Genomic DNA, 54,891 nt, shown 5'->3' on the forward strand with positions numbered 1-54,891 from the left:
GATCATCGTGTTGAGCGCGGCGTCGAGCGTCAGGTTCTGCGAGCGCAGTGCTGTCGCCAGCGCCTTGGATTGCTTGGTCGCGTCGCTCAGCGCAAGCAGGTTGCGGTGCAGCGAGTTGGTGATCGCGATATTGGCGACGACATACAGGAAGGCGAAATAGCCGATGTACTGGTAGTAGGGATTGTGCGCCTGGATCAGGCCGACCGCCATCGGCACGCAGAAGGTCAGCAACTGGACGGCGACGAATTTCGGCCGCCCGGCATTGCGCGCGACATAGCCGGAGGCAAGCGCGATCGTCGACGATACCGAGGTGATGTGGGCGGCAGGATCGTCGGTCCAGGCCAGCGCGGCATAGCAGCTGAAGCCGAGCACGGCGCTGAATACGGTCGCGCCGAAGAAATACTCCCGGTCCCAGCGCGTGGTCTGGGCGAGCGTGTCCTCGGCATGGTCGAGGCGGCGATAGCGGACCACGGTGATGATCCGCATGACGACGACCAGCGCGACGCAGATCGTCAACGCCATGAACAGCTCGGCACCGGTCGAGATCCAGCACAGGAAAGGCGTGAGAATGCCGGCGATCCCGCCCGGGATGATCGAGCCCGGCGAGGAGAACAGCGAGGAGACCAGCAGGCGATAATCGGCGAGATCGACCGCGCTCCGGCCGTCGTGTCCGGCCGGCTGCTCTGCGATCGCTCTATCGGCGCTGGCGCTATGCAACCGGTTCGCCACTCCCGCCATCCACTCCTGCCTTGTGACGGTCACTGGAGAGGCGGGTGAACGACCCCTTCCTTTGCCGCATCATCTAACGGCTTTAAGAGGGAAAGGTAAAAGTTTCATGAGGGTTACGCGGCGGAGTCGCGCGATCGGCGCGAACGCCGACCGCACCGGGGCTTTCCGCTGTCCGCTCAGGCGGCGCCGACGTTGGCGAGTGCTTCCTCCGGGCCGCGCTGATAGACGCGGGCCAGCATGCGGTCCTGCGTCTGGGCGATGCGCTGCAGCTTGGAGATCGCGCTCGGGTGCAGGCGCAGCATGCAGTCGGTCCAGAGCTGGCCGAGATATTCGAGCTCTTCGCGCAGATTGCCGGCACGGCGATTGAAGGCCGAGAACAGCGCGGTGCGGGCTGCGTGGATCGGCAGCGAGTCGGAGGCGTATTTGCGGATCCAGTCCTCGCCCGTGCCGGTCGGCACCACCGCCTCCAGCCCGCCCGCCGCCAGGAACTCGGCCGCGCTCATCTCCTCGCCCGATTGCAGCATGTGCTCGGCGGCGCGCGGGCCCATCCGGCGCGACAGCACGCCGACGGCGGTGATCGGGAAATGGTTGAACTTGATCTCGGGGTAGACGAACGAGGCCTGCTCCTCGGCGATCATGACGTTGCATGAGCGCGGTGCGTCGATGCCGCCGCCGATCGCCTTGGCATGGATCGTCGACAGGGTCACGGCCATGCCGTTGAGGCCGCTGGCATTGCGCAGCGCGCCTTCGACCGAGAGCCGGGCATATTCCGCAAGCGCCGGGCGGTCGTTCTTGGCGAGGCAGTCGAGATAGAAGTCGAGATCGCCGCCGAGGGTGAAGAACGGCCCGGTACCGCGGAAGGCGAGGAAGCGCACCGGCGCGCTATGATACTGCTCGGGCGCGCCCCAGAGGTCGATGATCGCCTGCTGCACCTTGCCGAGGCTTTCGAGCAGCTGCAGCGTGAAGACCGGCTTCAGCTCCGGCTTGATCGTGACCCAGAGCAGGCGCAGCTCCTGCTCATAGGCGAGCTGGACCTCCGGCAGGAATCCGGCGTGACGGCGGATCGTCTCGATCACCTCTCCGTCGGCGATCTCGGCAGCAGCCTGGCCGCCCACCGTCGGTGCATAGCTCTGAAACATCGTGTCGTCTCCGCCTAGTCCCGCACCCCTCGACGCCGCCGAGGGTAGAGAAAGTTAATAATCTGTAAACGCAAACTGCCGGAAATGGTTAATTTCGTTAGGCTTTGTTCGTTAATGCCAAAGTCGGCTCACAGTCTGGAAGCACATCCATCGGTTGTTCTGCCGTCGCCGCTATCGCTGCCGTCGATGCACGCAATGGGCGTGCCAGCATAACACCCGTCGGTCAGGGTTGCCGAGATAATAAAAATTTTACCAATCGCAGCAGGGCCTTGCGGCCTCTCTCGGCCGGAGCGGCGCAGCTTTCCGATCGGGTGGGCCGATGCGGCTGCGGGCGGCCTTGGAGCAGGGCTGTTTCATCCGGAGACCGGCGACGCCGCAGTTGTGCCGCAATCGACCGTGCAAGGAATGTTGTGCCGCCGCGCTGGTCTTGTCCGGGGCGGGTTCAGCGGCTAACCATGAACCAACGTCCGCCGCCGCAAGGTTGTGGGCATTCCGACGAGCTGACGCCTTGAGCCGCCAGACCGAAGCCGAGGATGAGAGAAGGGCGCGCCTCGCCGCCGCCCTCCGCGAAAACCTGAAGCGCCGCAAGGCGCAGGCAAGGGCCCGGCGTGCCTCGGATACGGCGGCCGAGGACACGCCACCGCCCGCCCAGGCCGAACCTCCCCGGTCCTGATCCCCATTCTTTCCGGCCGGCGCCTCCGCCGGCCGTCCTGCAGGACGAGCCCGATGGACCGTATCCGCATCACCGGCGGCCAGCGCCTCAATGGCGTGATCCCGATCTCGGGCGCGAAGAACGCGGCCTTGCCGCTGATGATCGCGAGCCTCCTTACCGACGAGACGCTGACGCTGACCAATGTCCCGCGTCTCTCCGACGTCAGTGCGCTCTCGCGCATCCTTTCCAACCACGGCGTCGACCGCTCGGTCGCCGGCAAGCGCATCGGCCAGAGCGCCGAAACCGGCCAGACCGTCGCGCTGACCGCGCGCCAGATCGTCGACACCTGCGCGCCCTACGAGCTGGTCTCGACCATGCGGGCGAGCTTCTGGGTGATCGCGCCGATCCTGGCCCGCATGGGCGAGGCCAAGGTCTCGCTGCCCGGCGGCTGCGCCATCGGCACGCGCCCCGTCGATCTCCTGCTGATGGCGCTGGAGCGCCTCGGCGCCACCATCGCCATCGAGGGCGGCTATGCTCTGGCGCGCGCACCGAAGGGGCTGAAGGGCGCCGAGATCGTCTTCCCGAAGGTCACGGTCGGCGGCACCCATACCGCGCTGATGGCCGCTGTCCTCGCCGATGGCACCACGGTGATCGAGAACGCGGCGCGTGAGCCCGAGGTGGTCGATCTCGCCATCTGCCTCGAGAAGATGGGCGCCAAGATCGAGGGCGCCGGCACCTCCACCATCACCATCCGCGGCGTCTCGCGCCTCGGCGGCGCGCATCATGCCGTGCTGCCGGACCGGATCGAGACCGGCACCTATGCCATGGCGGTGGCTATGGCCGGCGGCGACGTCCTGCTCGAAGGCGCGCGCGCCGATCTGCTGCAGGCGGCGCTGGACGTGATCAGCCAGGCCGGCGTCGAGGTTTCCGAGACCAATGAGGGCATCCGCGTCCGCCGCAACGGCGCCGCGCTGGAGCCGGTCGACGTCACGACCGATCCGTTCCCGGGCTTCCCGACCGACCTCCAGGCCCAGCTCATGGCGCTGATGACCAAGGCCAAGGGCACCTCGCGCATCCGCGAGACCATCTTCGAGAACCGCTTCATGCACGTGCAGGAGCTCGCCCGTCTCGGCGCCAGGATCCGGCTCGACGGCGATGCGGCCTATGTCGACGGCGTCGAGAAGCTCACCGGCGCCCCGGTCATGGCGACCGATCTGCGCGCCTCGGTCTCGCTCGTCATCGGCGGCCTCGTCGCCGAGGGCGAGACGATGATCAACCGCGTGTACCATCTCGACCGCGGTTTCGAGGCACTCGAAGCCAAGCTCGGCCGCTGCGGCGCCCAGGTCGAGCGCATCAGCGGTTGACGCAAGGCACGGCCCCCGCCAGATAGGATCCATGTCCGATCCCGCCGCCGAGCCGCTGAAACTGATCGCCCTGGACGCTGAGGATCTCTCAGTGATCTCGGCGCATCTGCAAGACGCGGTGCTGAAGCGCGGCGACATTGCCTATCGGCCCGCCGAGAAGCGTTTTGCCCTGGCGCTGCGCCGTTTCGACTGGGAAGGCGCGGCGCAAGGGCAAAAGCGCCGGCGGCTCGCCGCGCTCCATTTCGAACGCGTGACGGCCGCGCGCAGCAGCAAGGTCGCGGCCGGCGATGTGGTGCTTAGTCTGCTCGCCGTCACCTTCGCCGAGACCGACGGCCCTGCCGGGGAGGTGACCCTGCATTTCGCCGACGGCGCCGCCATCCGCCTCGATGTCGAGTGCATCGAGGCGCAGATGAAGGATCTCGGTCCGATCTGGGAAGCCGTCGCGACGCCGGCCCACCCGGACGCCGGCTGAATCACACCTGCGGTCAGGACAGCACCATGCCGATCAGGCTTGACGCACGCAATGCCGGTTTCGAGCGGGAGTTCTCTGCCCTGCTCGCGATGAAGCGCGAGGTTTCCGAGGATGTCGACCAGGTCGCGGCCGCGATCATCGCCGATGTCCGCGCCCGTGGCGATGCGGCGCTGATCGACTACACCGAGCGCTTCGACAAGCTCTCTCTGACGCCGCAGACCCTGCGCGTCACGCAAGGCGAGATCGAGGCGGCCTTCGCCGCTTGCACGCGCGAGCAGCTCGCCGCGCTCGAAACGGCCCGCGCCCGGATCGAGGCCTATCACCTGCGCCAGAAGCCGGCCGATTCCTGGTCGCGCGATGCGCTCGGCGTCGAGAGCGGCTGGCGCTGGAGCGCGGTCGAGGCGGTCGGCCTCTACGTACCGGGCGGCACGGCGAGCTATCCGTCTTCCGTGCTCATGAACGCTGTGCCGGCCAAGGTCGCCGGTGTGAAGCGCCTCGTCATGGTCGCCCCGACTCCGCGTGGCGAAGGCAATCCGCTGGTGCTCGCCGCGGCGAAGCTCGCCGGCATCGACGAGATCTACAGGATCGGCGGGGCGCAGGCCGTGGCCGGGCTCGCCTATGGCACCGCGACGATCGCGCCCGTCGCCAAGATCGTCGGCCCCGGCAACGCCTATGTCGCCGCCGCCAAACGCCGTGTCTTCGGCACGGTCGGCATCGACATGATCGCCGGCCCGTCCGAGGTCCTGGTCCTGGCCGATGCCGACGCCAATCCCGACTGGATCGCCGCCGACCTGCTCGCCCAGGCCGAGCACGACACCGCCGCCCAGTCGATCCTGATCACCGACGACGCAGCTCTGGCGGACGCGGTCGAGCGCGCGGTCGAAGGCCAGCTCCGCACCCTGCCGCGCGCCGAGATCGCGGGCGCAAGCTGGCGCGATTTCGGCGCGGTCATACTGGTCGAGACGCTCGCCAGCGCGATCCCGCTGGTCGACCGGTTGGCGCCGGAGCATCTCGAGATCATCGCCGACGATGCCGAAGGGCTGGCGGGGCGTATCCAGAACGCCGGCGCGATCTTCCTCGGCGGGCACACGCCCGAGGCGATTGGCGACTATGTCGGCGGCTCGAACCATGTCCTGCCGACAGCGCGCTCGGCCCGCTTCTCCTCCGGGCTCGGCGTCCTCGATTTCATGAAGCGCACCTCGCTGCTGAAATGCGATCCCGAGTCGTTGCGGGCGCTTGCCGGCGCCGCGACGGAACTCGCTGAAGCCGAGGGCTTGCAGGCTCACGCGCGTTCCGTGACGATCCGACTCAACGGCTGACGGCAGGCTGGCGATTCTGCGCCTGCACGGAGCTGGCGGAGGGCACATGTCGGAACGCAACCACTTGGTCGCCGTCACGCTCGACGAGGCGTCGCTCGGCCGCGGCAGCGCCGACCAGGAGCATGAATGCGCCGTTGCGATCTACGACCTGATCGAACGCAACCACTTCGCCCTGCCCGATTTCGACGGCGGCCCCTATGCCGTCCATCTCGCCCTGGTGGAGCGCCGGCTTGCCTTCGAGGTGAAGAGCGCGGACGGCGCCCCGATCGTCACCCACCACCTCTCGCTGACTCCGCTCAAGCGCATCATCAAAGACTACGAGATGGTCTGCGACAGCTATTACGCCGCCATCCGCACCGCGACGCCCTCACAGATCGAGGCGATCGACATGGGGCGCCGCGGATTGCACGACGAGGCGGCGGTTCTGTTGGTCGAGCGGCTGGCGAACAAGGTCGAGATCGACAACGAGACGGCCCGGCGCTTGTTCACCCTGATCTACGCATTGCACTGGAAGGGCTGAACGCTTGGAGCCGCCCGTACCGCGCAAGCTCCAGAGCGTCCTGTTCATGTGCGCCTACAACGCGGTGCGCTCGCCCATGGCCGAGGCCATGGCCAAGCACTTCTTCGGCAAGTCGGTCTATGTCCAGTCGGCTGGGGCCCGTAAAGGCGATGTCGATGCCTTCGCGCTGGAGGCCCTCGACGAGATCGGCATCGATGCGCGCAAGCACAAGCCCAAGACAGTCGAGGAGCTGGAGGAATGGGAGGGGCTCAATTTCGACCTGATCGTCTCGCTCTCGCCCGAGGCGCACCACAAGGCGCTGGAGCTCACCCGCACCCTCGCCGCCGAGGTCGAGTACTGGCCGACCCCGGACCCGACCATCGTCCAGGGTTCCCGCGAACAGGTGCTCGACGCCTATCGCGCCGTTCGCGACGGGCTGATGCAGCGGATCAAGGTGCGGCTGCGGTCCTGAATCCCTACTGGATCAGGACCGCGCCGCCGCAGCGCACGCCGCTGACCCAGCTGTCGGCCTGACCGAGGCCGATGCCGAGCGTGCTGAGCAGGCTCGTCAGCACCTGGTCGAGCGGGGCTGCCGCGCCGGCGATGACGCCGGTGACGGCCCCGTCGAGCCCGGGTATGGGCAGACCCAGCCCCAGCAGCTCGACGCGCAGGTCGAGATCCCCGACCAGCCGCGACAGCAGGCTTGCGACGAAGTTCTGCGTCGAGGTCGCCTTCTTGTCGGCTCGCTGGATCTCGGCATAACTGAAGCTGACGGCGGTCTCGCTGGTGTTGCTGATCGTGACATGCGCCCGAGCCTTCACCTTGGCGAGACCGAGCAGGTCGAGCACAGTGGCAGCCGGTGGATTCGGTCGTGTGCTGAAATTGCCGAATTCGGCGTTGGAGACCTGCCCGATCCAGGCATCCACGACGGCCGGCGTCACGCCGAGCGTCACCCGCGAACTGGTGACGTCGCCGGCGCCGCAGGAGATCGCGGTCAGCCGGGCCGTCGCGGAAGCGAGCTCCAGATACAGCGGCAGTCTCACCAGCGAGGCCTGGCCGCTGCCGACCAGGGTGAGCGTGAGCAGCAGGCGTGTCTGGGCGGTGTGAACGCTTGCTCCGGCACGGCCGACCCGGACGAGGCTGGTCCCAACCGGCCGTTCGCCGATGGCCAGCTTGAGCGAGACCGCGGCGAGGCCGGGCACGTTGACCGCGAGACCGAGGTCGAGCTGGCGTGAGCCATTGGCAATCTGGGCCGCTGCCGAGATCAGGTCGAGCGCCGCCAGCGAGGCCTTGAGCGGGACCTCTTCACTGAGCTGCCGGCCGCCGTAGACGCCGAACGAGACGAGGCTCTGCAGATTGATGCGCTGACCGGAGCTGCCGAGGGCGCTGGAAAGGCGCCCCAGCGCCGCGATCGCGTCGCTGCCGGCTCCCTGGTCGCGGGCCGCATCCTGGGCGGCCAGAACGATGTCGCCGATGCGGACATTGGCGCGCAGGACCTCCTCGAAGGTCAAGGCGGAGATCGAGGCACGCGTCGCCAGCCGGCGCGCGAAGCTGAACAGGTCGATCCGCGCTCGCGCCAGCCCCTCATAGTCCATCACCGACAGCGACATGCTGGTTCCGAGCAGGCCGCCGAGCAGGCCGTTGAGGGCGCCGCCCTCGACACGGGCCAGCCGCGAGCCGATGGCGAAGGCTGCCTGCGCATCCTGCGCGGCGATGGCCTGCGTCACGATGGCGACCTCGCCGCTCTCGCCGCCCAGGCTTGAGGCCAGGACGCGGCCGAGGATCAACGGCGTGGTCGCCCGCATCTCGACCCGGGCGGCGTTGGCCGCGGATCCCGAGCCCTGTTGGAAGCGTGCTGCCGGAGCCAGGCGCGCATCGGGCGTATAGGTGCCGGCCTGGACGGTGCCGACGGCGTCGGCCGAAAAGCCGTTGCGGCTCGCGCTGGCCCGGGCCGCGTTCGTGGCACGCTCGATATCGGCCGCAGCCGCGAGCGCCGCGAGATCGGTCGCGGTCTGCTGCCGGCGCTTCTGGTAGAAGATGCTCCCGACGTCGACAGCCATCGCACCGAACCCGAACAGGACCAGGGAGGTGCCGGCGAAGACGATGGTCGAGAGGCCGCGGCGGTCGGCCAGGAATGTCCGGAACGAGCGGATCATGAGGGCCTCCTGTCCGGTCGGTTCGGGGATCGCGTCAGTAGCCGCCGCGCTGGACGACGGCGCGGCGCTCGACGACCGGCATCGGCAGTGCGACCATCGAGCTGAGCCGGTTGAAGACGCTGTCCGAGTAGTCGTAGACGACCGTGACCTCGAAGCTCGGCGCCGGGGCGCCGAGCGCGGTCGTCCGGACGGTCAGCTTACTCGGTTCGAGGAAAGCGTAGGAGCCGATGTTGCGGGTGATGAAGGAGCGGGCCAGCCGCTCGCGCTCGGCATCGTCGAGGCCGGCGACGGATGCCCGAGCTGCTTCCGCGGCCAGCTGCTGCACGCCATGGTAGACGCCGAAAGCGTGGCCGTAGCCGATGATCCCGAACAGCAGCAGCAGCAGGATGGGGGCGATGAAGGCGAACTCGACCGCCGTGCTGGCCGACTGGTCGGTTCCGAGCGCAAGAGGATCATGGCGCATGGCGTGCTGCTCATCGTTTTAACAACTATAAGTTGTAAGGACGAGCGATTGACGAAACGTAAAAGTTGTACTCTCGGCCGGCGCCGGATTGTGAAGCTCCTCCAGAGGCTTAACAGAAATTTAAGAAACCCAGATCAGGAACATTGCTGAGGGCAACGTTACGTTAGCCTTGCCGAGAGCCGAGCCGAGGATGAGTTCAGTCGCGATATCGACCGCATCCCGTTTCAGGCTCCGGCAGTGGCGCGACATCGGCCTGATCGCAGGTCTGGCGCTCTGCTCCGGTTTCCTGGCCCTCGCGAGCCTGCCCGGGCCCGTCGCGGGGCCGCCCGCGCCGCTGGCTGCTGTCTTTCCGCCCTGGGTCGTGGGCGAGGAGGCCGTGGCGCGCAGCCTGGCGACCGGCGCCAGGGTCCTGCGGCAGGGGACTGTCCCCTTCGTCGTCGTTCTCGCGCCGGAGACGACAGCAAGGCCCGTCGGCGCCCTGCTGATGCTGCGCCTCGACGGCCTAGCCGGCTGCATCATCTCACCCGAGGCCGAAGCGAGCCGCTCATGACATTGACTTTGCCCGGCTTGCGGGACCTCGTTGCGCGCTGCCTCCTTGGCCTTGCCTTCCTCCATGTCCCGCTGCTCGTACTGGCGTCTCTGGCCCAGGCCGGCGACGGTCTGATACCTGGGCTCAGCGCGTTGATGCTCGCGCTCGCGGCGCTGATCGCCTATCGCAGTGCCGGGGCCACGCTGATCGCGCAATTCGCCATCGCGATTGCCCTGATCGGTCAGGTTTCGATCCTGGTCGCGGTCTTCTCCGGGCATCCCTGGCAGCCCGACATGCATATGTATTACTTCGCCGTGCTGGCGCTGCTCGCCGGCTTCTGCGACTGGCGACCGATCATCCTCGGTGCTGCACTCACGGCAGCGCATCATCTGGTTCTGCAATTCGTCCTGCCTGCCGCCGTCTTCTACCAGGGCGGCAATCTGCAGCGGGTGGTGCTGCACGCGGTGATCGTGGTCATCGAGACCGCCTTCCTCGCGGTGATCGCGTTGATGACCGCGCGCATCTTCGCGCAGACCGAGGCGAACCTGCGCCGCGCCGAGGCGGTTGCCGAGCGCGAGCGTCTGGCGGGAGAACGCGAACGGGCGCTTGCCGATGATGCGGAGACCCGGGCCCGGAGCCTGCGCGCCATGGTCGAGAAGTTCCGCGACGAGATGGACGGCGCCATGGTCATTCTCGACAAGGCATCGGAGGCGATGCAGGTCGATGCCCGCGGCCTCACTGGCGCGTCCGAACGGGCGCGGCAGCAGATCGCCTCCGTTTCGCGCAATTCGAACGAGATGACGACCAGTATCGAGCAGACGGCGGCCGCCAGCCAGGAACTCGCGTCTTCGATCGCTGAGATCGGCCGCAACGTCTCGCAGACCGCCGACAGCTCGCAATCGGCGGCAAGGTTGGCGCGTGCCGCCAGCACAGAGATCGAGGCGCTGGCGCGCACCGGCGAAAGCGTTGGGGCGGTTGTCGAGATCATTCGCGGAATCGCGGCGCAGACCAGCATGCTGGCTCTGAACGCGACCATCGAGGCGGCTCGCGCCGGCGCCATGGGCAAGGGCTTTGCCGTCGTCGCCAGCGAGGTGAAGACGCTCTCGGCCCAGACCGCGAGCGCAACCGACGAGGTCGCGCGCTCGATCGAAGCGATCCAGATCGCCTCGCAACGCTCGCTCAAGTCGATCCGCGAGATCGTCGCGGCGATCGGCGAGGTCGAGACCGTCTCGATCGCGATCGCCTATGCGGTCGGCGAGCAGGATCGCGCCACGGCAGAGATCGCCAGGGAGGTGCAGATCTCCTCCGACGGCATCAGTCGCAGTGCCCAGAGCCTGCAGAGCTTCGAGACGGTGACGGAGCGCACCTATGCTGCTGCCGGCAGCCTGCAAAGCTCCTCCAGCGATCTGGCGACGCAGGCCCAGCGCATCCGCCGCGAGGTCGCCGAGTTCTGCGAGCGCGTCGCGGCCGCCTAGAGCATTTTCGAGCGAAGTGGATTCCGGTTCGCGTGAAGAAAATGCGATGAACCGGAAGCTCTGACTACCAGGCGCGGCCGGGACCGATCGCGCCGAGCGTCAGCCACTCTCCGAGCGTCGCGGCGATGTCGGCGAAGCTCTCGCGGCGGCCGAGCAAACCGGCCGGCACATCCGGCCCGAAGGCCAGAATCGGCACGTGCTCGCGCGTATGGTCGGATCCCGGCCAACTCGGGTCGTTGCCATGGTCGGCTGTGATGACGGCAAGGTCGCCCGGCAGCAGCAGGGCCTCCAGCTCGGGCAGATTGCGATCGAAGGCTTCGAGCGCCGCCGCATAGCCGGGAATGTCGCGGCGATGGCCGTATTCGGTGTCGAAGTCGACGAGATTGACAAAGCAGAAGCCGCCATCCGGCAGACGTTCGAATGCCTCGAGCGCCGCCGCGAACATGGCGGCGTTGCCGAAGGGCTTGATCTCCTCGCCGGTGTTCCGGTGGGCGAAAATGTCGCCGATCTTGCCGACCGTGACCACGCTCCGGCCCTTGGCCGCGAGCCGGTCGAGGATCGTTTCGTCCGGTGGCGGGATCGCGAAGTCCTTGCGGTTGCCGGTCCGGGTGAAGCCGGTCTCGGCCGTGCCGATGAAGGGACGGGCGATGACGCGTCCGATCCGCAGCGGGTCCACCAGGACACGAACCCTCTTGCAGAGCGCATAGAGCCGCTCCAGGCCGAAATGCTCCTCATGCGCCGCGATCTGCAGCACAGAGTCGACCGAGGTGTAGCAGATCGGCTTTCCGGTCGAGATATGTTCCTCGGCGAGCTCGTCGATCACGGCCGTGCCCGAGGCATGCTTGTTGCCGAGGATTCCGGGCAGGGCGCCCTCGCGGATGATGGCGGCGACGAGGTCCGGCGGGAACGTATTCTCCAACGCGGTGAAGTAACCCCATCTGAACGGCACGGGGCAGCCGGCGATCTCCCAGTGGCCAGAGGGCGTGTCCTTGCCCTGGCTGATCTCGACACCGTAGCCGTACCGGCCTTGCGGTGCCGCTGGCCGTGCCACGCCGGCGAGCGGCTTGCCGGTCGAAGCCTCGCAGGCATGGCTGAGGCCGAGGCGGGCGAGATTGGGGATGTGGAGCGGCCCCTCACGCAAGCCTTCGCGGTCGCCGCGCCCCTCGGCGCAGGCCTGCGCGATATGGCCGAGCGTATCGGAACCCTCGTCACCATAGGCGGCTGCATCCTCGGCGCCGCCGCAGCCGACGGAATCGAGCACGATCAGGATGGCGCGCGCCATCAGTCGCGCACCGCGGCGTTGTTCGCAGGCTCAAGATTGAGGGCCGCGGCGAGCAACGCCTGCGTATAGGCCTGGCGGGGGCGCTGGAAGATCTCCTCCGCCGGCCCTTCCTCGACGATCCTGCCGTTCTGCATCACCACCACCCGGTGCGACAGCGCCCTGACCACCTTGAGGTCGTGGCTGATGAAGAGATAGCCGAGCTTGCGCCTCGCCTGCAGCCCGCGCAGCAATTCGACGATCTGCGCCTGCACGGACATGTCGAGCGCCGAGGTCGGCTCGTCCAGCACGACGAATTTCGGGTCGAGCGCCATGGCCCGCGCGATCGCGATGCGCTGGCGCTGGCCGCCGGAGAATTCGTGCGGATAGCGGTCCATCGTCGCCGGGTCGAGTCCGACATCGGCGAGCGCCTGCGCCACGATCTCGCGCTGGCGCTGATAGCTCAGCCCCTTCTGCTGGACGGTGAGCCCTTCCGCGACGATGTCGGCGACCGACATGCGCGGCGAGAGCGAGCCATAGGGGTCTTGGAAGACGACCTGAAGATCCCGGCGCTTCGGCCTGACAGCCTTGCTCTTCAGCCCGTCGATGCGGTCGCCGAGGAAGACGATCGGCCCCTCGGATGAAATCAGCCTGAGGATGGCGAGGCCGAGCGTCGTCTTGCCTGAACCGGATTCGCCGACGATGCCGAGCGTCTCGCCCTCGCGCACCGTCACCGAGATGCCGTCGACCGCCTTCACATGGCTGGTGGTCCGGCGCAGCAGCCCGGTCTTGACCGGGAACCAGACCTTGACCGGCCCGGCCTCCAGCAGGGTCGGCGCGCCGTCCGGCACCGGTTCCGGCCGGCCCTTCGGCTCGGCCGCGAGCAGGCGTTGCGTATAAGCGTGCTGGGGATTGCCGAAGATCTCGGCGACGGGGCCCTGCTCGACGATCTTGCCCTTCAGCATCACGCAGACCCGGTCGGCGATGCGCCTGACGATGCCGAGATCATGCGTGATGAACAGGATCGCCATCCCGAGCCGAGCCTGTAGCTCCTTCAGCAGCGTCAGGATCTGCGCCTGCACGGTGACGTCGAGCGCCGTGGTCGGCTCGTCGGCGATCAGCAAATCGGGCTCGTTCGCGAGCGCCATCGCGATCATCACGCGCTGGCGCTGGCCGCCGGAAAGCTGGTGCGGGTAGGCGTCGAGGCGACTCGCCGCGTCGCGGATGCCGACCAGGGTGAGCAGTTCGAGCGTGCGGGCGCGCGCCTTCTCGCCGCGCAGGCCCTTGTGCAGTTCGAGGATCTCGCCGATCTGCCGTGCGATGGTTTGCAGCGGGTTGAGCGAGGTCATCGGCTCCTGGAACACCATGGTGATGTCGTTGCCGCGGACCTTGCGCATCGCGTCTTCGTCGGCCGCGATCAGGTCCTGGCCGTTGAACAGCACCTTGCCTGACGGATGATGCGCCGCCGGATAGTTCAGCAGCTTCAGGATCGACAGCGCCGAGACCGACTTGCCCGAGCCGGACTCGCCGACCAGCGCAAGCGTCTCGCCCTTGGCGATCTCGAACGAGACCTTGTCGACCGCGAGCGTTTCCTGCCCGCCTTGACGGAAGGCGACGGAGAGGTCCTGGACGGAGAGGAGGGCGGCGATCATTCCCAGATATTCATCTCTCTAACGGCCTCGGCGTCGATGCGCCTCATGCCGTCGGGCAGATGGATGCGCAGATCGGAGGATATGAAAACCGAGCACCCGGCAAGCGCCGCAGTGGCGATATGAATTGCGTCGGGAGCCTTGTTGCCGAGCGTGGCGCGCAGTTCTGCGCTTCGGCGCAGGATCGCACGGTCGACAGGAATAATGTCAATTTCGTTGTCCACCCCGAACAGCGTCTCGTAGACAGACAGCAATTCGGTGTTGTTTTCCCGAAGCGGCAGCACCAACACCTCAGCAAGTGTGAACTCGCTCGTATAAAGTCGCGTCTCACCGTCTCGAGTGTGATCGAGCAACGAGTCGAACAGATCGTCGTCGGTTTCCACAAATCGGATGATGGCGTTTGCGTCCAAATAGACTGACGTCACTTACGATTGCTCATGAAGGCCATTCGTCGCGCAGCTTGCGGATGCGGTCCACGGCTTCCTGCGAGGTCACGCGCTTTATCTGCCCCGAACGGACCAACTCGCGGGCCCGTCGAAGCGCGGATCGCGTGCACGAATCCGTCCAGGTTTCGGGGGTTTCGATCGTTAGGCGCACAGATGTCGCTGTACCGACCGCAATCCGCAAATCCTCGGGCAGCTTCTCGACCGGATAGTGCTCGCGCACGATCTTGTTCATCGCCTCTCTCCTCGCGGCGATCATAGCACGGTGCTCACGCGAAGGTCTTCCTCGGGTCGAAGGCGTCGCGGACGGCTTCGCCGATGAAGATCAGGAGCGATAGCATCAGCGCGATCACGACGAAGCCGGACAGGCCGAGCCAGGGCGCCTGCAGGTTCGCCTTTCCCTGTGCCAGCAATTCGCCGAGCGAGGGCGAGCCCGGCGGCAGGCCGAAGCCGAGGAAGTCGAGCGAGGTCAGCGTCGTGATCGAGCCGTTGAGGATGAAGGGCAGGAAGGTCAGCGTCGCCACCATGGCGTTGGGCAGGAGATGCTTGACCATGATCGCACTGTTGGAGAGGCCGAGCGCGCGCGCCGCGCGGACATATTCGAAGTTGCGCGCCCGCAGGAATTCGGCACGGACCACGCCGACCAGCGCCACCCATGAAAACAATAACAGGATGCCCAGGAGGACGAAGAAGCTTGGCGTGATGATCGCCGCGACGATGATCAGGAGATAGAGCGCCGGGATCGAAGTCCAGATCTCGATGACGCGCTGGAAGATCAGGTCGGTCCAGCCGCCGAAATAGCCCTGGATCGCTCCGGCGGCGATGCCGATCACCGATGAGATCGAGGCCAGGATCAGCCCGAACAGCACGGAGATCCGGAAGCCGTAGATCAGTCGGGCGACGACATCGCGGCCCTGATCGTCGGTGCCGAGCCAGTTCCATTCGAGCTCGCGGCAGGTCATGCCGCCGGTTCGCTCGGCGATCGGGCGGCACTGCTCGTCCTTGAGCATCCAGGTCGGCGGGGCAGGCGCCGGCACCGGCAGGTCGAGGTTGTGCGTGCGGTAGGAATAGCGGATCAGCGGCCATAAGGCCCAGCCATTCGCTGCGATTTCCCTGGCGATGGTCGGGTCGCGGTAGTCGGTGGTGGCAAGGAAGCCGCCGAATTTCTCCTCGGGATAGTTCACCGCGACCGGGAAGAGCGTCTCGCCCTTGTAGCGGACGATCAGCGGCCGGTCGTTGGCGATGAACTCGGCGAAGAGCGAGAGCACGAACAGCGTCAGGAAGATCCAGAACGACCACCAGCCGCGCTTGTTGGCCTTGAAGCTCTCGAGGCGACGTCGGTTGATCGGCGAGAGCTTGAGCCAGCCCTGCTTTGTCTGCGGGGGGACAGCGACAGGCGCGGCGGAGCGCAGGGCCGGTGGCGGAGCGTCGAGGAGGGTATCGCTCACTTCACGCCTCCCGCGATTCGAAGTCGATGCGCGGGTCGACCCAGGCATAGGTCAAATCGGTGATCAGGTGCACGATGAGGCCGATCAGCGAGAAGATGTAGAGATTGGCGAAGACGACCGGATAGTCGCGGTTGACGATCGCCTCGAAGGACAGGAGCCCAAGCCCGTCGAGCGAGAAGATCGTCTCGATCAGCAGCGACCCCGCGAAGAGCGCATGCACGAAGGCCCCGGGAAAGCCGGCGATTACGATCAGCATGGCGTTGCGGAAGACATGGCCGTAGAGCACGCCGCGCTCCGACAAGCCCTTCATCCGCGCCGTCAGCACGTACTGCTTCCGGATCTCGTCGAGGAAGGAGTTCTTGGTCAGCAATGTCGAGGTCGCGAAGGCGCCCAGCGCCATCGCCAGCACCGGCAGGGCGATGTGCCAGAAATAATCGCCGATCTTGCCGATCAGGCTGAGCTGGGCCCAGTTCTCCGAGGTCAGGCCGCGCAAGGGGAATATCTGCCAGAACGAGCCACCGGCAAAGAGCACGATCAGCAGGATCGCGAAGAGAAAGCCCGGAATGGCGTAGCCGACGATGACGACGGCGCTCGTCCAGGTGTCGAAGCGCGAGCCGTCCTTGACCGCCTTGCGGATGCCGAGCGGAATCGAGATCGCGTAGGAGAGCAGGGTCATCCACAGGCCGAGCGTGATCGAGACCGGCAGCTTCTCCTTGATCAATTGCAGCACCGGCGCATCGCGGAAATAGCTGCGGCCGAAATCGAAGGTCGCGTAGTCCTTCAGCATCTTGAAGAAGCGCTCATGCGCCGGCTTGTCGAAGCCGAACTGCTTCTCCAGTTCCTTGATGAAGGCGGGATCCAGCCCCTGCGCACCGCGATAGGCCGAGCCTGAATCCATCGCCTGCGCGCCGGCATCGCCGCCGGAGCCGCCGCCGACGCGCTCGGCCGCGCCGCTGTTGGGATTGTTGAGCTGCGAGATGATCCGCTCGACCGGCCCGCCCGGAGCGAACTGCACGATGACGAAGGAGATCAGCAGGATGCCGAACAGGGTCGGCACCATCAGCGCCAGACGCCGGGCGATGTAGTTCAGCATATAGCTACGACTTCCACGGTTCCGACTGAAGCGCTTGGCGCGAGAGCAGGGCAAGGTCTCCCTTCTCCCCTTGCGGGAGAAGGTGGCGCGAAGCGCCGGATGAGGGGTCGCGCTGCCCGTTGTGATAAGCGAGGAGGATGTCGGGCAACGAGGTCATAAACGTCGCGCGACCCCTCATCCGTCAGCGCTTCGCGCTGCCACCTTCTCCCGCAAGGGAAGAAGGGAAGCTGCGCTCTTCGCCATAAGGCCCTGGCCAGTCTCTGGCGATTGTTCATACCGGCCGCGCCTCGGCCAGTACGTGATTGCGGAAACTGGGCGGCAGGTCTTCGGCGGTCAGGACGTCGACGTTGACGCCGAGAAGTTCCTCCAGCGCGACCTGCAGACCGCCGATATCGAACAGCGTCGCGCCCGGCAAGGGGTCGATCAGGATATCCAGGTCGCTGCCTTGTCGATCCGTGCCGTGCAGGACGGAGCCGAAGACGCGAGGATTGCTGGCCCGGAAACGGCTCATCGCCTCGCGCACCGCGTCGCGATTGAGAGCAAGGGCGGTCGATGGCTTCATGGCAGCTTCTTACCCGCTTCGGCGTCCAAACGTTTCGCCCTGCAATCGCTTATGCCTTCCCGATCCGCCTGGCCTTTTCCGGATCGTACCACCAGGTGCCCGGCGCGCCGGAACCGAATTTCGGCTTGGTCTGCGGGCGCTCGTACATATCCCAATAGGCCAGCCACTCGCTGGCATTCCACCACATCGGGATCCAGTAGCGCCCGGCCCGCAGCAGCCGGTCGAGGCATTTGGCGGCGACCACCACCTCGGCATAGCTCTTGGCCTGGCCGACCTTGTCGATCATCGCGTCGATCGCCGGATCGGCGATCCCGCCGACATTGCGCGAGCCGCGCGTCCTGGCTGCTTCCGAGCCGTAGATCACGCGCATCGTGTCGCTCGGGATGGCGCTGCCGCTCATCGCCCGGCTGATCATGTCGAAGTCGAACTCGTCGAGCCGGCGCTGGTACTGGGCGCCATCGACGATGCGCGAGGTCGCGTTGATGCCGAGCCGCTTGAGATTGGCCTGGAAGGGCTGGGTGTGCGGTTGCAGCGAGGGGGTCGAATCGAGGAACTCGATCTCGAAGGGCTGGCCGTTCGGCAGCTTCATGACATTGCCGTCGCGCTTGCAGCCGGCGGCACGCAGCATCTCGTCGGCCCGGCGCAGCAAGGCGCGGTCACTGCCGGAGCCGTCCGAGACCGGCGGCAGGAAGGGCTCGCCGAAGACCTCGTCCGGGACCTTGCCGCGGAACGGCTCGAGCAGCGCGAGCTCTTCCGGCGAGGGCTTGCCGACCGCCTTCGAATCCGAGTTCTCGAAATAGGAGGTCGCCCGCGAGAAGGACGAGAACATGATGTTCTTGTTGGTCCACTCGAAGTCGAAGGCGAGGCCGAGTGCCTCGCGGATGCGCGGGTCGGCGAACTTCTCGCGGCGCAGATTGTAGATCCAGCCCTGCGAGCCGATCGGTTCGGTCTTCGGCAGGGCCTCCTTCTTGACCTTGCCTTCGTGGATGGCCGGGAAGTCGTATCCCGTCGCCCAGATCCGCGAGGTGAATTCCTCCTGGAAGGTGATCACCCCGCTCTTGAAGGCTTCGAAGGCGACCTGCCGGTCGCGGAAATACTCCCAGCGGACACGGTCGAAATTGTTCTGCCCGACATTCACCGGCAGATCCTTTGCCCAGTAATCCGGCACGCGGTCGAACTCGATGAAGCGGCCCTGCTCGAACTTTCCGACCTTGTAGGCGCCCGAGCCTAGCGGCGGCTCCAGTGTCGAGGCCTCGAAATTGCGGGTCGACCAGTATTTCTCCGAGAAGACCGGCAGGCCGGCGACGACGAGATGCAGATCGCGGCTGCGCTTCGCCGAGAGCTTCACCACGAGAATGTCGTCGCTCTCGGCGACTGCCGATTCCATCTCGCCAAGGATCAGCCGGTATGTCGGATGGCCCTTGCTCTTCAACAGGTTGAACGAGAAGGCGGCGTCGCCGGCGGTGACCCGCGAGCCGTCATGGAACTTCGCCTCCGGCCGCAGGCGGAAGCGGTAGGTCAGCTTGTCCTGCGAGACCGAGACGCTCCTCGCGATCAGGCCGTAGAGCGAGCCGGGTTCGTCGCCCGAGCCGGCCATCAGGCTGTCGAAGCAGGCATCCATGCCGGCCGCGCCGTCGCCCTGCAGCACATAGGTGTTGAGCGTGTTGAAGGTGTCGAAGCTCTGATTGCCGCCGGCACGCTTGATCTGGATGGTGATCGAACCGCCTTTCGGCGCTTTCGGATTCACATAGGCGAAATGCGGGAAGTCCGGCGGCAGTGCCAGCTCGCCGAAGGTCGAGAGGCCATGGGCCTCGTTCTCCTGCGCCAGTGCCGTCGTGAGCGAGGCCGGCAGCGTGGCGGCGCCTGCGATGGCACCGCCGGCTTCGAGCAGCCTGCGGCGGGTAATCCGGATCGCCATGCGATACCCCTTGCGATTCGTCGTCCGATTATGTCGTTACGCCGAGCTAACGCCAGCGCTGCGCGCATTTCCGGTCATGGTGACGGCAATTGCATGGCGCCGACAAGCAAAAGCCGGGCTTTCGGCCCGGCTCATGACGTCACATCGGCGCGAGGCGCGCTATCAAATCAGGGCTTCGGCAGCGGCTTCGGCGAATCGGCGAGGCTGTTGAGATAGGCGACCACGTCGGCGCGGGCCTCGGGGCGGGCGATGCCGGCAAAGGCCATCGCGGTGCCGGGGACGTAGGCCTTCGGGTTCTTCAGGAAGTGGTCGAGCGCGTCGGCGTCCCAGCTCTTGTCGCCGCGGGCCTTCATCGCCGCGGAATAACCGAAGCCGGCGACCGAACCCTCGGCGCGGCCATAAACGTCATAGAGATGCGGGCCGACCTTGTTGGCGCCGCCCTTCTCGAAGGTGTGGCAGGCCTTGCAGGCGCCGACGGCCTTCTCGCCCTTGGCCACGTCCGCCTTGGCGAGGCGCACCGCGATCGGCTCTTCGACTGCCGCTGCAGCGCCCGCGCCGCCAGCTGCCGCCGCCGGCTCGAGGCTAGGCAGGTCATAGCCAGGGACAACCGGCTTCTTCGGGGCGAAGACGATGCCGGCGCCCATGTTCAGGGCCATGACGACGAGCAGGGTCGACAAACCCGCGCCAGCGATCTTGTTCAGTTCGATATTCATCGTCTCTCACAACCCCCGGCCCGCCCGTCGGCGAAGCAAGACAGCGCTGCGGCCGGACCCTTGCGGGAGCCGGCACGTCTGCGCTGCTTAACCGCTTTGCGCGCTGCATTGCAACTCGTATAAGCACGCTCCGCTTTGAGACCTTTTGCCGCCCCCGCGAGCTTCCACAGCCAATGCCCAACCCGCTGATCCTGATCCCGGCCCGCATGCAGGCGACGCGCCTGCCGGGCAAGCCGCTGGCCGACATCCTGGGCGAGCCGATGATCGTCCGCGTCTGGCGCCGTGCCATCGAGGCTGGTGTCGGCGATGTCGTGGTCGCGACCGATGACGAGCGCATCCTCGCGGCGATCGAGCAGGCCGGCGGCCGGGCGGTGATGACCAGCCCCGCGCATCAGACCGGCTCCGACCGGATCAAGGAAGCCGCCGACATCGTCGATCCGAAAGGCGAGCACGACATCATCGTCAACGTCCAGGGCGACTTCCCGACGTTGGCGCCGGCTGCAATCGCGGCTGCGGTCGAGCCGCTCGCCGATCCGGCCGTCGACATCGCGACGCTGGCCGGCGAGATCACCGAGGACGAGGAGAAGACCGCGCCGAGCGTGGTCAAGCTGATCGGCAGCGAGGTTTCCCCCGGCCGGATGCGGGCGCTCTACTTTACCCGCGCGACGGCCCCTTATGGCGATGGCCCGCTCTATCACCATGTCGGCCTCTACGCCTATCGCCGCCGCGCGCTCGACCGCTTCGTCTCGCTGCCGCAATCACCGCTGGAGCTGCGCGAGAAGCTCGAGCAGCTGCGGGCGCTAGAGGACGGCATGCGCATCGACGCGATGATCATCGATCACGTCCCGCGCGGCGTCGACACGCCTCCCGATCTGGATCGCGCCCGCGCGTTCCTGACATCCAAAGCCTGAGCCTGAAAGTCCTAGAATGTCAGTCGTCGTTTCCTATCAGGGTGAGCCCGGAGCCTTCTCCTCGCAGGCCGCCCTCCAGGTCTTTCCGGATTGCGAGCTCTTGCCCTGCCGGACCTTCGAGGACGCGCTCGCCGCGGTCTCGGACGGCGCCGCCCGCTACGGCATGATCCCGATCGACAATTCGATCGCGGGCCGCGTTGCCGACATCCATCATCTGCTGCCGCGCTCTGGGCTCCACATCATCGGCGAGCACTTCCTGCCGATCCGCTTCCATCTGATGGCGGTCGAGGGTGCGACGCTGGCGACGCTGAAGACGGTGCAGAGCCACATCCACGCGCTCGGCCAGTGCCGCAAGATCATCCGCAAGCTCGGACTCAAGGCCGAGGTCGCGGCCGACACGGCCGGCTCTGCCCGGCAGGTCGCCGAGGCCGGCGATCCGACGCGGGCCGCGATCGCGCCGCACATCGCCGCCGAGGTCTACGGCCTCAACATCCTGATGGAGGACATCGAGGACGAGAAGCACAACACCACGCGCTTCGTCGTGCTCTCGAAATATCCGGAGTTCGCCCGCCAGGGCTCGGGCAAGACGGTGACCACGCTGATCTTCCAGGTCCGCAACCTGCCGGCGGCGCTCTACAAGGCGCTCGGAGGCTTCGCCACCAATGGCGTCAACATGACCAAGCTCGAGAGCTACATGGTCGATGGCCATTTTTCGGCGACGATGTTCTACAGCGACGTCGAGGGGCATCCCGACGACCCGGCGCTGCGTCGCGCGCTCGACGAGCTCGCCTTCTTCTCGAAGGAGCTGAAGATTCTCGGCGTCTATCCCGCGCACGAATTCCGCGACAGCTTCCCCGAGCCGGGGGAGTAAGGCGCTCCTTCTCCCCTCGGGGGAGAAGGTGCCGGCAGGCGGATGAGGGCGGTACGACCGGGTGAGACGAAGGCAGGTTGAGCCTATCCTTCCCTCATCCGTCTCGGCTTCGCCGAGCCACCTTCTCCCCCGAGGGGAGAAGGATTCCGAGCGCTACGGCTCCTCGCCGTCGACCGCCCACGCCTTCAGGATGGTGTTGGCGATCGCCATATGCGGCGGACAGAACAGATTGTCGGGGTGCTTGCCCTCCAGCATCTGCAGCGCCTCGGCGCGGCTGAACCAGCGACCGGCTTCCAGCTCGGTGCCATCCAGCACGATGTCGTCGTTCAGCGCCTCGGCGATGCAGCCGATCATCAGCGACCCCGGGAAAGGCCAGGGCTGCGAGGCGATGTAGCGCACCGTGCCGGTCCGCAGGCCGGCTTCTTCCCAGGTCTCGCGGCGCACCGCATCCTCGAAGGTCTCGCCCGGCTCGACGAAGCCGGCGATGCAGGAATACATGCCGGGCGCAAAGCGCGCCTGGCGGGCCAGCAGGCAGTTGTCGCCGCGCACCGCCAGCATGATCACGACCGGGTCGGTGCGCGGGAAATGCTGGGCGCCGCAAGCCTCGCATTGCCGTTTCCAGCCGGCCGAGCCGAGCTTGGTCGGCGCGCCGCACTGGGCGCAGCAGCGATGGCGGGCATGCCAGTCGAGCAGGGCCTTGGCCTCGCCGAGCGGGCCAAGCTCATCCTTCGGCACCAGCCGTTTCAGCGCGACGCTGCGCAGATCAGTGACGACGAGTACGGCCTGCTCGCGCAGGCCATCGAGCAGTTCGCGGTCGATCAGCCGGCCGAAGCGCGGCGCCCCGTCCGGATCGAGCCCGAGGAAGACCTCTTCCTGCGCCGGGCCCAGGCCATCGGCACCGCTCTCGTCGAACCAGACGGTCTGCGTCTCGGCACCCGTCCGCAACAGGATCGGCGTCTCGCCGGCAACGACGGCGAAACGCGTGTCGCTGCGTTCTCGCAAGGCGGCGACCTCGTCCGGCCGGTCGCGCAGATCGGCGCGGCGGTCGAGCGGGCTGGTGGCGAAGCCGGTCTGGGCTGAGCGTTCTTTGCGGCGGGAGGCGTCGTTCATGCCTCCCGTCCTACTCCGCTTTCGGTCCGACCGGAACGGGGTCGAAAGCAGAATTATACGTATGCGAACGTTTGCCGGCAGCGCGACGCCGGCTCAGCTGTTTCCGCGCCCACGCAGCAGATGGATGATACCGGAGAAGTCGGTGCCGCCTTCGCCCCAGGCATTGTGCAGGCCGTAGACCTGCGCGGCCGCCGAGCCCAGCGGCGTCGAGGCGCCGGCGGCCTGCGCCGCCTCCTGGGCGAGCTTCAGATCCTTCAGCATCAGCGCCGAGGCGAAGCCGGGCTTGTAGTCGTTGTTGGCCGGGGAGGTCGGCACCGGGCCGGGCACCGGGCAATAGGTCGTCAGCGACCAGCACTGGCCGGACGAGGTCGAGGCGACGTCGAACAGCGCCTGATGCGACAGGCCGAGCTTCTCGGCCAGCACGAAGGCCTCGGAGACGCCGATCATCGAGATGCCGAGGATCATGTTGTTGCAGATCTTCGCCGCCTGGCCGTTGCCGGCGTCGCCGCAATGCACGACCTTCTTGCCCATCGCGGACAGGATCGGCTCGCCGCGCTTGAAGGCATCGGCACTGCCGCCGACCATGAAGGTCAACGTCGCGCCCTGGGCGCCGCCAACGCCGCCCGAGACCGGCGCGTCGAGCGAAAGGCAGCCGCACTCGGCGGCGAGCGCATGCGCCTTGCGGGCGCTCTCGACGTCGATGGTCGAGGAATCGATCAGGAGGGTGCCCGGCTTCACGGCGGGCAGGATGTCGGCCCAGACACCCAGCACATGCTTGCCGGCCGGCAGCATGGTGACCACGATCTCGGCATCCGCGACCGCCTCCTTCGCCGAGCCGGCGATGCCGACGCCAAGCGCCGCGGCGGCGTCCTTGGAAGGCTGCGACAGGTCGAAGGCGGAGACCTTGTGCCCGGCCTTGACCAGGTTGCCGGCCATCGGCCCGCCCATATTGCCGAGCCCGATGAAGGCGATGGTGCTCATTGTCGTTCTCTCCAGCCTGTATTCTCGGGTCGTCATCCCGGCCGCAGCGAAGCGGAGACCCGGGATCCATGCCTGAACCGTTCCGGAATGGATCCCGGGCCGGACCTACGTCCGCCCGGGATCACCTGCGTTTGTTAGTTCCCCTTGGCCCGCCCGACCAGCGAGCGCGCCACGATCATCCGCATCACCTCGTTGGTCCCTTCCAGAATCTGGTGGACCCTGAGGTCTCGGACGATCTTCTCGATGCCGTAGTCGGCGAGATAGCCGTAGCCGCCATGGATCTGCAGCGCCTGGTTGGCGACCTCGAAGCCGGTATCGGTCGCGACGCGCTTGGCCATGGCGCAGAGCTTGCTCGCATCCGGTGTCTTGGCGTCGAGCGCCGCCGCGGCGCGCCAGAGGAAGGTCCGCGCCGCCTCGAGCTCGATCGCCATGTCGGCGAGCTTGAACTGCAAGGCCTGGAAGTCGGCGATGCGTGAGCCGAAGGCCTTGCGCTCCTGCGCATAGGCCAGCGCCTTGTCGAGCGCGCCTTGCGCCCCGCCGATCGAGCAGGCGCCGATATTGAGCCGCCCACCATCGAGCCCGGCCATGGCGATCTTGAAGCCGATGCCTTCCGGGCCGATCCGGTTGGCGACAGGCACGCGGCAGTTCTCGAAGATCACGGCGCGTGTCGGCTGGGCGTTCCAGCCCATCTTCTTCTCGTTGGCGCCGAAGGAGAGGCCGGGTGTGCCCTTCTCGACGACGATGGTCGAGATGCCGGAGGGGCCTGCCTCGCCGGTGCGGACCATCACGACATAGACGTCGGAGACACCGGCACCGGAGATGAACTGCTTCTGGCCGTCGAGGACATAGTGGTCGCCGTCGAGCACGGCCTTGGTCTTCAGCGCGGCGGCGTCCGAGCCGGCGCCCGGCTCGGTCAGGCAGTAGCTCGCGAGATGCTCCATGCTGCAGAGCTTCGGCAGGAACTTGTGGCGCTGCTCTTCCGACCCGTAGCGGTCGATCATCCAGGCGCACATGTTGTGGATCGAGATATAGGCGGCGACCGTCGGGCAGCCGGTCGACAGCGCCTCGAAGATCACCGCCGCGTCGAGGCGCGACAGGCCGGAACCGCCGACATCGTCGCGGATGTAGATGCCGCCCATGCCGAGCGCAGCCGCCTGGCGCATCTCCTCGACCGGGAAATGCTTCTCCTCGTCCCAGCGCACGGCGTGCGGCGCCAGGGTTTCGGCAGCGAAACCCTGGGCCATGTCGCGGATCGCGATCTGGTCTTCGGTGAGGGAGAAAGCGGTCATGGCTTCCAGTCCGCGAGATGGATGATGCGATCCGCGTGGGCGGTCGCCGAGAATTTTCGTAGCATGCGCTCGTCGGCCGTGATCAAGTAGGAATCGATGTGGCGTGCCAGCGCGATATAGAAACAATCATAGGCCGAATGGTCGAATTCCAACGCCATCGTCCACGCTATGTCAGTCAGATCTCCCAGCGGGAAATAACCTGCCATCAGGCGATCGATCGTCGCGACCATTGCTTTGACCTGCTCTAGGCTCAGCTCGCCTTTTCGACGGTAGACCAGCGCCGTATTTCTAACCTCGGCAATAAACAGATCGGGAGCAACTAACGGCAGATCGGTCGCTGGAAGCGGATAGATCGCTGCGCCAGGTGAGGCGGGAATGAACCAGCGAAGGGCTGCGCTTGCATCAACGACGATCATCGCGCCGGTCACGCTCGTCGCGAATGATGTCTTCGGGTGGGGTCACCATTCGCAACTGGCCGTGCTTCTCATGAAACTCGGCCAGCAAGGCGATCTTTTCGCTGCCAGTCAGCGGCGCAGCCGCGCGCAACGTGTCGCGCGCGAAGGTTTCGAGAGAAACACCGGCCAAGCGAGCCTTGACCTTGAGGCCAGCGATTGTCTCGTCGTCGATGTTGCGGACAAGCATCTGGCCCATAGGCTTCTCCTTATGATATCATAAATGATAGCACGATTGCTCTTGCCGCTCAACCCATCGTCGGGATGACGAAGCTGGCGCCGTCCTTGATGCCGGACGGCCAGCGCGCCGTCACCGTCTTGGTCTTGGTGTAGAAGCGGATCGAATCCGGGCCATGCTGGTTGAGATCGCCGAAGGAGGAGCGCTTCCAGCCGCCGAAGGTATAGTAGGCCAGCGGCACCGGGATCGGCACGTTGATGCCGACCATTCCGACCTGGACCTTCGAGGCGAAGTCGCGGGCGGCGTCGCCGTCGCGGGTGTAGATCGCGGTGCCGTTGCCGTATTCGTGGTCGTTGGTCAGCTTCAGCGCCTCGTCATAGCTCTCGGTGCGCAGCACGGAGAGGACGGGTCCGAAGATCTCCTCCTTGTAGATGCGCATGTCCTTGGTGACGTTGTCGAACAGGCAGCCGCCGACATAGAAGCCGTTCTCGTAGCCCTGCATCTTGAAGTCGCGGCCGTCGACGACGAGCTTGGCGCCTTCCTGGATGCCGATGTCGACATAGGATTTGATCTTCTCCATCGCCGCCTTGGTTACGACCGGGCCGTAATCGGCCGAGGTGTCGGTCGAGGGGCCGATCTTCAGGCTCTCGACGCGGGGAATGAGCCGCTTGACCAGCTCGTCCGCGGTGGCCTTGCCGACCGGGACGGCGACCGAGATTGCCATGCAACGCTCGCCGGCCGAGCCGTAGCCGGCGCCGATCAGCGCGTCGACGGCCTGGTCCATGTCGGCGTCGGGCATGATGATCATGTGGTTCTTGGCGCCGCCGAAGCACTGCACGCGCTTACCATTGGCGCAGCCGCGAGCGTAGATGTACTCGGCGATCGGCGTCGAGCCGACGAAGCCGACGGCCTTGATGTCGTGGTCGTCGAGGATGGCGTCGACCGCTTCCTTGTCGCCGTTGACGACATTGAGGATGCCGGGAGGGCCGCCGGCCTCGATGAACAGCTCGGCGAGGCGCATCGGCACGCCGGGATCGCGCTCGGACGGCTTCAGGATGAAGGCGTTGCCGCAGGCGATGGCGGGGCCGAGCTTCCAGAGCGGGATCATCGCCGGGAAGTTGAACGGGGTGATGCCGGCGACGACGCCGAGCGGCTGGCGCAGCGAGTAGATGTCGATTCCGGGGCCGGCGCCGTCGGTGAACTCGCCCTTCATCAGGTTGGGCACGCCGAGCGAGAACTCGATCACCTCGACGCCGCGCTGGATGTCGCCCTTGGCGTCGGGGATGGTCTTGCCGTGCTCGCGGGCGAGCAGTTCGGCGAGCTCGTCATTGTTCTGCGCGATCAGGTCGAGGAACTTCATCAGCACGCGGGCGCGGCGCTGCGGATTGACCGCCGCCCATTTCGGCTGGGCCTCGGCGGCGTTCTCGACCGCGACGCGCATCTCGGCGGCGGAGGCGAGCGCAACCTTGCCGATCACCGAGCCGTCCATCGGCTGGTAGACGTCGGCCGTGCGGCCCGAGGTGCCAGCGACGTGCTTGCCGCCGATGAAGTGACCGATCTGACGCATGGCATCCTCCCCTAAAGTCGTGTGACGCTGATTTGAGCTACCCCTATCATTATCGTTTGCGCACGGCTATAGGCGGATATCGGCGGGCGTCGTGCAAAAAAGCAGATACGGGAGGAGCGCCATGGAACGGTTCGACTGGGACGACCTGCGTTTCTTCCTTGCCGTCGCCCGCTCGGGCCGGCTCACCGCGGCGGCGCGCCGTCTTGGCGCGGACCACGCCACCGTCTCGCGCCGCATCACCTCGCTGGAGGAATCGCTCAAGGCCAAGCTGTTCGAGCGCCGCCCGCAGGGCTATGCGCTGACCGGCCATGGCGAGCAGTTGCTGGCGAAAGCCGAAAGCATGGAAACCGAGGCGCTGGCGATCCAGAGCGAGATCGGCGGCGCCGACATGGCGCTCTCCGGCACGGTCCGGATCGGCGCGCCCGATGGTTTCGGCTCGACCTTCCTCGCCTCGCGTTTCGCCGGTCTCGCCAAGTCCTATCCCGGGCTGGAGCTGCAGCTCATCGCGATGCCGCGCCTGCTCTCATTGTCGAAGCGCGAGGCGGATGTCGCCATCACGCTGGCCCCCCCTAAGGAGGGCAAGGTCGTCGCCCGCAAGCTCTGCGACTACCGGCTCGGCCTTTACGCCGCGCAGAACTATCTCGACGCCATGCCGAAGATCACGGCAGCCGAGGATCTCTTCGGCCATCGCATCGTCGGCTATATCGACGACCTGATCTTCACGCCTGAGCTCGACTATCTCGACGAGGTCGCCAAGGGCTTGCGGGCCCATATCCAGAGCTCCAGCGTGCTGGCGCAGATGAACGCCGTCGCGGCCGGCGCCGGCATCGGCGTGATCCACCATTTCATGGCGGTCGACGAACCCAGGCTGGTGCCGGTGCTGCCCGAGAGCGTGTCGATCACGCGCTCGTTCTGGCTGCTCGTCCATGCCGACCTCAAGGACGTGGCCCGGGTGCGGGCGGTCGTCGACTTCATCGTGCGCGAGTCGAAGGCTAGCCGCGCCTTGTTGATGGGCGAGCTGGCGGCAGCCGGCGGCGCGCGCCTCGCCGCGGCAAGCTGACGCTGCGTGCTCAGCCCGCGAGGCGCACGCAGTTGCGTCCCTCGCGCTTGGCCGCATAGAGCGCCCGGTCCGCGGCGATCAGCTGCTGGTCGAAATTGCCGGCACCATCGATCTCTGCAACGCCGATCGACGCCGTCAGCGTGACCTGCTGACCGCCCACGGTCAGGGTCTCGTGCGAGACGTCGAGCCGGATGTGGTCGCTGAGCCGCATCGCCGCCTTGGCGTCGACACCAGGGAACAGGATGGCGAATTCCTCGCCGCCGATGCGGGCGAGCAGATGGCCGCTGCCTTCCACCGACTGGGCGAGGCAGCGCGCCACATTGGCGAGCGCCCGGTCGCCGAAATCATGACCGTGGCTGTCGTTCAACTGCTTGAAGTCGTCGATATCGAGGATGGCGACGGCGCTCTTGCGCTTCTTCCCCTGCGCCTCCTCGATCAGCCTGCCGGCGTTGGCGAAGAAATGGCGGCGATTGAACAGCCCGGTCAAAGCATCGCGGGAGGCGAGGCTATGGAGCTGCTCGAGCTGTTCGAGCGTCTCGACATTGCTCGCGATCCGGCATTGCAGCTCTTCCGGGATGAAGGGCATCGAGATGAAGTCGTTGGCGCCGGCCTTGAGGAAGCCGACCGAGACCATGCGGTCGCTCGACGAGGAGACGCCGATCAGGCGCAGCCGGTCGGAGGCGAACTCGCGGCGGATGCGCCGCGTCAGCTCGTAACCATCCATGTCGGGCATGTAATAGTCGCTGACGACGAGCTTGATGTCGGGATCGTCCTTGAGAACGGCCAGCGCCTCGTCCCCGGAGGCGACCTCGATCACCTCGTATTGCTGGACCTTCAGCATATGGGCGAGCAGCTTGCGCGTTGCCGATGTGTCGTCGACGACGAGGATGCGGGTCTGGCGGTTGCCGAGCGCACGCCTGGCGGTCCCGACCACTGTCTCGAGCGTGAAGGCGCTGTCCTTCGGGACGTAATCGATGACGTCGCGCTCCATGATCCGGTTGCGCGTCTCGATGTCGAAGCTGGCGGTGTGGACGATGGTCGGGATTCCGCGCTGGACGGTGAAGTCGATGGCTTCGCCGCGTGGCGCGTCGGGAAGGTTGAGGTCGACCACGGCCAGGGTGAAGGCGGCGCGATCCTCGGTGACGACCTCGTGCAATTCGTTGAGCGACTGGCAAACGACGATGGGCAGCTGAAGCTCGGTCTCGAGGCGGCGCGAGAGCGCCAGCGCGTAGGTCCGAGAATCCTCGACGAGAAGGACCTTGAGCTCCTCAGTGATGGGTTCGCTCTCGCGGCGTCCAGTTGCGCGATAGGCCATTGAGCTCACGAGTCCCTGGTCGGTGCCAGCAGGGTTTGCGGCAGGTTTCGAGCTCTGCTCTGCGATGAAAAGGCGAACTCCATGCGGCAGACCTTCCTGCCGCAACGTTAATTTGGGTTTAACCAGCACCCTGTCGCCCGGGGGTGATAGGGGGTGCTTATCGGTGTTGCGGGAGTGCTGCAGTTCAGATCCGCCAGGGCAGGATGTTGGCCGGCAATTTGCGGCCGAGCGCGTCGAGCCCGAGCATGACCGCGAGGATCACCGCGCAGGCGCTGATCGCCACCGCCGCTGCCTCGCCGGCGAGCCCGGCTTCCTTCAGGCTGAACAGCACGACGCCGAGCGTCTCGGTGCCGGAGGACCAGAGCAGGGCCGAGACGGTGAGTTCGTTGAAGGCGACGAGGAAGACCATCAGCCCGCTCACGGCGGCTGCCGGCGCCAGGATCGGGGCGACGATGAAGCGCAGCATCTGCCAGAGCGTCACGCCGTCCAGCTTCGCGGCTTCCTCGTGATACGCCTCGATCTGCGCCATCGCCGCGACCGGGGCCTTCAGCGCCAGCGGCAGGAAGCGTGCGACATAGGCGAACAGGATGATGAAGGGCGTGGCGTAGATGCTGACGCCGATCAGCGGCAGCGGCTTCAGGAACATCAGGATGCAGGCGATGGCCAGCACGACGCCGGGCAGGGCATAGGGCAGCTCGATCACCACCTCGACCACGCGCCGGAGCTTGCCCATGCGCCGCTCCAGTCCATAGGCGAAGGCGATCGAGAGGAGGGCCAGCAACACCGCGGCCGAGCCTGCAAAGAAGAAGGAGTTGCGGAAGGCGCGCACCGTCACGTCTTGCCGCAGCAGCACCTCGGCGAACTTGTCGAAGGTGAGGTTCTGCCAGGTCAGCGCGACGCCGAGCGCTGGCGTCAGCGCCTCGCCGAGCAGTGCCAGCAGCGGCAGGCCGAGCTTGAGCGCGATCAGCAGCCAGAGACCGGCGGCTACGAAGGGACGCGCGGCTCCCAGCTGCCAGAAAGGTTGCAGCGGCCGTTCGATCTCGACCTTGCCGCCGCCGCGCCGGGTTGCGAGCAGGCCGGCGACGATGCCGAGGCCGGCGACGAGCACGACCAGCAGCGAGAGCGCGGCTGCGTCCGGCAGCCCGGCCGGGCCGAAGCTCGACAGCCGGCGATAGATCAGCGTCGGCAGCGTGAGGTAGTTCACCGGCAGGCCAAGCAAAGCCGGGATGCCGAAATTGCCGATGCCGGCGACGAAGGCGAGCAGGGCCGCGGCCATGATCTGCGGCCGTAGCACCGGCAAAAGGATGCGCGCGACGATGGTGGCGGGCGCCGCCCCCTCCATCTGCGCGGCCTCGACCAGCGTATGCGGCACGCTGCGCAGGCCCGTCCAGAGCGTGATGGCGACCAGCGGCGCATGATGCAGGGCCATCACCAGGATGATGCCGCCGCGTCCCAGCAGCGGATTGGGCGTGCCCGGCGCCGGCGCCAGCCCGAGTATGCCCAGCAGGGCCGAGTTTGGCGCGAACAGGCTGAGGAAGGCCAGCGCCGCAACCTGCGGCGCGACCATCATCGAGAAGACCAGCGCGAAGGCGAGCGGGCGCTTGCCGCGGACATCTGTGACGGCGAGCAGGATCGCCGCCATTCCGCCGATCAGCAAAGCACCGAGCGCTGAAAGCCCGGCCGTCTCGAAGGTGTGCAGGGTCGCGTTGACCGCGGCGCGGCTGGAGATCTCGGCCAGGGCCGCTTCGGGTGCGAACTGCCAGCCCGGCGCGAAGGCGGCGACGAGCAGCCGCAGGAAGGGCAGGGCGCCGAACAGGGTCGCGCAGAGCAGCACCAGCGCCGGCAGGCCGAGGCCGGCCGGCCAAGCGAGGCCGGGCAGGACCGGGCGGATGCCGGTCGGCCTCAGCTCGGCGGGGGCTGCGAGCGTCATCGTGTCGGCGCCTGGGGCTGGATTCCGTCGGGCTCAGCCTTCGAAGATCGCGCTGAAGCGCTTGCGGGCGGCCGGCTCGTCGGCCAGCGCCTTGGCTGCGTCGAAAGGCATCAGCTTGATCGCGCCGCGGGCCGGGTAGCCGGCCGGCAGGGCGACATCCGGATGGGCCGAGACATAGCCCTGCTTCAGCGCCAGCTCCTGGCCGTCCTTGGAGATCAGGAAATCGACCAGAGCCTTGGCGGCCTCGGGATTCTTGCTGCTCTTCAGGATCGCGACCGGCTCGCTCACCGCCGAGACGCCTTCCTTCGGGAAGACGAATTCGACCGGCGCGCCCTTGGCTTTCTCGCGGATCGGCATGAAGTCGACAATCATGCCGTAGAGCTTCTCGCCGGTGGCGACCTGGCGCAGGATGTCGCCATTGGCGCCGGCGGCGAGCGTGCCGTTCTCCTTCAGCTTCTCGTAGAAGCTCCAGCCGCCGGGCAGGTTGCCGGTCAGCGTGATCGTGTGGATCATCGCGGCGCCCGAATTCAGCGGGCTCGGCATGGCGAGCTGGTTCTTGGCCTCCGGCTTGGCGAGGTCGAGCCAGCTCTCCGGCTTCAGCGCCGCCTTGGTGTTGTAGACGATGCCAGTGGTGATCAGCTTGGTCGCGAACCACATCTTCGCGGGGTCGTGCACGCCGGCCGGGAAGGCCGAGACATCGGCCTTGTCATGGGCGAGCAGGCGGCCTTCCTTCTTCAGGCCCTCCATGGTCACGGCATCGGCGATCAGCAGCACGTCGGCCTGCGGCGCGCCGGCCTCGATCTCGGCCCGGAGCTTGGCCATCACGCGCGGCGTGCCATCGCGCACGAAGCTGACCTCGACCTTGGGATACTTCGCCTTGAAGGCGTCGATCGTCTGCTGGGCGTCGGTGTTGGGCTGGCTCGTATAGAGCACGAGCTTGCCTTCGACCGCGCCGGCGGTGTCGATCGCCGGCAGGGCCAGGCCGAGCGCAAGGACGGCGGTGATTGCGAGGGCGCGCATATGAAACTCCGCAGGTCTGCCGCGCGGCGAGAGCGCGCGAACGTCAGGACATGGATCGTGCGGCGCGGGGTAAGCCGCGCGCATGACACATCAGTGACATCGTCCTCTTTGACGCGGCCGGGCTGCGCCGTCAAAGCTGATTCACGTCGGTGCGGCAGAAGGGAACGAGGACAGGTGCGATCGAACATCGCATGAAAATCGTGCAACCCAGCCGCTTGTGAGTTGCATGGCTCATCGACTAGTGTTTATGAGGGCTAGGGCACAAAAAGCTCAATCTAAACGTTTTAAATGGGAGGATACCATGAAATTCGTGCGTTCTCTGGCTGCTGGTGCAGCCTTGGCCGCAATCGCCGCCGGCTGGTCCGGAGCGGCGCTTGCCCAGGAGACGGTGACCGTCTGGTTCACCAAGGGCTTCTACAAGGGCGAGGACGACGCGCTGCTCGCCGTCGTAGACAAGTTCCAGAAGGCGACCGGCGTCAAGGTCGATCTCTCCCTTTATGCCACCGAGGACTGCGTCACCAAGTCGGTGGGCGCGGTCCAGGCGGGCACGCCGCCCGATGTCGGCTTCTGCACGACCTACGATTTCCGCACCACCGGGCAGTGGGCCTTCGAGGGCAAGCTTGAGGACGTCACCGACGTGCTGGAGCCGATCAAGGCGCAGATCCAGCCGCAGGCGCTGGCGACGACCTTCCTGATGAACGACAAGACCAAGAAGAAGGCCTACTACGCCTTCCCGGTCCAGCAGCAGATGATGCACATCACCTACTGGAAAGACATGCTGGAAGAGGCCGGCTTCAAGGAAAGCGATATCCCGAAAGGCTGGGATGGTTATTGGGACTTCTGGTGCGACAAGGTCCAGGGCGCGCTGCGCGCCAAGGGCAAGCGCATCTATGCCGTCGGCCATCCGATGGGCGTCGCCGCTTCCGACACCTTCTATTCCTTTCTGACCTTCGCCAACGCCCACAACGCCAAGGTCGTCGACGAGGACGGCAAGATCGTGCTCGACCAGCCGGCCAACAAGGCTGCGATGGTCAAGGCGGTAAAGGACTACGCCAACATCTCCCAGCGCGGCTGCACGCCGCCCTCCTCGGTAAACTGGCTCGACCCCGACAACAACGTCGCCTTCCACAACCGCACGACGGTGCTGACCCACAACGCCACGATCTCGATCGCGGCCAAGCACCTCGACGACATGAACAACCAGGCGCTCACCCAGGAGCAGCGCGACCAGGCCAAGAAGAACTATTACGACAACATCCGCACGGCCGAGTTCCCGAACAAGCCTGACGGCTCGCCGATGACCAACCTCGCCGCGGTCAAGACGGCAGTCGTCTTCGCCGATGGCAAGAACAAGAAGCGCGGCAAGGAATTCATGGCCTTCATGATGAAGGACGAGAACCTGCGTCCCTTCGTCGAGGGCTCGGTTGGCCGCTGGTTCCCGACCACGGTCGAGGCCGCCAAGGCCGAGTTCTGGACGGGTGCGGACCCGCACCGCAAGATCGTCTACAAGCAGTACACGGATGGCACCACGCCGTTCCAGTTCGTCTACAACTACAAGTTCACCACGGTGAACGCCGAGAACGTCTGGGCCAAGGCGGTCAACCGCGTGCTGGTCGACAAGGTCACGCCGGAGCAGGCGGTCGACGAGATGATCGCCCGCATCAAGCAGATCGCCGGCTGACGCCGGCATAAGGCAAGCCGACAAACAGGGCATCCCGCAGCGCAACCTCGCCGCGGGATGCCGACCCGTCTTCGACGGCGGGGCGCGTATCGAGGGAGAACACCAGAATGACCACGGCAGCGATGGCTCCCCCAGCAACCGCTTCGAGCGAAGCAACCTCCGGACAGGCGCGGGACCGCGTGTTCTGGGGCGTGCTCATGCTCGCACCCTATCTTCTCGTCTTCGCTGTGATGGTGGTCTATCCGGTTGCCTACGGCCTCTGGCTCGGCCTCAACTGGCAGTCCTACAAGGCGCTCTTCGCCGATCCGATCTTCATCCGCACGCTGGTCAACACCGTCGTCTTCCTGTTCATCGCGGTGAACCTGAAGTTCATCATCGCGCTGTTCCTCTCGGGCTTCTTCGTCCAGCAGCGCGCATGGGTGCGTTTCATGCTGGTGCTGTTCATCCTGCCCTGGGCGGTGCCTTCGATCCCGACCATCCTGTCCTTCCGGGTGATGCTCAACCCCGAGAACGGCATGATCAACCAGCAGCTTTTCCACTGGTTCGGCATCGTCGAAGGGCCGGGCTGGCTGACCGATCCGACGCTGGCCTTCGCCTCCTCGATCATGGTCCATATCTGGAAGTCACTGCCGTTCTGGACACTGATCCTCGTCACCGGCCGGCTCGCCATCGCGCAGGATCTCTATGAGGCGGCCAGCGTCGACGGCGCCAACAAATGGCAGCAGTTCCGCTTCATCACCTGGCCCTCGCTGGCGACGCTCTACGTCACCTCGACCCTGCTCTCGATGATCTGGACGCTGGGTGACTTCAACAGCGTCTACCTGCTCACCGGCGGTGGTCCTGGCGACCTCAACCACGTGCTGGCGACGCTCGGCATCCGCTACATGCGCAACAACAATCTCGACCTCGGCATCGCCTCGATCATCTGCGCGATGCCGCTGATCCTGCCCATGGTCTGGTTCATGGTGAAGCGACTCTCGAAGGGATCCGAATGATGAAAAAGGTTCTCGACGAGGGCAAGCTGATCCTGATCGCCATTCCCGTGCTGATCTGGACGCTGCTGCCGATCTACCATCTCTTCGTGCTGTCGATCTCGACGCAGGAATCGATGCTCGCCGGCAAGCTCTGGCCGGAAAAGCCGACGCTGCAGAACTTCCAGATCGTCTTCAACCAGCAGCACTACTACCTGACGAACTTCTGGCTGCAGCTGTTCAACAGCTTCATGATCGCGATCGCGACCGGGCTGCTCACCCTGTTCATCGCGACCTGCGCCGCCTTCGCCATCTCGCGGCTGAAGGCGCCGGGCGGCCGCTCGATCATGAACTTCGCGCTGGCGACCTATCTGATTCCGGCCGCCTTCCTCGCCATCCCCATGTACAAGGCGATGGGGACGTTCGGGCTGCTCAACACCCGCGTCGCGCTGATCCTGGCTATGGTGGCGCTGGCTTCGCCCTATGCGATCTGGGTGCTGAAACAGGCCTCCGACAAGCTGCCCAAGGAGCTCGACGAAGCTGCGATCATGGACGGCGCCAACTCGCTGCAGCTCTTCCGGCTGGTCTATCTGCCGCTGATGAAGCCCTCGATGGTGGTGATCGGCATCTACGCGCTGCTGCTCGCCTGGAATGAGTATCTCTACGCCTTCCTGCTGCTCTCCAGCGAAAAGGCGGTGCCGCTCGCGGTCGGCCTCGGTCTCTTCCTCTCGGCCGATGATGCGCCCTGGAACCTCTTGATGACGGCCGGCCTGATCTACGCCATCCCGCCCGCGGTGATCTATTACGGCTTCCGCAAGAACATGGTCACCGGCCTGACCGCGGGTGCGGTGAAGAGCTGACGAAAGCATCGACGAAGCGACCCGGCCGGGGCTGGTGCAGGGCCGGGTTGCTTCGCTTTCGCTCGCAATGACGGTCGGCAGGCGTCATATTGATGGCATGACAGACAGCAACCCATACGGATGACGCGATGACCGCCTCCAAGCTCGACCAGCTCCGCGCCATGACCACCGTGGTCGCCGACACCGGCGACATCGAGGCCGTACGCCGCCTCAAGCCGGTCGACTGCACCACCAATCCGACGTTGCTGCTCAAGGCGGTTGAGACGCCGGCCTATGCCGGTCTCGTCGAGGAGGCGATCGCCTGGGGCAAGCGCCAGGACGGTGCGGGCGCGGTCGAGGCGGTCTGCGACCGGCTGGCCGTCACCTTCGGCACAGAACTGACCAAGATCGTCCCCGGCCGGGTCTCGACCGAGGTCGATGCCGATCTCTCCTTCGACACCGAGGCGACGCTCGCCAAGGCGCGCGCCATCATCGCGGCCTACGAGGAGCGCGGCGTCGGGCGCGAGCGCATCCTGATCAAGATCGCCTCGACCTGGGAGGGCATCCAGGCTGCGCGCGTCTTGCAGGCCGAGGGCATCGACTGCAACCTGACCCTGCTCTTTGCTTTGCCGCAGGCGGTCGCGGCGGCCGATGCCAAGGCGTTCCTGATCTCGCCTTTCGTCGGCCGCATCCTCGACTGGCACGTCAAGGCCGGCGGCGGTCCCTACACCGCGGAGACCGATCCCGGCGTCGTCTCGGTGAAGAGCATCTATGCCTATTACAAGGCCTTCGGGATCAAGACCGTGGTCATGGGCGCCTCCTTCCGCAACATCGGCGAGATCGAGGCACTCGCCGGCTGCGATCGGCTGACGATCGGTCCCGGCCTGCTCGACGAGCTCGCTGGCGCGACCGGCAACCTCCCGCGCAGATTGTCGCCGGCAGCCTCGCCGCAAGTCGGAGCCCCTGACGGCGCGAAGAAGATCACGCTCGACGAGAAGTCCTTCCGCTTCGCCATGAACGAGGATGCGATGGCGACCGAGAAGCTCGCCGAGGGCATTCGCGGCTTCGTCAAGGACCTGCGCAGCCTGCGCAAGCTCGTCGCCGCCAAGCTCGACGAGGCGAAGGCGGCGTGAGCCCGACGGATTGGGCGAAGATCGCCGTCGTCACCGGTGGCACCAGGGACATCGGCCGCGCGACTTACTGAAGCTGGGAGACGGCGGTCGCGGCCGGCTGGGCAGGCGCTGCCGGGGTGGTGGAGGAGCCGCCGAAATAAGCGCGTCCACCGGCTGCCGCCTGCAGCAGATGCTGCTGTCCCTTGGGGAGTTTCCTGCTGTCGACGAGTGCCGTGAAGGCGGCCGGCCTATGCTGGGAGGTGCTTCGGCCGTCGAAGACGACGACGCCGGAACGTGTCACGACGATGTCGCCTTTGCGCAGTGTCGGGTCGTTCAGATACCAGTAGGGATCGCTCGCCGCATCGAGCTTGACGGCGGGCTCGGGCGGCTTAGTCGTCGTCGCCGCAGCGCGCGGCTTCTGCCGCTTCGGCTGCACGGTCATCTCGAAAGGGTCGGCGATTGCCGCCGGTGGCGTCGGGCGAGCCCCGAAAACGCGGGCCAGATCGTCAAAGAAGCCGGCAGCCTTGGCCGGCGCCGTCACGGATAGTCCGATCGCGCCCGCGATAGCCATCGTCAGAGCCAGTTGCCGTGCCATTGTCCTTCTCCGTTGCTCGCCTGTCTCCAACGAGGTGCGGGCCAGAAAGTTCAATGGCGTCGTCAGAACCGAATCCGACCGGGCCGAAGCGACCCGATCGGCAGATCGAACCAGGTCAGCCTTGCGCCGCGATCGCTTCGGCGCGGATGGTCGAGAGCGATTTCGCCGGCGTGATCGCCTCGGGATCGAGCAGGCAGTGGATGATCGCCGGCTTGCCGCTGGCGACGGCGCGCTCGAAGGCCGGCGCGAACTCCTCGGTGGTCTCGACCCTTTCGCCATGGCCGCCGAAGGCCTTGGCATAGGCGGCGAAGTCAGGGTTCTTCAGCGTCGTCGCCGAGACGCGGCCGGGATAGTGCTTCTCCTGGTGCATGCGGATGGTGCCGTACATGCCGTTGTCGACGACGATGACGATCACCGGCAGGTCGTACTGGACGGCCGTGGCGAAGTCCTGGCCGTTCATCAGGAAGCAGCCATCGCCGGCAAAGGCGATCACCGTCCGGTCCGGAAAGAGCCGCTTGGCGCCGATCGCCGCCGGCACGCCATACCCCATGGAGCCCGAGGTCGGCGCGAGTTGCGTCGCGAACTTGGTGAAGCGGTGGAAGCGGTGCACCCAGGTGGCATAGTTGCCAGCCCCGTTGCATAGGATGGCGTCGGCGGGGATGTTGCGGCGCAGCCAGGTTACCATCTCGCCGGGATGGAATTTGCCGGGCACCGGTGCCGGCTGTTCGCTCCAGGCGAGATAGGCGTCATGCGCCTCGGCGGCCGCACCGGCCCACGGGATCACCTGCGGCGGGTGCACCGTCTCGATCGCGGCGCAGAAGGCGGTCGGCGAGGCGTTGATCGCCAGCTCCGGCCGGTAGACGCGGCCGAGTTCTTCCGGATCGGGATGGACATGGACCAGCGGCCGGCCCGGATTGGGAATGCCGAACAGCGTGTAGGACTGGCTCGGCATCTCCGACAGTCTCCCGCCGACCAGAAGGACTAGGTCGCTGTCCTGGATGCGCTTCAGCAGCTTCGGATTGGGGCCGATGCCGAGATCCCCGGCGAAGTTCGGATGATCGGCCGGGAAGACCATCTGCCGGCGGAAGGAGACCGCGACCGGCAGGTCGAAGCGTTCGGCGAAGCGCTGGAAGCGCGCGATCGCCTGCGGGTCCCATCGCGAGCCGCCGAGGATGGCGATCGGCGCCTTCGCCGCCCAGAGCCGCTTCTGCAGGTCGATCGTCTGCGAGAGCGAGGGGTGCGTCTCGGTGACCTGATAAGGCTGCGCGTCCGGGACGTCGGCGAGGTCGGTCAGTACGTCCTCCGGCAGCGCGATCACCACCGGGCCGGGCCGGCCGGCGGTGGCGACATGGAAGGCGCGGCTGATGATCTCGGGGATGCGCGCGGCATCGTCGATCTCGGTCGCCCATTTGGTCATCGTGCCGAAGACGGCGCGATAGTCGAGCTCCTGGAAGGCTTCGCGCTCGCGCATGCCGCGCTCGATCTGGCCGACGAACAGGATCATCGGGGTCGAGTCCTGGTCGGCGATATGGATGCCGGGCGAGGCGTTGGTCGCGCCGGGGCCGCGCGTCACGAAGCAGATGCCGGGCTTGCCGGTGAGCTTGCCGGCGGCCTCCGCCATCATCGCCGCGCCGCCCTCGGCCCGGCAGATGGTGACCTGCATGTCGGCGTCATGCAGCGCGTCGAGCACGGCAAGATAGCTCTCGCCGGGCACGCAGAAGGCGTCGGTCGCGCCGTGGATCAGGAGTTGGTCGACGAGGATCTGCCCACCAGTGCGCTCAGCCATTATGCGGGCCTCCCCAGGCCGGGTCGTTCAGGATTTCGTCGGCATGCTCGCCAAGGCGCGGGCTCGGCCGGCTCGCGACCTGCCTGACGCCGTCGAGCACGATCGGCGAGGCGACGGTCGGGGTCGAGCCGGCCTTGGCTGCCGGGTGCGGGAGGTCGACGCGCACGCCGCGCGCTTCCACCTGCGGATCGGCGAAGACCTCCTCGATCGTGTTGATCGGGCCGGCCGGCACGCCGACCGCTTCCAGCTTCGCCAGGAGGTCGAGCTTGGCGAAGCGGCTGGTCAGCGCGTTGAGGCGCGCGGTCAGCGCCACGCGGTTGGCGACGCGCGAGCGGTTGTCGATGTAGTCGGGCTCGCTGGCAAAGCCCGCATCGCCGACGACCTCGCAGAGCTTGCGCCACTGCCCGTCATTGCCGGTGGCGATGATGATGTGCCCGTCGGCCACCGGGAAGACGTCGTAAGGCACGATGTTCGGGTGCGCGTTGCCGAGGCGCTGCGGCGCCTTGCCGGAGGTGAGATAGTTCATCGCCTGGTTGCCGAGCACGGCGACCTGCGCATCGAGCAGCGCCATGTCGAGCACGGCGCCTTCGCCGGTCGTATCGCGCCGGCGCAAGGCGGCGAGGATGCCGGTCGTGGCATAGAGGCCGGTATAGATGTCGGCCACGGCATAGCCCGCCTTCATCGGCGCGCCCTGCGGTTCGCCGGTGACCGACATCGGCCCGCCCATGCCCTGGACCAGGAAGTCGTAGCCGGCGCGCGGCGCATAGGGGCCGTCCTGGCCGAAGCCGGTGACGGAGCAGTAGATCAATCGCGGATAGGCCTTGCGCATCGAGGCTGCGTCGAGCCCGTATTTGACGAGCCCGCCGACCTTGAAGTTTTCGATCACCACATCGGCATGGGCGGCGAGGCGATGCACCAGCGCCTGGCCTTCCTCCGTGCGGAAATCGGCCGTGATCGAGCGCTTGCCGCGATTGGCCGAGTGGAAATAGGCGGCGGAGAGATGCTCGTCGCCCGTGCCCTCGACGAAGGGCGGCCCCCATTTGCGAGTGTCGTCGCCTTCCGGCGCCTCGACCTTGACGACATCGGCGCCGAGATCGGCGAGGAGCTGGCCGATCCAGGGGCCTGCGAGGATGCGCGCCAGTTCGAGGACGCGCAGGCCGGCGAGTGGAGGGGTATTGGACATCGACTGATCCACGTCGTCATGGTCGGCCTTGAGCCGACCATCTCTTCGGGAGTCTGGTTCGGGGAGAGATGGCCGGGTCAAGCCCGGCCATGACGGGCAGGGCTCAGAAGAACGCCTGCAGCCCGGTCACCGCCCGGCCCAAAATCAGCGCATGGACGTCGTGCGTGCCCTCATAGGTGTTGACCGTCTCGAGGTTCGCCGCGTGGCGCATGACATGGTACTCGATCGAGATGCCGTTGCCGCCGTGCATGTCGCGAGCCTGGCGGGCGATGTCGAGCGCCTTGCCGCAATTGTTGCGTTTGACGAGGGAGATCATCTCCGGTGCCATCTTGCCCTCATCGAGCAGGCGGCCGACGCGCAGCGAACCCTGCAGGCCGAGCGTGATCTCGGTGACCATGTCGGCGAGCTTTTTCTGGAACAGCTGCGTCTGGGCGAGCGGCTTGTTGAACTGCTTGCGGTCAAGCCCGTATTGGCGGGCGCGGTTGAAGCAATCCTCGGCGGCGCCCATCGCGCCCCAGGAGATGCCGTAGCGGGCGCGGTTGAGGCAGCCGAACGGACCCTTGAGGCCCGAGACGTTCGGGAGCAGGTTCTCTTCCGGCACGATCACGCCATCCATCACCACTTCGCCAGTGATCGAGGCGCGCAGCGAGAGCTTGCCGCCGATCTTCGGGGCGGAGAGGCCCTTCATGCCCTTTTCGAGGATGAAGCCGCGGATCTGGTTGTCATGCGCTGCCGACTTCGCCCAGACGACGAAGACGTCGGCGATCGGCGAGTTCGAGATCCACATCTTGGATCCCGTCAGCCTGTAGCCGTCGGCGACCTTCTCGGCGCGGGTCTTCATGCCCGCCGGGTCGGAGCCGGCATCCGGCTCGGTCAGGCCGAAGCAGCCGACCCACTCGCCCGAGCCGAGCTTGGGCAGGTACTTCTTGCGCTGGTTCTCGTCGCCGTAGGCGTAGATCGGATACATCACCAGCGAGGACTGCACCGACATCATCGAGCGATAGCCGGAGTCGACGCGCTCGACCTCGCGGGCGACGAGCCCATAGGAGACGTAGTTGGCGCCGGCGCAGCCATATTCTTCCGGGACCGTCACACCGAGCAGGCCGAGCTCGCCCATCTCGTTGAAGATGCCGCGCTCGGTCTTCTCCTCGAGATAGGCCTCGGCCACGCGCGGCAGCAGCTTCTCCTGCGCATAGTCGCGCGCGGTATCGCGGATCAGCCGCTCGTCTTCGTCGAGCTGGTCGTCGATCAGGAACGGATCCTGCCAGTTGAACTCGGCCAGCTTGTGGCTATGGGCGGTCTTGCGCGCGGCTTCTGCCATGATCTCAACTCCCCTGTTCGTCTGATCGTCATGGTCGGGCTTGACCCGATCATCTCGGAAACCAGCTAGCCGGTCCTGAGATTCTCGGGTTTGCGCTTTGCTTCGCCCGAGAATGACGGCTTATCGATCACGCATCCACGTCGAAACTGACGCCCTGCGCCAGCGGCAGCGTGGTGCCGTAGTTCAGCGTATTCGTGGCGCGGCGCATATAGGCCTTCCAGGCATCCGAGCCGGCCTCGCGGCCGCCGCCGGTCTCCTTCTCGCCACCGAAGGCGCCGCCGATCTCTGCGCCGGACGGGCCGATATTGACGTTGGCGATGCCGCAATCCGAACCCTCGTCGGAGACGAACAGCTCGGCTTCGCGCATGTTGAGCGTGAAGATCGAGGAGGACAGGCCGGCGCCGACCGCATTCTGAATCGCGATCGCTTCGTCTATCGACTTGTACTTCATTACATAGAGGATCGGGGCGAAGGTCTCGCGCTCGACCGGGCCGCACTGGCTGGGCATCTCGACCAGGGCCGGACGGACATAGAAGCCGCCCGAGCCGACATCGACCTTCTCGCCGCCATGCACCTTGCCGCCCTCGGCCTTGGCCTCGGATAGCGCCTTCTGCATGCCCTGATAGGCGGCTTCGTCGACCAGCGGGCCGACCAGAACGCCGGCCTCGCGCGGATCGCCAATCTTCACGCCAGCGTAGACCTTGGCGAGCTTCGGCACGAGCTGGTCGTAGACGCTCTCATGCACGATCAGGCGGCGCAAGGTGGTGCAGCGCTGGCCGGCCGTGCCCATGGCGGCAAAGGCGATGCCGCGCAGGGCGATGTCGAGATCGGCCGAAGGCGCCACGATCGCCGCGTTGTTACCGCCGAGCTCGAGGATGGCGCGGGCGAAGCGGGCGGCGAGCTTCTGGCCGACCTCCTTGCCCATCCGGGTCGAGCCGGTGGCTGAGACGACGGGAACGCGATGATCCTGGACCAGGATATCGCCGAGCTCGCGGCCGCCGATCAGGATTTCCGACAGGCCGATCGGCGCCTCGGGTCCGAAGCGCTTCATTGTCTTCAGGGTGATCGCCTGCACGGCGAGCGCGGTCAGCGGGGTCTTCTCCGACGGCTTCCAGACGACGCTGTCGCCGCAGACAAACGCGAGCGCCGCATTCCATGACCAGACCGCGACCGGGAAGTTGAAGGCCGAGATCACGCCGACCACGCCGATCGGGTGCCAGGTCTCCATCATGCGATGGTTCGGACGCTCGGTCGCGATGGTCAGGCCGTAGAGCTGGCGCGACAGGCCGACCGCGAAGTCGCAGATGTCGATCATCTCCTGGACCTCGCCAAGGCCCTCGGACGTGACCTTGCCGGCTTCGAGCGTCACCAGCAGGCCGAGATCGGCCTTGTGCGCGCGCAACTCCTCGCCGAGCAGGCGGACGAACTCGCCGCGCCGCGGCGCCGGCAACTTGCGCCAGGCGAGGTAAGCGGACTGGGCCCGGCCGATCGCGGCCTCGGCCTCGGCGGCGCTCGTCTCGCGCAGCGTAGCGACAGTCTCGCCGGTGATCGGCGAGCGGGCGCTCAGGCCGGCGCCGGCATAGGCGCTCTCGGGCACGCCGAGGCGCTTCAGCAAGGCGAGGGCGTCGTTCGGAAGGGAGGTCGTCATGGTGTTGATCCTGATCGCCAGCGAACCACAGCCCTCATTACGAGGAGCGCTTCCAAAGGAAGCGCGTCTCGAAGGATGCTCCAGTCGACTGCAGTGATGCAGTCTGGAGCATCCGTCGAGACGCCGCTACGCGGCTCCTCAGGATGAGGGCTCGTATTGGGCTGCGAGCTGCAGCCCGGCATTCGACCGCACAATGCCCTCTTCCAGCCGCTCTCCGCAATCGATATGTTCTCACGACTTGATGAGTTGAGATCATGACCTCCGAAATCGTTCCCGGCCGCCTCTCGGTGCCCTCGCTCTCGGCGCTCGCCGCCTTCGAGGCGGCGGCGCGACATGGCAGTTTCACCCGGGCCGCCGAGGAGCTAAACCTGACGCAGGGCGCCGTCAGCCGCCAGATCGCGCTGCTGGAGCAGAATCTCGGCCTGAAGCTGTTCGAGCGGGTGAAGAAGCGCGTCAGCCTGACGCCGGCCGGCGGGGCCTACGCCGCCGAGGTGCGCGACGGGCTTTCACGCCTGGCCGCCGCGACGCTTTCGGCGATGGCCTTCCGCGGCGGCGCCGGCCTGCTCCATCTTGCCATCCTGCCGACCTTCGGCACGCGCTGGCTGATCCCGCGTCTGCCGCGCTTCACCGAGGCTCATCCCGGCGTCACCATCAACTTCTCGACCAAGCTGTTGCCTTTCGACTTCGCCCATGACGCGGCCGACGCCGCCATCCATTTCGGCCTTCCGGTCTGGCCCGGCGCGCGGCTGCACCGGCTGATGGGCGAGGAGGTCGTGCCTGTCGCTGCGCCGGCGCTGGTCGCGCGGGCCGGTCTAAAGGAGGCAGCCGATCTGCTGCGCCAGCCCTTGCTGCAGCAATCGACCCGCCCGCGGGCCTGGGCCAACTGGCTGGAGCAGCAGGGCCTGCCGCCGGAGCGAGCGCTGATGGGGCCGCGCTTCGAGCAGTTCGCCATGGTGGCTCAAGCGGCGGTGGCGGGGCTTGGCGTCGCCATCGTGCCGCGCATCCTGGTCGAGGAGGAATTGCGCTCGGGCGCGCTGGTCATCCCGGTGGATCGGCCGGTGCGCGGGTCGGAGGGGTATTACCTCGTCTATCCCGAAGCCAAGGCGAGCTTGCCGGCGGTGGTCGCTTTCCGCGACTGGCTCGTCGGCGAATGTGAGGGCATGAACTAGGCTCTCGACAAGCGCCGGTCGAGTCGTCATTCATGCGCGGAGATCACGAACCATCGCTTGCGCAGGTCATCCATGTCTTCCGCTCCAGCCTCGGCCGACATCGTCATCGTGGGAGGCGCCGCGATCGGCTCTTCCGTCGCCTATCACCTCGCCAGCGATCCCGGATTCAACGGCAAGGTCATCGTCATCGAGAAGGATCCGACCTATCGGCTTTCGGCCTCGGCGCTCTCTGCCGCCTCGATCCGCCAGCAGTTCTCCAGCGCGGTGAATATCCGCGTCTCGCTCTTCGGTATCGAGTTTTTGCGCAATATCGGCCAGCACCTCTCTGTGGATGGCGAGGCCCCGTCGATCGATCTGCACGAGGGCGGCTACCTCTACGTCGCCGGCGATGAGGGGCGTAAGGTTCTTGAGCAGAATCAAAAGCTTCAGCAGCAGGAAGGCGCCGATATTGCGCTTTATGCTGCAGAGATGCTGCGCAGCAAATTCGGCTGGCTGAATACCTCGGATCTCCTCTGCGGCACCTATGGCGTCAGCGGCGAGGGTTGGTTCGACGGCTGGGCCCTGCTGCAGGCCTTCCGCAAGAAGGCACGGTCGCTCGGCGTCGAATACCGCCAGGGAGAAGTCGCTGGTTACGTCGTCGAAGGCGGCCGCGTCACCGGCGTCGAGCTGGCCGATGGCAGCCGCATCGCCTGCGCCGCCGCGGTCAACGCGTCAGGTACCCATGGCGCCAGGCTCGCCGCGACCGCCGGTGTCACCATCCCCGTGAAGTCGATGAAGCGCTATGTCTACAGCTTCACCTGCAAGGGCGAGGTCGACAATTGCCCGCTGCTGATCGACACCTCCGGCGCTTATGTCCGCCCCGAGGGCAAGCGCGGCAATGAGGGGCAGATGTTCATCTGCGGCTCCTCGCCGCCGGAAGAGCTCGACCGCGAATGGGTCGAGACCGATGCCGATGTCGAGGATGTCGACTGGTCCTTCTTCGAGGAATATGTCTGGGCGCCGCTCGCTCATCGCGTGCCCGCTTTCGAGGCGATCAAGCCCGGCCGCGCCTGGGCCGGTCCCTATGACATGAACGGCCTCGACGGCAATGCCATCCTCGGCCCTGCCGTCGGCGTGCCCAATCTCTACCTCGCCAACGGCTTCTCGGGCCATGGCCTGCAGCAATCCCCGGCGGTCGGCCGCGGCCTTGCCGAGCATATCGTCAACGGTCGTTATCTCACGCTCGACCTCGCCGATCTCGGCCATGAGCGGATCGTCGCCGGCAAGCCGCTGCGCGAGGCGAACATCATCTGAAGGGAGTACGCGTCATGATCGACACGGCCTATGTCGCGACCATGGCGCGCTATAATCGCTGGCAGAACCGCAGCCTCTATGGCGCCGCCGACACGCTCACCGACGAAGCGCGCCGGCAGGATCGCGGCGCCTTCTTCGGCTCGATCCACGGCACCTTCTGCCATCTGCTCTGGGCCGACCGGATGTGGCTGTCGCGCTTTGCCGGAACGCCGAAACCGACCGTGCCCAACCGCGAGTCCTCGCGGATGATCGAGGACTGGGAGGAGCTGAAGGTTGCACGCCACGATGTCGACGAGACGATCCGGGGTTGGGCGGAAGACCTCTCGCCGGAGTGGCTCTCAGGGAACGTGACCTGGTTCTCGGGCCTGACCGGGAGTGAAATGACGATGCCGGCACCGATTCTCGTCATGCACTTCTTCAATCACCAGACCCATCACCGCGGCCAGGCCCACGCCATGCTGACGGCGGCAGGGGCGAAGCCGGATGATACCGACCTGATGCTGGTCGAGCTGAAGGCCTGAGCCGCCGATTCCCGGTCAGGCCTTTGCACGTTGCGGACGTCGTGGCGGCCGTGACGACTTTGGGCTCTCAACTTTCTTCGGCTCGTCTTCCTCGTCCCCGACATCGTCGGGGATCGCCGCCGTCGCATGCTGGCTGAGCTTCTGGAACAGGCCGAGCCCGACCAGCGCCGCCACCGCGACGAGCATCAGCAGGGACGGGAACAGGATGTCGGCCGGCTTGTCGCGCGCCGCCTTCGTGATCAGCACCAGCGACTCCAGGCTGAGCGCGACGATGATGATCGTCATGAACTTGGTCAGCGAGCCGCGCGCTTCCGCCGGCCGCCGCAGTTCGCGGTCGGCGATGACCTCCTCTTCGAACAGGAACTTGCCGACATCGGCGACGGCGACCGCGATGATCACCAGCCCGATCCCGTCGAGCATCGTGTCGAGCGCACCTTCGCCGGTTCGAAAGCCGATGAAGGTGCGCGAGATCGCGACCGCCATCAGCAGCAAGGAGGCCAGCAGCAAGGAGCCGGCGATGCCGGAATAGAGCAGGCGGCTGAACAAGGTCATGGCGTGTATCCCCCCGAGATGATGCCCATGAACCCGGCAGGCGGCGACTCGTTCCCGCCATCTGCTGCCAGGGAAGCCGGAGCTGGATGGCCGCGATGCAGCCGCGTCATGGGTTGCGCCTTGCGGGCGTTTCGCCGGCAATGCCATGGTCGCGCACCTTGCGGCCGGAGCGCGCCATGATCGATACGAGCAACCTGATCGCCTTCATCCTGCTCGCCTTCGGCATGGTGCTGACGCCCGGGCCGAACATGATCTACTTGATCTCGCGCTCGATAGCGCAGGGGCCGGCTTCCGGGCTGATCTCGCTCGGCGGCATCGCGCTCGGCTTCGTCTTCTATGTCTTCTGCGCGGCCTTCGGCATCACCGCACTGCTGTTTGCAGTGCCTTTCGCCTATGACGCGCTGCGCCTCGCCGGCGCGGCCTACCTGCTCTGGCTCGCCTGGCAGGCGGTCCGGCCGGGCGGCAGCTCGCCCTTCCATGTGCGCGAGCTCAAGCATGACGGGCCGCGCAAGCTCTTCATGATGGGCTTCCTCACCAGTCTGCTGAACCCGAAGATCGCGATGTTCTACCTGGCGCTGCTGCCGCAGTTCATCGATCCGGCTGCGGGCAGCGTGCTGACGCAGTCGATCGTCCTCGGCTTCATCCAGATCACCGTCTCCGTCAGCGTCAATACGCTGATCACCTTCGCCGCCGGTGGCATCGCGATCTTCCTGCGCACGCGCCCGTTCTGGGCGCTGGTGCAGCGCTGGGTGATGGCGACGATGCTCGCCGGCTTTGCCGTGCGCATGGCGGCCGAAGCGCGCCGCTGACAAGCCGCGCGCAACGATTTCTGCACCGTTCATAGGGTTTGTGCATCGCGCCGTCGGATTGCTGCTTGTTCAGCGCGTCCGATCCGAAGCGTAAGGCGGGGGTCTTCATGAGTGTTGCCAATGGCCGGGTCCTGCTCGCAATGCCGGGCCCGACCAATATTGCCGATCGCGTTCTCCAGGCGATGATGCGCCCGGCCGAGGAGCTTGCCTCGAAGACGATCGTTGATCTGACGGAGTCTCTCCTGGCCGATCTCAAGGCTGTCTTCCGCACGACGGGCGAAACGTTCCTCTACGCTGCCAATGGCCATGGCGGCTGGGAGGCGGCGCTGACCAATGTCCTCTCGCGCGGCGACAAGATCCTGGTGCTCGCCAGCGGCCGCTTCGCCATCGGCTGGGGCGAGATGGCGCGGTTCATGGGCGCCGATGTCGAGGTGCTCGCCGGTTCCTGGCGCGCGGCGGTCGATCCGGCGGCAGTTGAAGAGCGCCTGCGGCAGGACAAGGACCACGCGATCAAGGCTGTGCTGACGGTCCAGATCGACACCGCCTCCGGCGTGGTCAACGACATCGAAGCGATCCGCCGCGCCATCGATGCCGCCGGCCATCCGGCACTGTATATGGTCGATGGGGTCGCGGCCCTCGGCTGCATGCCGTTCGATATGGACGGCTTCGGCGTCGATGTCGCGATGTCCGCTTCGCAGAAGGGGCTGATGACCCCGCCGGGCCTCGCCTTCGTCGCAGCGAACGCCAAGGCGCTGCATGCGCACCGGCAGGCGACCATGCGCACGCCCTATTGGGACTGGACCGCGCGGATGGACCCGCTGCTCTACATGAAGCATTGCGGTACGCCGCCCGAGCATCTGATGTTCGGCCTGCGCGCCGCGCTCGACATGATCTTCGCCGAGAGCCTCGAAGCCGCCTGGCGGCGTCACGCCCTGCTGGCGGCTGCGACGCAGGCCGCGACGTCGAAATGGGCTGAAGGCCAGGCGCTGAGCTTCAACGTCGTCGAGCCGTCGCAGCGCGCCCCCTCGGTCACCACCATCCTCGTCGACGGCGATCCGACCGTCATCACCGACTATGCGAGAGAGGTCTGCGGCGTCACGCTCGGCCTCGCCATCGGCGATCTCACCGGCAAGGCTTTCCGCATCGCCCATATGGGCCATGTCAACGCGCCGATGGTGCTGGGCAGCCTGAGCGCTGTCGAGATGGCGCTGCAGGCGAAGGGCATCCCGCACGGAGAGGGCGGTGTCGCGGCTGCCATCGCCTACCTTGGCGCCCATGCGCGCGAGGTGGCGGCCTGATCGCGCCGCCGAGGCGGATCGCTGGGCTACCGTTTCAAGCCGCCGAGACGCGCTGCAGGAACTGGTGAACGGCGCTCTCGAGCTCTTCGGCCTTGCCTTCGAGTGCCGTGGTCGAGGCGAGCACCGCGCTCGCGACTTCGTGGGTCTGGTTGGCCGAGCCGCGGATGTTGTTGGTGGTCTGGGCCAGATATTCCGTGCCGGTCGCGACCTCGGCGATGCTGCGGCTGATGACATGGGTCATCTGGCCCTGTTCCTCCAGCGCTGCAGCGATCGAGATCGTCCGTTCGTCCATGTCGGCCATGCCGGCGGTCAGCTTGGCGATGGTCTCGACCACGCCGGAGGTCGCCTGCTTGATCTCGGCGATCTGTCCGGCGATGTCCTGCGTCGCGATCGCGGTTTGATTCGACAGGCTCTTGACCTCGCCGGCGACGACGGCAAAGCCCTTGCCGGCGTCGCCGGCGCGCGCCGCTTCGATCGTCGCGTTGAGCGCCAGAAGATTGGTCTGCCCGGCGATGCCGCGGATCAGGGCGACGATGCCGTCAATGCGCTGCACCGCGCGGTCGAGCACGTCGACCGAGCCGGCGGTGGTTCGGGCGCTGCCGTTCATGTCGGCGACCAGCGCCTGGGTGGTAGCGAGCTGCCGGTCGATCGCCGTGATCGCGGTCGAAAGCTGTTCTGTCGCGGTGGCGACATCCGAGACGTTGCGCGAGGATTCCTCCGAGGTCGAGGCGACGGCGGTGACCTCGCCATTGGCGATATCGGCGATCTCGTTCAGGGAGGCGGCGCGGCCCTTGAGGTCGCGGATATTCTGCAGAACCGTGTCGAGCGTCGCAAGGAACTGCGTGTTGAAGCCGGCGACGATGTCCCGGGTCGTCTGGCGCCGGGAAGCTTCGCGCTCCATGTCGTGCAGTTGCGCCTGGTGCAGTTCCTCGGCTTGAGCCCTGGCGTCGTCCCGCGCCTGCGCAGCCATGTCGCCTGCGGCCGTGAGTGTTTGGCTCTGCTGCCGGATGATCCAGAGCAGCAGCCCGAGCTGGACGATGACTCCGATTAGAAAGAGCGCATCTCCTTGCAGGGTCGTGCCTGACCGGGAGAGCAAAGCACCTATGAGGCTGCCATGGCCGAGCGCCAGGACCGCCGTGGCGACCAGCGGCTGCCAGGCGCACCAGCCGGCCGAGAGCGTCAGCATGATCAGCAGCACGGAGTCGCTCACCTCATGCCAGCCAGCACCCTTGAGCGCGTAGGTGAAGGCGAGGGCGCTACCGGTGCTGCTCAGCGAGAGGATGATCTGCGTCGCCATGCCGGTCGGGTTGTACCGCCAGAGCAGGGTCGCGAGGGCCGCCAGTCCGATCGTGATCAGGAGGGGCGTGAGTGAGCCGGCGCCCCCGGTGACGAACCAGGACAGCATGGTGAGCGGCACGAAGAGCCAGAGCAGCAAGGTCAAGGCGCCGCCGACGCGCAAACGCAGCTGCGTCAGATAGGTCGCGGCGGAATCGGTCTGCATGCGGGCGTTGGCCTATGAGCGCTGTTCGGAAATGGCCGATAGCGGTCGACAGGCCAGTCCCCCTTGTCAGCCTGTCCCATCACGCTGAATTTTCGCTTAACCATAGGTTCGCTGTCGGCGGAATCGCCGCATATTCCGGCCGCGCCCGAGGTCTGGCGGGCTTGCACGCTGCTCCTATCGTCGCCGGAACGGCTTGGGTAAGCTCGCCGCCATCTCACGAGACGGAAGTCGACCATGACCGACACGACACAGGAAGAAGCCCGCATCCTCGCCTGGCTCGGCGAGCGCAAGCAGGCGATGATCGATCTGCTGCGCGAGATGGTCGATACCGACTCGGGCTCCTATGACAAGGCCGGCGTCGACCGGGCCGGACAGGTGCTGGCCCGCTTCCATGAGGCGAACGGCCTCTCCGTCGAGATCGTGCCGGATGCGCGCTATGGCGATGCGGTCAAGGCGCGCCTGCCCAATCCGACCGCGAACGACCAGCGGCCGATCCTGCTGCTCGGCCATCGCGATACGGTCTTCCCCGAGGGCGAGCCGAGCCGCCGGCCCTTTACCCTCCGCGATGGCCGCGCCTATGGGCCAGGCGTCGCCGACATGAAGGCCGGGCTCGTGATCGAAGCCTTCGTCGCCGCCGCCTTCGCCGCCAATGGCGGCCTCAAGGCGCCGCTGCTGATGCTGACCACCAGCGACGAGGAGATCGCTTCGCCGTCCTCGCGGCCGGTGATCGAGGCGGCGGCGCGCGAGTCGCGCTGCGTCTTCAACGCCGAGCCAAGCCGGCTGCCGACAGGGACGGACTACGGCCGCGATCACAAGCAGTCGATCACGTCGGGCCGCAAGGGCGGCGTCTTCATGCGGGCCGAGTTCCTGGGCAAGGCGGCCCATTCCGGCGCCAACTACGAGAAGGGCATCTCGGCCATCGTCGATCTCGGCCACAAGATCCCGCGTCTGCAGGGGCTGACCGATCTTGCCGCCGGCGTCACCGTCAATGTCGGGCTGATCGGTGGCGGCCAGACCGTCAACACCGTCGCGCCCTCGGCCTGGTGCGAGATCGACCTGCGCTACAAGACGGCGGCTCAGCGAGAAGAATTGGTCGAGGCGATCCGCGGCATCGTCGAGACGCCGGTGGTCGAGGGCTCGTCGGCGAAGCTGATCATCAAGGGCGAATTCGTGCCGCTGGAGCAGACGCCGGATTCGCTCGTGCTCTACGACACCTATCGCGAGGCGGCGGCGAGCCTGGGTATCGCGGTCACGGCGGAATACACTGGCGGCTGCGCCGATTCCGGTTTCACGGCGGCGCAGGGCTGCCCGACGCTGTGCAGCGTCGGCCCGGTCGGCGGCATGGCCCACACGCCGGACGAGTTCCTGGAGGTCGAGAGCATCGTTCCGGCGGCGCAGACGCTGGCGCTGGCGGTGATGCGCACCGCGGCGCGGATGGAATGACATACGTCATGCTCGGGCTTGACCCGAGCATCTCGGCGAGAGGAGGCTCCGCTCAACGCCTTCTCATCCCCAGATTCTCGGCTCTACGCTTCGCTGCGGTCGAGAATGACGCCCTAGAAAGAAAAGGGCGCCGCGTGAGCGGCGCCCTTCGTCTTGATGACTGAGCGAAGGTTCAGTTCAGCGCCACCCCTGCCGGCCGGTGCTCGGTCGCGGCGGTGAACTCGCCGAGCATCAGTCCGGCCGGACCGACCGTGACCGGCACGGTCTCGCCATCGCGGATCGCACCCGCGAGCAGCAGCTCCGCCAGCGGGTCCTGCACCGACTTCTGGATCACGCGCTTCAGCGGGCGCGCGCCATAGGCGGGGTCGTAGCCCTTCTCCGCCAGCCAGTCGCGCGCATCCTCCGAGAGGTCGAGCGTGATCTTGCGGTCGACCAGGAGCTTGCCGAGGCGAGCCATCTGGATGTCGACGATCGCGCCCATGTCCGACCGCCGCAGGCGATGGAACAGGATGATGTCGTCGATCCGGTTCAGGAATTCCGGCCGGAAGGCGTGGCGGACCACGCCCATTACCTCGTCGCGCACGACATCGCTGTCCTGCCCTTCCGGCTGGTTCACCAGGAACTCCGAGCCGAGGTTGGAGGTCATGATGATCAGCACGTTGCGGAAGTCGACCGTGCGGCCCTGGCCGTCGGTCAGGCGCCCGTCGTCGAGCACCTGCAGCAGGACGTTGAACACGTCCGGATGCGCCTTCTCGACCTCGTCGAACAGCACGACCTGGTAGGGCCGGCGCCGGACCGCTTCGGTCAGTGCCCCGCCTTCCTCATAGCCGACATAGCCCGGAGGCGCCCCGATCAGCCGGCTGACCGAGTGCTTCTCCATGTATTCGGACATGTCGAGGCGGACCATCGCGGTGTCGTCGTCGAACAGGAACGACGCCAGCGCCTTGGTCAGCTCGGTCTTGCCGACGCCGGTCGGGCCGAGGAACATGAACGAGCCGATCGGCCGGTTCGGATCCTGCAAGCCGGCGCGGGCGCGCCTGACAGCCTTGGAGACGGCTTCGACCGCTTCGGCCTGGCCGACGACGCGGTTGCCGAGGCTCTGCTCCATATGCAGCAGCTTCTCCTTCTCGCCCTCCAGCATCCTGTCGACCGGCACGCCGGTCCAGCGGCTAACGACCTGCGCGACATGGTCCGGCGTTACCGCCTCCTCGACCATGCCGGAGGTGTCGCCCTTCGCCTCGATCTCGGCGAGCGCCTTCTCGAGCTGGGGAATCTCGCCATAGGCGAGTTCGCCGGCGCGCTGGTACTCGCCCTTGCGCTGCGCCTGGGCGAGCTCGTTGCGGGCGCTGTCGAGCTTGGTCTTGATCTCTGCTGCGTGGCCGAGCTTGTCCTTCTCGGCCTTCCAGGTCGCGGTGATCGCGGCCGAGCGCGCTTCGAGCTCGGCGAGCTCGGCTTCGAGCCGCTTCAGCCGCTCTTTCGAGCCGGCATCGCTTTCCTTCTTCAGCGCCTCCTGCTCGATCTTGAGCCGGACGATCTCGCGGTCGATCGAGTCGAGTTCCTCGGGCTTGGAATCGACCTGCATGCGCAGCCGTGCCGAGGCCTCGTCGACGAGGTCGATCGCCTTGTCGGGCAGGAAGCGGTCGGTGATGTAGCGGTTCGACAGCGTCGCGGCCGAGACCAGCGCCGAGTCGGTGATGCGCACGCGGTGATGCTGCTCGTACTTCTCCTTCAGGCCGCGCAGGATCGAGATCGTGTCCTCGACCGTCGGCTCGTCGACGAAGACGGGCTGGAAACGCCGCGCCAGCGCTGCATCCTTCTCGACATACTTGCGATACTCGTCGAGCGTGGTCGCGCCGACGCAATGCAATTCGCCGCGAGACAGGGCGGGCTTCAGCAGATTGGAGGCATCCATGGCGCCGTCGGTCTTGCCGGCGCCGACCAGGGTGTGCATCTCGTCGATGAACAGGATGACTCCACCAGCCGCGGCCGAGACCTCGGAGAGCACGGCCTTCAGCCGTTCCTCGAACTCGCCGCGATATTTCGCGCCGGCGATCAGCGCACCCATATCGAGTGCGAGCAATTCCTTGTCCTTCAGGCTCTCGGGCACGTCGCCATTGACGATGCGCAGCGCGAGGCCCTCGGCGATCGCGGTCTTGCCGACGCCGGGCTCGCCGATGAGCACCGGATTGTTCTTGGTGCGGCGGCTCAGCACCTGGATGGTGCGACGGATCTCCTCGTCGCGTCCGATGACAGGGTCGAGCTTTCCGTCGCGGGCCGCGGCGGTGAGGTCGCGCGCATACTTCTTCAGGGCGTCATAGCCCTGCTCGGCAGAGGCGGAGTCGGCGGTACGGCCCTTGCGGATCGCTTCGATCGCGGCATTCAGCCCCTGCGGCGTGACGCCGGCCTTGGCGAGGACCTTGCCGGCCTCGCTGTCCTTCTCGATCGCCAGCGCAAGCAGCAGCCGCTCGACCGTGACGAACGAGTCGCCGGCCTTCTCCGCTGCCTTCTCGGCCGTGTCGAAGACGCGCGCCAATGCGGGCGTCAGGTGCAGGCTGTTGGCGCCTGCGCCGCTCACCTTCGGGAGCTTGGCGAGCGCCGCGTCGA

The 54,891-nt window shown here is 66.5% G+C and carries 52 protein-coding genes (2 of these 52 running past the window's edge); 21 read left to right on the forward strand and 31 right to left on the reverse strand.

The window, feature by feature from the left end:
* Positions 1 to 729, reverse strand: partial view of a putative bifunctional diguanylate cyclase/phosphodiesterase gene (locus CXY91_RS10590; protein WP_158673360.1) — the start only. It extends 1,623 nt beyond the left edge of the window; only the first 729 of its 2,352 coding nucleotides appear in the window; it begins with the start codon at positions 727 to 729; its stop codon lies off the left edge, out of view.
* Positions 730 to 905: 176 nt separating this feature from the next.
* Positions 906 to 1,868: an enoyl-CoA hydratase-related protein gene (locus CXY91_RS10595; protein WP_100961143.1), complete on the reverse strand. Its 963-nt coding sequence runs from the start codon at positions 1,866 to 1,868 to the stop codon at positions 906 to 908.
* A gap of 508 nt (positions 1,869 to 2,376) precedes the next feature.
* On the opposite strand from CXY91_RS10595, the gene CXY91_RS30560 reads away from it, so the two are divergent.
* From CXY91_RS30560 to CXY91_RS10620, 6 genes are read left to right on the forward strand one after another with little or no spacing between them, the layout of a single operon-like run.
* Positions 2,377 to 2,541 carry a hypothetical protein gene (locus CXY91_RS30560; protein ID WP_199777401.1) on the forward strand — a complete coding sequence of 55 codons (165 nt, stop codon included), beginning with the start codon at positions 2,377 to 2,379 and terminating at the stop codon, positions 2,539 to 2,541.
* Positions 2,542 to 2,594: 53 nt separating this feature from the next.
* Positions 2,595 to 3,884 carry a UDP-N-acetylglucosamine 1-carboxyvinyltransferase gene (gene murA, locus CXY91_RS10600; RefSeq protein WP_091833963.1) on the forward strand — a complete coding sequence of 430 codons (1,290 nt, stop codon included), beginning with the start codon at positions 2,595 to 2,597 and terminating at the stop codon, positions 3,882 to 3,884.
* Positions 3,885 to 3,915: 31 nt separating this feature from the next.
* Complete coding sequence (locus CXY91_RS10605) at positions 3,916 to 4,356, forward strand: DUF2948 family protein (protein ID WP_091833966.1); 441 nt, start codon at positions 3,916 to 3,918, stop codon at positions 4,354 to 4,356.
* A gap of 26 nt (positions 4,357 to 4,382) precedes the next feature.
* The gene (gene hisD, locus CXY91_RS10610; RefSeq protein WP_100961145.1) at positions 4,383 to 5,675 is read left to right on the forward strand and encodes a histidinol dehydrogenase; all 1,293 of its coding nucleotides are present in this window, start codon (positions 4,383 to 4,385) and stop codon (positions 5,673 to 5,675) included.
* A 46-nt stretch (positions 5,676 to 5,721) separates the two neighbouring features.
* Positions 5,722 to 6,195, forward strand: a complete 474-nt coding sequence (locus CXY91_RS10615) for a UPF0262 family protein (RefSeq protein WP_100961147.1) — start codon at positions 5,722 to 5,724, stop codon at positions 6,193 to 6,195.
* A gap of 46 nt (positions 6,196 to 6,241) precedes the next feature.
* On the forward strand, positions 6,242 to 6,646 hold the full coding sequence (locus CXY91_RS10620) for an arsenate reductase/protein-tyrosine-phosphatase family protein (protein WP_091834402.1): 405 nt from the start codon (positions 6,242 to 6,244) through the stop codon (positions 6,644 to 6,646).
* Positions 6,647 to 6,650: 4 nt separating this feature from the next.
* On the opposite strand, the gene CXY91_RS10625 is transcribed toward CXY91_RS10620, so the two are convergent.
* Positions 6,651 to 8,330 carry a pilus assembly protein TadG-related protein gene (locus CXY91_RS10625; protein WP_100961149.1) on the reverse strand — a complete coding sequence of 560 codons (1,680 nt, stop codon included), beginning with the start codon at positions 8,328 to 8,330 and terminating at the stop codon, positions 6,651 to 6,653.
* A gap of 34 nt (positions 8,331 to 8,364) precedes the next feature.
* Positions 8,365 to 8,793, reverse strand: a complete 429-nt coding sequence (locus CXY91_RS10630) for a TadE/TadG family type IV pilus assembly protein (protein ID WP_091833977.1) — start codon at positions 8,791 to 8,793, stop codon at positions 8,365 to 8,367.
* 190 nt (positions 8,794 to 8,983) lie between these two features.
* Between CXY91_RS10630 and CXY91_RS10635 the strand changes: the two genes are divergently transcribed.
* Both CXY91_RS10635 and CXY91_RS10640 read left to right on the forward strand, forming a co-directional pair.
* Positions 8,984 to 9,343, forward strand: a complete 360-nt coding sequence (locus CXY91_RS10635; protein ID WP_100961151.1) for a hypothetical protein — start codon at positions 8,984 to 8,986, stop codon at positions 9,341 to 9,343.
* On the forward strand, positions 9,340 to 10,797 hold the full coding sequence (locus tag CXY91_RS10640) for a methyl-accepting chemotaxis protein (RefSeq protein WP_100961153.1): 1,458 nt from the start codon (positions 9,340 to 9,342) through the stop codon (positions 10,795 to 10,797). Before CXY91_RS10635 ends, CXY91_RS10640 begins: the two co-directional genes overlap by 4 nt.
* Before the next feature lie 64 nt (positions 10,798 to 10,861).
* Here the strand turns inward: CXY91_RS10640 and CXY91_RS10645 are convergent, their stop codons facing one another.
* From CXY91_RS10645 to CXY91_RS10685, 9 genes are all read right to left on the reverse strand, one after another.
* Positions 10,862 to 12,079: a phosphopentomutase gene (locus CXY91_RS10645; protein WP_100961155.1), complete on the reverse strand. Its 1,218-nt coding sequence runs from the start codon at positions 12,077 to 12,079 to the stop codon at positions 10,862 to 10,864.
* Positions 12,079 to 13,707 (reverse strand): ABC transporter ATP-binding protein, encoded by a 1,629-nt coding sequence (locus CXY91_RS10650; protein WP_100961157.1) that lies wholly within the window; start codon positions 13,705 to 13,707, stop codon positions 12,079 to 12,081. Before CXY91_RS10650 ends, CXY91_RS10645 begins: the two co-directional genes overlap by 1 nt.
* A complete protein-coding gene (locus CXY91_RS10655) occupies positions 13,704 to 14,129 on the reverse strand; it encodes a type II toxin-antitoxin system VapC family toxin (protein ID WP_100961159.1) in 426 nt (141 codons plus the stop codon). Before CXY91_RS10655 ends, CXY91_RS10650 begins: the two co-directional genes overlap by 4 nt.
* A 10-nt stretch (positions 14,130 to 14,139) precedes the next feature.
* On the reverse strand, positions 14,140 to 14,382 hold the full coding sequence (locus CXY91_RS10660; protein WP_100961161.1) for a hypothetical protein: 243 nt from the start codon (positions 14,380 to 14,382) through the stop codon (positions 14,140 to 14,142).
* A gap of 34 nt (positions 14,383 to 14,416) precedes the next feature.
* Complete coding sequence (locus CXY91_RS10665; protein ID WP_442896495.1) at positions 14,417 to 15,595, reverse strand: ABC transporter permease; 1,179 nt, start codon at positions 15,593 to 15,595, stop codon at positions 14,417 to 14,419.
* 1 nt (position 15,596) lies between these two features.
* Positions 15,597 to 16,688: a microcin C ABC transporter permease YejB gene (locus CXY91_RS10670; RefSeq protein WP_100961165.1), complete on the reverse strand. Its 1,092-nt coding sequence runs from the start codon at positions 16,686 to 16,688 to the stop codon at positions 15,597 to 15,599.
* A gap of 271 nt (positions 16,689 to 16,959) precedes the next feature.
* Positions 16,960 to 17,250, reverse strand: a complete 291-nt coding sequence (locus CXY91_RS10675) for a nucleotidyltransferase family protein (protein ID WP_091834004.1) — start codon at positions 17,248 to 17,250, stop codon at positions 16,960 to 16,962.
* Between the two features lie 49 nt (positions 17,251 to 17,299).
* Positions 17,300 to 19,168 (reverse strand): extracellular solute-binding protein, encoded by a 1,869-nt coding sequence (locus CXY91_RS10680; protein WP_100961167.1) that lies wholly within the window; start codon positions 19,166 to 19,168, stop codon positions 17,300 to 17,302.
* A 167-nt stretch (positions 19,169 to 19,335) separates the two neighbouring features.
* Positions 19,336 to 19,881, reverse strand: a complete 546-nt coding sequence (locus tag CXY91_RS10685) for a c-type cytochrome (protein WP_091834010.1) — start codon at positions 19,879 to 19,881, stop codon at positions 19,336 to 19,338.
* A 173-nt stretch (positions 19,882 to 20,054) separates the two neighbouring features.
* Here CXY91_RS10685 and CXY91_RS10690 point away from each other — a divergent pair, with 173 nt between their 5' ends.
* Together CXY91_RS10690 and CXY91_RS10695 are read left to right on the forward strand one after the other, a co-directional pair.
* Positions 20,055 to 20,792 carry a 3-deoxy-manno-octulosonate cytidylyltransferase gene (locus CXY91_RS10690; RefSeq protein WP_091834013.1) on the forward strand — a complete coding sequence of 246 codons (738 nt, stop codon included), beginning with the start codon at positions 20,055 to 20,057 and terminating at the stop codon, positions 20,790 to 20,792.
* Between the two features lie 16 nt (positions 20,793 to 20,808).
* Positions 20,809 to 21,663, forward strand: a complete 855-nt coding sequence (locus CXY91_RS10695) for a prephenate dehydratase (RefSeq protein ID WP_091834017.1) — start codon at positions 20,809 to 20,811, stop codon at positions 21,661 to 21,663.
* Between the two features lie 153 nt (positions 21,664 to 21,816).
* Here CXY91_RS10695 and nudC read toward each other — a convergent pair whose 3' ends face one another.
* The 6 genes from nudC to CXY91_RS10725 form a co-directional block, all read right to left on the reverse strand.
* Positions 21,817 to 22,773 carry an NAD(+) diphosphatase gene (gene nudC, locus CXY91_RS10700; RefSeq protein ID WP_100961169.1) on the reverse strand — a complete coding sequence of 319 codons (957 nt, stop codon included), beginning with the start codon at positions 22,771 to 22,773 and terminating at the stop codon, positions 21,817 to 21,819.
* A 93-nt stretch (positions 22,774 to 22,866) separates the two neighbouring features.
* Entirely contained in the window at positions 22,867 to 23,790 is a 924-nt protein-coding gene (gene mmsB / locus CXY91_RS10705; RefSeq protein ID WP_158673361.1) for a 3-hydroxyisobutyrate dehydrogenase, read from the reverse strand.
* Positions 23,791 to 23,888: 98 nt separating this feature from the next.
* Positions 23,889 to 25,043, reverse strand: coding sequence for an isobutyryl-CoA dehydrogenase (locus tag CXY91_RS10710; RefSeq protein WP_100961173.1), 1,155 nt, complete (start codon positions 25,041 to 25,043; stop codon positions 23,889 to 23,891).
* On the reverse strand, positions 25,040 to 25,471 hold the full coding sequence (locus CXY91_RS10715; RefSeq protein ID WP_158673362.1) for a type II toxin-antitoxin system VapC family toxin: 432 nt from the start codon (positions 25,469 to 25,471) through the stop codon (positions 25,040 to 25,042). Before CXY91_RS10715 ends, CXY91_RS10710 begins: the two co-directional genes overlap by 4 nt.
* Positions 25,446 to 25,694, reverse strand: a complete 249-nt coding sequence (locus CXY91_RS10720) for a FitA-like ribbon-helix-helix domain-containing protein (RefSeq protein ID WP_091834031.1) — start codon at positions 25,692 to 25,694, stop codon at positions 25,446 to 25,448. The genes CXY91_RS10715 and CXY91_RS10720 overlap by 26 nt, the downstream gene beginning before the upstream one ends.
* Positions 25,695 to 25,743: 49 nt before the next feature.
* A complete protein-coding gene (locus CXY91_RS10725; protein ID WP_100961177.1) occupies positions 25,744 to 27,240 on the reverse strand; it encodes a CoA-acylating methylmalonate-semialdehyde dehydrogenase in 1,497 nt (498 codons plus the stop codon).
* Between the two features lie 121 nt (positions 27,241 to 27,361).
* Between CXY91_RS10725 and CXY91_RS10730 the strand changes: the two genes are divergently transcribed.
* Positions 27,362 to 28,300, forward strand: a complete 939-nt coding sequence (locus tag CXY91_RS10730; RefSeq protein ID WP_091834038.1) for a LysR family transcriptional regulator — start codon at positions 27,362 to 27,364, stop codon at positions 28,298 to 28,300.
* Between the two features lie 10 nt (positions 28,301 to 28,310).
* Here the strand turns inward: CXY91_RS10730 and CXY91_RS10735 are convergent, their stop codons facing one another.
* From CXY91_RS10735 to CXY91_RS10745, 3 genes are all read right to left on the reverse strand, one after another.
* Positions 28,311 to 29,615: a diguanylate cyclase gene (locus CXY91_RS10735; protein ID WP_100961179.1), complete on the reverse strand. Its 1,305-nt coding sequence runs from the start codon at positions 29,613 to 29,615 to the stop codon at positions 28,311 to 28,313.
* Between the two features lie 184 nt (positions 29,616 to 29,799).
* Positions 29,800 to 31,545, reverse strand: coding sequence for an ABC transporter permease (locus tag CXY91_RS10740; RefSeq protein ID WP_100961181.1), 1,746 nt, complete (start codon positions 31,543 to 31,545; stop codon positions 29,800 to 29,802).
* Positions 31,546 to 31,578: 33 nt separating this feature from the next.
* Positions 31,579 to 32,565 (reverse strand): ABC transporter substrate-binding protein, encoded by a 987-nt coding sequence (locus CXY91_RS10745; protein WP_100961183.1) that lies wholly within the window; start codon positions 32,563 to 32,565, stop codon positions 31,579 to 31,581.
* A 310-nt stretch (positions 32,566 to 32,875) separates the two neighbouring features.
* Between CXY91_RS10745 and CXY91_RS10750 the strand changes: the two genes are divergently transcribed.
* Positions 32,876 to 34,246, forward strand: coding sequence for an ABC transporter substrate-binding protein (locus CXY91_RS10750; RefSeq protein WP_442896500.1), 1,371 nt, complete (start codon positions 32,876 to 32,878; stop codon positions 34,244 to 34,246).
* On the opposite strand, the gene CXY91_RS30565 is transcribed toward CXY91_RS10750, so the two are convergent.
* Positions 34,227 to 34,445: a hypothetical protein gene (locus CXY91_RS30565; protein ID WP_199777436.1), complete on the reverse strand. Its 219-nt coding sequence runs from the start codon at positions 34,443 to 34,445 to the stop codon at positions 34,227 to 34,229. The genes CXY91_RS10750 and CXY91_RS30565 overlap by 20 nt on opposite strands.
* On the opposite strand from CXY91_RS30565, the gene CXY91_RS10755 reads away from it, so the two are divergent.
* The 3 genes from CXY91_RS10755 to tal all read left to right on the forward strand — a co-directional run bounded on the left by CXY91_RS10755 (position 34,354) and on the right by tal (position 37,189).
* Positions 34,354 to 35,241 carry a carbohydrate ABC transporter permease gene (locus CXY91_RS10755; protein WP_091834056.1) on the forward strand — a complete coding sequence of 296 codons (888 nt, stop codon included), beginning with the start codon at positions 34,354 to 34,356 and terminating at the stop codon, positions 35,239 to 35,241. The genes CXY91_RS30565 and CXY91_RS10755 overlap by 92 nt on opposite strands.
* The gene (locus CXY91_RS10760) at positions 35,241 to 36,077 is read left to right on the forward strand and encodes a carbohydrate ABC transporter permease (RefSeq protein ID WP_244543815.1); all 837 of its coding nucleotides are present in this window, start codon (positions 35,241 to 35,243) and stop codon (positions 36,075 to 36,077) included. Before CXY91_RS10755 ends, CXY91_RS10760 begins: the two co-directional genes overlap by 1 nt.
* A 128-nt stretch (positions 36,078 to 36,205) precedes the next feature.
* A complete protein-coding gene (gene tal, locus CXY91_RS10765; RefSeq protein ID WP_100961188.1) occupies positions 36,206 to 37,189 on the forward strand; it encodes a transaldolase in 984 nt (327 codons plus the stop codon).
* A 64-nt stretch (positions 37,190 to 37,253) separates the two neighbouring features.
* Here tal and CXY91_RS10770 read toward each other — a convergent pair whose 3' ends face one another.
* From CXY91_RS10770 to amaB, 5 genes are all read right to left on the reverse strand, one after another.
* Positions 37,254 to 37,763: a hypothetical protein gene (locus tag CXY91_RS10770; RefSeq protein WP_091834064.1), complete on the reverse strand. Its 510-nt coding sequence runs from the start codon at positions 37,761 to 37,763 to the stop codon at positions 37,254 to 37,256.
* 115 nt (positions 37,764 to 37,878) lie between these two features.
* Positions 37,879 to 39,549 carry a thiamine pyrophosphate-binding protein gene (locus CXY91_RS10775; RefSeq protein ID WP_100961190.1) on the reverse strand — a complete coding sequence of 557 codons (1,671 nt, stop codon included), beginning with the start codon at positions 39,547 to 39,549 and terminating at the stop codon, positions 37,879 to 37,881.
* Entirely contained in the window at positions 39,542 to 40,732 is a 1,191-nt protein-coding gene (locus CXY91_RS10780; RefSeq protein WP_100961193.1) for a CaiB/BaiF CoA transferase family protein, read from the reverse strand. Before CXY91_RS10780 ends, CXY91_RS10775 begins: the two co-directional genes overlap by 8 nt.
* Before the next feature lie 103 nt (positions 40,733 to 40,835).
* Positions 40,836 to 42,053, reverse strand: a complete 1,218-nt coding sequence (locus tag CXY91_RS10785) for an acyl-CoA dehydrogenase (protein ID WP_091834073.1) — start codon at positions 42,051 to 42,053, stop codon at positions 40,836 to 40,838.
* 127 nt (positions 42,054 to 42,180) lie between these two features.
* Positions 42,181 to 43,701: an L-piperidine-6-carboxylate dehydrogenase gene (gene amaB / locus CXY91_RS10790; protein WP_100961194.1), complete on the reverse strand. Its 1,521-nt coding sequence runs from the start codon at positions 43,699 to 43,701 to the stop codon at positions 42,181 to 42,183.
* Positions 43,702 to 43,955: 254 nt separating this feature from the next.
* Here amaB and CXY91_RS10795 point away from each other — a divergent pair, with 254 nt between their 5' ends.
* The 3 genes from CXY91_RS10795 to CXY91_RS10805 all read left to right on the forward strand — a co-directional run bounded on the left by CXY91_RS10795 (position 43,956) and on the right by CXY91_RS10805 (position 46,684).
* Positions 43,956 to 44,870, forward strand: coding sequence for a LysR family transcriptional regulator (locus tag CXY91_RS10795; RefSeq protein WP_100961196.1), 915 nt, complete (start codon positions 43,956 to 43,958; stop codon positions 44,868 to 44,870).
* A gap of 72 nt (positions 44,871 to 44,942) precedes the next feature.
* A complete protein-coding gene (locus tag CXY91_RS10800; protein ID WP_100961198.1) occupies positions 44,943 to 46,163 on the forward strand; it encodes an NAD(P)/FAD-dependent oxidoreductase in 1,221 nt (406 codons plus the stop codon).
* 14 nt (positions 46,164 to 46,177) lie between these two features.
* Positions 46,178 to 46,684, forward strand: coding sequence for a DinB family protein (locus CXY91_RS10805; RefSeq protein ID WP_091834087.1), 507 nt, complete (start codon positions 46,178 to 46,180; stop codon positions 46,682 to 46,684).
* 15 nt (positions 46,685 to 46,699) lie between these two features.
* Here the strand turns inward: CXY91_RS10805 and CXY91_RS10810 are convergent, their stop codons facing one another.
* The gene (locus tag CXY91_RS10810) at positions 46,700 to 47,236 is read right to left on the reverse strand and encodes a hypothetical protein (RefSeq protein ID WP_100961200.1); all 537 of its coding nucleotides are present in this window, start codon (positions 47,234 to 47,236) and stop codon (positions 46,700 to 46,702) included.
* Between the two features lie 176 nt (positions 47,237 to 47,412).
* Between CXY91_RS10810 and CXY91_RS10815 the strand changes: the two genes are divergently transcribed.
* Both CXY91_RS10815 and CXY91_RS10820 read left to right on the forward strand, forming a co-directional pair.
* Positions 47,413 to 48,045 (forward strand): LysE family translocator, encoded by a 633-nt coding sequence (locus tag CXY91_RS10815; RefSeq protein WP_091834094.1) that lies wholly within the window; start codon positions 47,413 to 47,415, stop codon positions 48,043 to 48,045.
* A 107-nt stretch (positions 48,046 to 48,152) separates the two neighbouring features.
* Positions 48,153 to 49,343, forward strand: a complete 1,191-nt coding sequence (locus tag CXY91_RS10820; protein ID WP_100961891.1) for a pyridoxal-phosphate-dependent aminotransferase family protein — start codon at positions 48,153 to 48,155, stop codon at positions 49,341 to 49,343.
* A 34-nt stretch (positions 49,344 to 49,377) separates the two neighbouring features.
* On the opposite strand, the gene CXY91_RS10825 is transcribed toward CXY91_RS10820, so the two are convergent.
* On the reverse strand, positions 49,378 to 50,844 hold the full coding sequence (locus CXY91_RS10825; RefSeq protein ID WP_100961201.1) for a methyl-accepting chemotaxis protein: 1,467 nt from the start codon (positions 50,842 to 50,844) through the stop codon (positions 49,378 to 49,380).
* Between the two features lie 234 nt (positions 50,845 to 51,078).
* On the opposite strand from CXY91_RS10825, the gene CXY91_RS10830 reads away from it, so the two are divergent.
* Entirely contained in the window at positions 51,079 to 52,287 is a 1,209-nt protein-coding gene (locus CXY91_RS10830; protein ID WP_100961203.1) for a M20 family metallopeptidase, read from the forward strand.
* 172 nt (positions 52,288 to 52,459) lie between these two features.
* Here CXY91_RS10830 and clpB read toward each other — a convergent pair whose 3' ends face one another.
* Positions 52,460 to 54,891, reverse strand: the 3' portion of a protein-coding gene (gene clpB / locus CXY91_RS10835) for an ATP-dependent chaperone ClpB (RefSeq protein WP_100961205.1). 190 nt of this gene lie beyond the right edge of the window; 2,432 of the gene's 2,622 nt are visible here — the last part of the coding sequence; the start codon falls outside the window, past its right edge; the stop codon is at positions 52,460 to 52,462.

It is taken from the genome of Allobosea sp. FBZP-16 (assembly GCF_002831785.1).
GTDB classification, from domain to species: domain Bacteria; phylum Pseudomonadota; class Alphaproteobacteria; order Rhizobiales; family Beijerinckiaceae; genus Allobosea; species Allobosea lupini.

Excerpts from the sequence above, each read along its gene's own strand:
- CXY91_RS10595 (WP_100961143.1), bottom strand. The coding sequence starts at position 1,868 with ATGTTTCAGAGCTATGCACCGACGGTGGGCGGCCAGGCTGCTGCCGAG.
- murA (WP_091833963.1), top strand. The coding sequence starts at position 2,595 with ATGGACCGTATCCGCATCACCGGCGGCCAGCGCCTCAATGGCGTGATC.
- CXY91_RS10605 (WP_091833966.1), top strand. The coding sequence starts at position 3,916 with ATGTCCGATCCCGCCGCCGAGCCGCTGAAACTGATCGCCCTGGACGCT.
- hisD (WP_100961145.1), top strand. The coding sequence starts at position 4,383 with ATGCCGATCAGGCTTGACGCACGCAATGCCGGTTTCGAGCGGGAGTTC.
- CXY91_RS10615 (WP_100961147.1), top strand. The coding sequence starts at position 5,722 with ATGTCGGAACGCAACCACTTGGTCGCCGTCACGCTCGACGAGGCGTCG.
- CXY91_RS10620 (WP_091834402.1), top strand. The coding sequence starts at position 6,242 with ATGTGCGCCTACAACGCGGTGCGCTCGCCCATGGCCGAGGCCATGGCC.
- CXY91_RS10625 (WP_100961149.1), bottom strand. The coding sequence starts at position 8,330 with ATGATCCGCTCGTTCCGGACATTCCTGGCCGACCGCCGCGGCCTCTCG.
- CXY91_RS10630 (WP_091833977.1), bottom strand. The coding sequence starts at position 8,793 with ATGCGCCATGATCCTCTTGCGCTCGGAACCGACCAGTCGGCCAGCACG.
- CXY91_RS10635 (WP_100961151.1), top strand. The coding sequence starts at position 8,984 with ATGAGTTCAGTCGCGATATCGACCGCATCCCGTTTCAGGCTCCGGCAG.
- CXY91_RS10640 (WP_100961153.1), top strand. The coding sequence starts at position 9,340 with ATGACATTGACTTTGCCCGGCTTGCGGGACCTCGTTGCGCGCTGCCTC.
- CXY91_RS10645 (WP_100961155.1), bottom strand. The coding sequence starts at position 12,079 with ATGGCGCGCGCCATCCTGATCGTGCTCGATTCCGTCGGCTGCGGCGGC.
- CXY91_RS10650 (WP_100961157.1), bottom strand. The coding sequence starts at position 13,707 with ATGATCGCCGCCCTCCTCTCCGTCCAGGACCTCTCCGTCGCCTTCCGT.
- CXY91_RS10660 (WP_100961161.1), bottom strand. The coding sequence starts at position 14,382 with ATGAACAAGATCGTGCGCGAGCACTATCCGGTCGAGAAGCTGCCCGAG.
- CXY91_RS10670 (WP_100961165.1), bottom strand. The coding sequence starts at position 16,688 with ATGCTGAACTACATCGCCCGGCGTCTGGCGCTGATGGTGCCGACCCTG.
- CXY91_RS10675 (WP_091834004.1), bottom strand. The coding sequence starts at position 17,250 with ATGAAGCCATCGACCGCCCTTGCTCTCAATCGCGACGCGGTGCGCGAG.
- CXY91_RS10680 (WP_100961167.1), bottom strand. The coding sequence starts at position 19,168 with ATGGCGATCCGGATTACCCGCCGCAGGCTGCTCGAAGCCGGCGGTGCC.
- CXY91_RS10685 (WP_091834010.1), bottom strand. The coding sequence starts at position 19,881 with ATGAATATCGAACTGAACAAGATCGCTGGCGCGGGTTTGTCGACCCTG.
- CXY91_RS10690 (WP_091834013.1), top strand. The coding sequence starts at position 20,055 with ATGCCCAACCCGCTGATCCTGATCCCGGCCCGCATGCAGGCGACGCGC.
- CXY91_RS10695 (WP_091834017.1), top strand. The coding sequence starts at position 20,809 with ATGTCAGTCGTCGTTTCCTATCAGGGTGAGCCCGGAGCCTTCTCCTCG.
- nudC (WP_100961169.1), bottom strand. The coding sequence starts at position 22,773 with ATGAACGACGCCTCCCGCCGCAAAGAACGCTCAGCCCAGACCGGCTTC.
- mmsB (WP_158673361.1), bottom strand. The coding sequence starts at position 23,790 with ATGACGACCCGAGAATACAGGCTGGAGAGAACGACAATGAGCACCATC.
- CXY91_RS10710 (WP_100961173.1), bottom strand. The coding sequence starts at position 25,043 with ATGACCGCTTTCTCCCTCACCGAAGACCAGATCGCGATCCGCGACATG.
- CXY91_RS10720 (WP_091834031.1), bottom strand. The coding sequence starts at position 25,694 with ATGGGCCAGATGCTTGTCCGCAACATCGACGACGAGACAATCGCTGGC.
- CXY91_RS10725 (WP_100961177.1), bottom strand. The coding sequence starts at position 27,240 with ATGCGTCAGATCGGTCACTTCATCGGCGGCAAGCACGTCGCTGGCACC.
- CXY91_RS10730 (WP_091834038.1), top strand. The coding sequence starts at position 27,362 with ATGGAACGGTTCGACTGGGACGACCTGCGTTTCTTCCTTGCCGTCGCC.
- CXY91_RS10735 (WP_100961179.1), bottom strand. The coding sequence starts at position 29,615 with ATGGCCTATCGCGCAACTGGACGCCGCGAGAGCGAACCCATCACTGAG.
- CXY91_RS10740 (WP_100961181.1), bottom strand. The coding sequence starts at position 31,545 with ATGACGCTCGCAGCCCCCGCCGAGCTGAGGCCGACCGGCATCCGCCCG.
- CXY91_RS10745 (WP_100961183.1), bottom strand. The coding sequence starts at position 32,565 with ATGCGCGCCCTCGCAATCACCGCCGTCCTTGCGCTCGGCCTGGCCCTG.
- CXY91_RS10755 (WP_091834056.1), top strand. The coding sequence starts at position 34,354 with ATGACCACGGCAGCGATGGCTCCCCCAGCAACCGCTTCGAGCGAAGCA.
- CXY91_RS30565 (WP_199777436.1), bottom strand. The coding sequence starts at position 34,445 with ATGAGCACGCCCCAGAACACGCGGTCCCGCGCCTGTCCGGAGGTTGCT.
- CXY91_RS10760 (WP_244543815.1), top strand. The coding sequence starts at position 35,241 with ATGAAAAAGGTTCTCGACGAGGGCAAGCTGATCCTGATCGCCATTCCC.
- tal (WP_100961188.1), top strand. The coding sequence starts at position 36,206 with ATGACCGCCTCCAAGCTCGACCAGCTCCGCGCCATGACCACCGTGGTC.
- CXY91_RS10770 (WP_091834064.1), bottom strand. The coding sequence starts at position 37,763 with ATGGCACGGCAACTGGCTCTGACGATGGCTATCGCGGGCGCGATCGGA.
- CXY91_RS10775 (WP_100961190.1), bottom strand. The coding sequence starts at position 39,549 with ATGGCTGAGCGCACTGGTGGGCAGATCCTCGTCGACCAACTCCTGATC.
- CXY91_RS10780 (WP_100961193.1), bottom strand. The coding sequence starts at position 40,732 with ATGTCCAATACCCCTCCACTCGCCGGCCTGCGCGTCCTCGAACTGGCG.
- CXY91_RS10785 (WP_091834073.1), bottom strand. The coding sequence starts at position 42,053 with ATGGCAGAAGCCGCGCGCAAGACCGCCCATAGCCACAAGCTGGCCGAG.
- amaB (WP_100961194.1), bottom strand. The coding sequence starts at position 43,701 with ATGACGACCTCCCTTCCGAACGACGCCCTCGCCTTGCTGAAGCGCCTC.
- CXY91_RS10795 (WP_100961196.1), top strand. The coding sequence starts at position 43,956 with ATGACCTCCGAAATCGTTCCCGGCCGCCTCTCGGTGCCCTCGCTCTCG.
- CXY91_RS10800 (WP_100961198.1), top strand. The coding sequence starts at position 44,943 with ATGTCTTCCGCTCCAGCCTCGGCCGACATCGTCATCGTGGGAGGCGCC.
- CXY91_RS10805 (WP_091834087.1), top strand. The coding sequence starts at position 46,178 with ATGATCGACACGGCCTATGTCGCGACCATGGCGCGCTATAATCGCTGG.
- CXY91_RS10810 (WP_100961200.1), bottom strand. The coding sequence starts at position 47,236 with ATGACCTTGTTCAGCCGCCTGCTCTATTCCGGCATCGCCGGCTCCTTG.
- CXY91_RS10815 (WP_091834094.1), top strand. The coding sequence starts at position 47,413 with ATGATCGATACGAGCAACCTGATCGCCTTCATCCTGCTCGCCTTCGGC.
- CXY91_RS10820 (WP_100961891.1), top strand. The coding sequence starts at position 48,153 with ATGAGTGTTGCCAATGGCCGGGTCCTGCTCGCAATGCCGGGCCCGACC.
- CXY91_RS10825 (WP_100961201.1), bottom strand. The coding sequence starts at position 50,844 with ATGCAGACCGATTCCGCCGCGACCTATCTGACGCAGCTGCGTTTGCGC.
- CXY91_RS10830 (WP_100961203.1), top strand. The coding sequence starts at position 51,079 with ATGACCGACACGACACAGGAAGAAGCCCGCATCCTCGCCTGGCTCGGC.